This is a genomic window from uncultured Microbulbifer sp., from assembly GCF_947489355.1.
GTDB lineage: Bacteria > Pseudomonadota > Gammaproteobacteria > Pseudomonadales > Cellvibrionaceae > Microbulbifer.
Window position 1 is genome coordinate 1 of record NZ_CANLDD010000037.1, and the last position, 44170, is coordinate 44170.

General features: G+C 52.7%; 43 protein-coding genes and 1 pseudogene. 25 read left to right on the plus strand and 19 right to left on the minus strand.

All coding sequences use genetic code 11. The features are described from left to right. The first annotated feature begins 111 nt into the window (after positions 1-111). Positions 112-393, plus strand: a complete 282-nt coding sequence (locus Q1A48_RS14235; protein WP_299946090.1) for a hypothetical protein — start codon at positions 112-114, stop codon at positions 391-393. A gap of 596 nt (positions 394-989) precedes the next feature. Here the strand turns inward: Q1A48_RS14235 and dapE are convergent. The 7 genes from dapE to map form a co-directional block, all read right to left on the minus strand. Continuing rightward, positions 990-2129, minus strand: a complete 1140-nt coding sequence (dapE, locus tag Q1A48_RS14240) for a succinyl-diaminopimelate desuccinylase (protein ID WP_299946092.1) — start codon at positions 2127-2129, stop codon at positions 990-992. A gap of 92 nt (positions 2130-2221) precedes the next feature. Beyond that, positions 2222-3253, minus strand: coding sequence for a 2,3,4,5-tetrahydropyridine-2,6-dicarboxylate N-succinyltransferase (gene dapD / locus Q1A48_RS14245; protein WP_299946094.1), 1032 nt, complete (start codon positions 3251-3253; stop codon positions 2222-2224). 12 nt (positions 3254-3265) lie between these two features. Beyond that, the gene (locus Q1A48_RS14250; protein ID WP_299946096.1) at positions 3266-3619 is read right to left on the minus strand and encodes an ArsC family reductase; all 354 of its coding nucleotides are present in this window, start codon (positions 3617-3619) and stop codon (positions 3266-3268) included. Between the two features lie 2 nt (positions 3620-3621). After that, positions 3622-4290: an endonuclease III gene (gene nth, locus Q1A48_RS14255; protein WP_299946098.1), complete on the minus strand. Its 669-nt coding sequence runs from the start codon at positions 4288-4290 to the stop codon at positions 3622-3624. Between the two features lie 55 nt (positions 4291-4345). Further along, entirely contained in the window at positions 4346-5518 is a 1173-nt protein-coding gene (gene dapC / locus Q1A48_RS14260) for a succinyldiaminopimelate transaminase (protein ID WP_299946101.1), read from the minus strand. Between the two features lie 23 nt (positions 5519-5541). After that, the gene (locus tag Q1A48_RS14265) at positions 5542-8256 is read right to left on the minus strand and encodes a [protein-PII] uridylyltransferase (protein WP_299946103.1); all 2715 of its coding nucleotides are present in this window, start codon (positions 8254-8256) and stop codon (positions 5542-5544) included. Between the two features lie 101 nt (positions 8257-8357). Then, positions 8358-9128, minus strand: coding sequence for a type I methionyl aminopeptidase (gene map, locus Q1A48_RS14270; protein ID WP_299946106.1), 771 nt, complete (start codon positions 9126-9128; stop codon positions 8358-8360). 303 nt (positions 9129-9431) lie between these two features. Between map and rpsB the strand changes: the two genes are divergently transcribed. The 15 genes from rpsB (at position 9432) to rnhB (ending at position 24703) form a co-directional block, all read left to right on the plus strand. Continuing rightward, positions 9432-10181 carry a 30S ribosomal protein S2 gene (gene rpsB / locus Q1A48_RS14275; RefSeq protein ID WP_299946109.1) on the plus strand — a complete coding sequence of 250 codons (750 nt, stop codon included), beginning with the start codon at positions 9432-9434 and terminating at the stop codon, positions 10179-10181. A gap of 113 nt (positions 10182-10294) precedes the next feature. Then, complete coding sequence (gene tsf, locus Q1A48_RS14280) at positions 10295-11158, plus strand: translation elongation factor Ts (RefSeq protein WP_299946111.1); 864 nt, start codon at positions 10295-10297, stop codon at positions 11156-11158. 162 nt (positions 11159-11320) lie between these two features. Further along, a complete protein-coding gene (gene pyrH, locus Q1A48_RS14285; protein ID WP_299946113.1) occupies positions 11321-12058 on the plus strand; it encodes a UMP kinase in 738 nt (245 codons plus the stop codon). Continuing rightward, complete coding sequence (gene frr / locus Q1A48_RS14290) at positions 12055-12612, plus strand: ribosome recycling factor (protein ID WP_299946115.1); 558 nt, start codon at positions 12055-12057, stop codon at positions 12610-12612. The genes pyrH and frr overlap by 4 nt, the downstream gene beginning before the upstream one ends. Further along, positions 12612-13367 carry a polyprenyl diphosphate synthase gene (gene uppS / locus Q1A48_RS14295; RefSeq protein WP_299946117.1) on the plus strand — a complete coding sequence of 252 codons (756 nt, stop codon included), beginning with the start codon at positions 12612-12614 and terminating at the stop codon, positions 13365-13367. Before frr ends, uppS begins: the two co-directional genes overlap by 1 nt. 125 nt (positions 13368-13492) lie before the next feature. Then, on the plus strand, positions 13493-14338 hold the full coding sequence (locus Q1A48_RS14300; RefSeq protein ID WP_299946119.1) for a phosphatidate cytidylyltransferase: 846 nt from the start codon (positions 13493-13495) through the stop codon (positions 14336-14338). Positions 14339-14450: 112 nt separating this feature from the next. Then, positions 14451-15635, plus strand: a complete 1185-nt coding sequence (gene ispC, locus Q1A48_RS14305) for a 1-deoxy-D-xylulose-5-phosphate reductoisomerase (RefSeq protein WP_299946121.1) — start codon at positions 14451-14453, stop codon at positions 15633-15635. A 58-nt stretch (positions 15636-15693) separates the two neighbouring features. After that, positions 15694-17049 (plus strand): RIP metalloprotease RseP, encoded by a 1356-nt coding sequence (rseP, locus tag Q1A48_RS14310; RefSeq protein WP_299946124.1) that lies wholly within the window; start codon positions 15694-15696, stop codon positions 17047-17049. Between the two features lie 111 nt (positions 17050-17160). After that, positions 17161-19731: an outer membrane protein assembly factor BamA gene (gene bamA / locus Q1A48_RS14315; protein WP_299946127.1), complete on the plus strand. Its 2571-nt coding sequence runs from the start codon at positions 17161-17163 to the stop codon at positions 19729-19731. 77 nt (positions 19732-19808) lie between these two features. Next, on the plus strand, positions 19809-20324 hold the full coding sequence (locus Q1A48_RS14320) for an OmpH family outer membrane protein (RefSeq protein ID WP_299946130.1): 516 nt from the start codon (positions 19809-19811) through the stop codon (positions 20322-20324). A 12-nt stretch (positions 20325-20336) separates the two neighbouring features. Continuing rightward, positions 20337-21398 (plus strand): UDP-3-O-(3-hydroxymyristoyl)glucosamine N-acyltransferase, encoded by a 1062-nt coding sequence (gene lpxD, locus Q1A48_RS14325; protein WP_299946133.1) that lies wholly within the window; start codon positions 20337-20339, stop codon positions 21396-21398. An 85-nt stretch (positions 21399-21483) separates the two neighbouring features. After that, on the plus strand, positions 21484-21921 hold the full coding sequence (gene fabZ / locus Q1A48_RS14330) for a 3-hydroxyacyl-ACP dehydratase FabZ (RefSeq protein ID WP_299946136.1): 438 nt from the start codon (positions 21484-21486) through the stop codon (positions 21919-21921). A gap of 109 nt (positions 21922-22030) precedes the next feature. Beyond that, positions 22031-22810: an acyl-ACP--UDP-N-acetylglucosamine O-acyltransferase gene (gene lpxA / locus Q1A48_RS14335; RefSeq protein ID WP_299946138.1), complete on the plus strand. Its 780-nt coding sequence runs from the start codon at positions 22031-22033 to the stop codon at positions 22808-22810. Positions 22811-22921: 111 nt separating this feature from the next. Continuing rightward, the gene (gene lpxB, locus Q1A48_RS14340; protein ID WP_299946140.1) at positions 22922-24079 is read left to right on the plus strand and encodes a lipid-A-disaccharide synthase; all 1158 of its coding nucleotides are present in this window, start codon (positions 22922-22924) and stop codon (positions 24077-24079) included. A gap of 6 nt (positions 24080-24085) precedes the next feature. Next, entirely contained in the window at positions 24086-24703 is a 618-nt protein-coding gene (rnhB, locus tag Q1A48_RS14345; RefSeq protein ID WP_299946143.1) for a ribonuclease HII, read from the plus strand. 22 nt (positions 24704-24725) lie between these two features. Here rnhB and Q1A48_RS14350 read toward each other — a convergent pair whose 3' ends face one another. Together Q1A48_RS14350 and ccsA are read right to left on the minus strand one after the other, a co-directional pair. Then, entirely contained in the window at positions 24726-25997 is a 1272-nt protein-coding gene (locus Q1A48_RS14350; RefSeq protein ID WP_299946146.1) for an HlyC/CorC family transporter, read from the minus strand. 86 nt (positions 25998-26083) lie between these two features. Next, positions 26084-26884, minus strand: a complete 801-nt coding sequence (gene ccsA, locus Q1A48_RS14355; protein ID WP_299946147.1) for a cytochrome c biogenesis protein CcsA — start codon at positions 26882-26884, stop codon at positions 26084-26086. A 193-nt stretch (positions 26885-27077) separates the two neighbouring features. Between ccsA and ffh the strand changes: the two genes are divergently transcribed. From ffh to rplS, 5 genes are all read left to right on the plus strand, one after another. Further along, positions 27078-28499 (plus strand): signal recognition particle protein, encoded by a 1422-nt coding sequence (ffh, locus tag Q1A48_RS14360; RefSeq protein WP_299946149.1) that lies wholly within the window; start codon positions 27078-27080, stop codon positions 28497-28499. 155 nt (positions 28500-28654) lie between these two features. Continuing rightward, positions 28655-28894 (plus strand): 30S ribosomal protein S16, encoded by a 240-nt coding sequence (rpsP, locus tag Q1A48_RS14365; protein WP_299946152.1) that lies wholly within the window; start codon positions 28655-28657, stop codon positions 28892-28894. Next, entirely contained in the window at positions 28895-29455 is a 561-nt protein-coding gene (gene rimM, locus Q1A48_RS14370) for a ribosome maturation factor RimM (protein ID WP_366523420.1), read from the plus strand. Between the two features lie 2 nt (positions 29456-29457). Further along, positions 29458-30222 (plus strand): tRNA (guanosine(37)-N1)-methyltransferase TrmD, encoded by a 765-nt coding sequence (gene trmD / locus Q1A48_RS14375; protein ID WP_299946191.1) that lies wholly within the window; start codon positions 29458-29460, stop codon positions 30220-30222. Positions 30223-30309: 87 nt separating this feature from the next. After that, on the plus strand, positions 30310-30660 hold the full coding sequence (gene rplS, locus Q1A48_RS14380; RefSeq protein WP_108733996.1) for a 50S ribosomal protein L19: 351 nt from the start codon (positions 30310-30312) through the stop codon (positions 30658-30660). Positions 30661-30875: 215 nt separating this feature from the next. Here the strand turns inward: rplS and Q1A48_RS14385 are convergent, their stop codons facing one another. Further along, a complete protein-coding gene (locus Q1A48_RS14385; RefSeq protein ID WP_299946158.1) occupies positions 30876-31253 on the minus strand; it encodes a SirB2 family protein in 378 nt (125 codons plus the stop codon). A 430-nt stretch (positions 31254-31683) separates the two neighbouring features. After that, the gene (locus Q1A48_RS14390) at positions 31684-32271 is read right to left on the minus strand and encodes a hypothetical protein (RefSeq protein WP_299946160.1); all 588 of its coding nucleotides are present in this window, start codon (positions 32269-32271) and stop codon (positions 31684-31686) included. Positions 32272-33314: 1043 nt separating this feature from the next. On the opposite strand from Q1A48_RS14390, the gene Q1A48_RS14395 reads away from it, so the two are divergent. Next, a complete protein-coding gene (locus Q1A48_RS14395; RefSeq protein WP_299946162.1) occupies positions 33315-34568 on the plus strand; it encodes a DsbA family protein in 1254 nt (417 codons plus the stop codon). A gap of 171 nt (positions 34569-34739) precedes the next feature. Here the strand turns inward: Q1A48_RS14395 and Q1A48_RS14400 are convergent, their stop codons facing one another. The 4 genes from Q1A48_RS14400 to Q1A48_RS14415 all read right to left on the minus strand — a co-directional run bounded on the left by Q1A48_RS14400 (position 34740) and on the right by Q1A48_RS14415 (position 38014). Continuing rightward, complete coding sequence (locus Q1A48_RS14400; protein ID WP_299946165.1) at positions 34740-35231, minus strand: hypothetical protein; 492 nt, start codon at positions 35229-35231, stop codon at positions 34740-34742. A gap of 318 nt (positions 35232-35549) precedes the next feature. Beyond that, positions 35550-35837 carry a hypothetical protein gene (locus Q1A48_RS14405; protein ID WP_299946168.1) on the minus strand — a complete coding sequence of 96 codons (288 nt, stop codon included), beginning with the start codon at positions 35835-35837 and terminating at the stop codon, positions 35550-35552. Between the two features lie 1143 nt (positions 35838-36980). Beyond that, the gene (locus Q1A48_RS14410; RefSeq protein ID WP_299946170.1) at positions 36981-37496 is read right to left on the minus strand and encodes a DoxX family protein; all 516 of its coding nucleotides are present in this window, start codon (positions 37494-37496) and stop codon (positions 36981-36983) included. Next, complete coding sequence (locus tag Q1A48_RS14415; protein ID WP_299946172.1) at positions 37493-38014, minus strand: hypothetical protein; 522 nt, start codon at positions 38012-38014, stop codon at positions 37493-37495. The genes Q1A48_RS14410 and Q1A48_RS14415 overlap by 4 nt, the downstream gene beginning before the upstream one ends. A 375-nt stretch (positions 38015-38389) precedes the next feature. On the opposite strand from Q1A48_RS14415, the gene Q1A48_RS14420 reads away from it, so the two are divergent. After that, on the plus strand, positions 38390-38695 hold the full coding sequence (locus Q1A48_RS14420; protein WP_299946174.1) for a PadR family transcriptional regulator: 306 nt from the start codon (positions 38390-38392) through the stop codon (positions 38693-38695). 14 nt (positions 38696-38709) lie between these two features. On the opposite strand, the gene Q1A48_RS14425 is transcribed toward Q1A48_RS14420, so the two are convergent. After that, positions 38710-39033: a DUF4880 domain-containing protein gene (locus tag Q1A48_RS14425; RefSeq protein ID WP_299946176.1), complete on the minus strand. Its 324-nt coding sequence runs from the start codon at positions 39031-39033 to the stop codon at positions 38710-38712. Beyond that, the gene (locus Q1A48_RS14430) at positions 39030-39509 is read right to left on the minus strand and encodes an RNA polymerase sigma factor (RefSeq protein WP_299946179.1); all 480 of its coding nucleotides are present in this window, start codon (positions 39507-39509) and stop codon (positions 39030-39032) included. Before Q1A48_RS14430 ends, Q1A48_RS14425 begins: the two co-directional genes overlap by 4 nt. Before the next feature lie 1225 nt (positions 39510-40734). On the opposite strand from Q1A48_RS14430, the pseudogene Q1A48_RS21870 reads away from it, so the two are divergent. Beyond that, positions 40735-40848: pseudogene (locus Q1A48_RS21870) on the plus strand (hypothetical protein); the annotation flags it as partial. Positions 40849-41912: 1064 nt separating this feature from the next. Here Q1A48_RS21870 and Q1A48_RS14435 read toward each other — a convergent pair. Next, positions 41913-42374 (minus strand): N-acetyltransferase, encoded by a 462-nt coding sequence (locus Q1A48_RS14435; protein WP_299946182.1) that lies wholly within the window; start codon positions 42372-42374, stop codon positions 41913-41915. 204 nt (positions 42375-42578) lie between these two features. Between Q1A48_RS14435 and Q1A48_RS14440 the strand changes: the two genes are divergently transcribed. Further along, positions 42579-43361 carry an IS30 family transposase gene (locus tag Q1A48_RS14440; RefSeq protein ID WP_299946193.1) on the plus strand — a complete coding sequence of 261 codons (783 nt, stop codon included), beginning with the start codon at positions 42579-42581 and terminating at the stop codon, positions 43359-43361. Between the two features lie 617 nt (positions 43362-43978). Here the strand turns inward: Q1A48_RS14440 and Q1A48_RS14445 are convergent. Then, the coding region (locus Q1A48_RS14445; RefSeq protein ID WP_299946185.1) for a hypothetical protein at positions 43979-44170 on the minus strand (192 nt) is incomplete at its 5' end.

The window sequence follows — 44170 nt, forward strand, 5'->3', positions numbered from 1 at the left end:
CCAAGGAAAACATTAGGCTTTGAAACACCAGAAGATTTAATGGATAATTACTTGGCGGCACAAGCCGCATAAATGGTGTGCGCTTCAAGGTTGAATCCGCGATTTAAAGTGATGGATGAATCCAATCTTAGAGGTGGGGCTATTTCAATCTATGAAGCCCCTAGGTTTGATACAGAAAAATTTACGATTAATAATTTTTCGGAATTTTTTGTTTCAAACAGTGGTTGGGGTACATTTCCAAATGTATATTCAACATCCGGAGATTGCTGGTTCAAGGTTAAAGAGGGCTGGATATTCTTGAATTCGTTCGATAAGGGATTCGTCCAATTTTATCAGGGTGATCAAGATGAAGCGGCTAAGGCTGCGTATGAAGCCTATTTTCGTACACACTAAGCGCTTGCCTTGCAAAGCGTTGGTGCTATTTTTTAGGTCGGGTTTCTGCGCTCTATGCCTTGATTAAAGCTTCATGCCACATAGGCTGATTGCCATAACTCGAAAAAACAATAGCTGGCCAGATCAATTTAAGTGGATAATCACAGGATTTATATCTCAGTTACAAAAAATCCCAGAAACTATTTAAGGATTTTTTCGAGATGCAAATATGAGATATATTAGTGCGTAATTTATTTATGTCTGACCTCTTATGAACTTATTGGAAAGTAGAGCTGGCCGGGCTCGTTCAACAACCAGATATGTTGCGGCAGGCGCAGCATATCCCTATTTGTTATGACGCTGCGGGGATAAGCATGTTCTTTTTAATACGAAATAAAGAACTGGTGGCGTTATACCGGGAGAGTGCCACCTCAATTGGTATCCCGTTTATAGATTCCCCTTTTTATTGTCAGGCTGAGCATACCACGGGCGCGTGGGAGGGAGAGCCCCGGGTTGACCGGTGTTTTTAGTAAGTTGCCCTTTGGGAATCCTGCATGGCCGGATTGTAGGAACCATTGGCGCGCATTATCCTGCCTGCGTAGCGCCTCGAGACCCGCTTATTGGCGGGCCAGCAGCTGCCGTAATATTTCCCGGTAGATATCCTTGAGCTGGTCCAGGTGTTGGGTTTTCACGCACTCGTCGATCTGGTGGATAGTGGCATTCACCGGGCCCAGTTCCACCACCTGTGCGCCTGTTGGCGCGATAAAGCGGCCGTCCGAGGTACCTCCGGCGGTGGATAGCGTTGTCTCTTTTCCCGTGATCTTGAGAATTGCCTCCTGCACTGCGTGAACCAGGGGCCCCTCTGCGGTGAGGAAGGGAGACCCGGAAAGATTGAAGTCTGCCTCATAGAGTAGATTGTGCCTGTCCAAAATATGACGCGCGCGCAGTTCCAGTTCCTCTGCGGAGGATTCAGTTGAAAAGCGCCAATTGCACAGAAGATGCACCTCTGCGGGGATGACATTACTGGCTCCTGTGCCCCCATTGATATTGGACACCTGAAAAGTGGTGGCGGGGAAAAATTGGTTGCCTTGATCCCACTGTTCGGTGGTCAGTTCGGCCAGTGCTGGGGCCAGTGCATGGATGGGGTTTTTGGCCAGGTGGGGGTAGGCCACGTGGCCCTGTACACCGAACACCTTCAGTGCCAGGCCCAACGAGCCACGCCGACCGTTTTTGATGACATCACCGAGATGCTCGCTGCTGGAAGGTTCCCCGACAATACAGCAGTCGATCTGTTCTCCCCTCTCCTGTAGCCATTCGATCACTTTGACGGTGCCGTCGATTGCCGGTCCTTCCTCGTCGCTGGTGACCAGAAAAGCGATGCGTCCGTAGTGCTCAGGATGCTCTGCCACAAACGCTTCACAGGCCACGACCATGGCGGCAAGGGAGCCTTTCATGTCGGCGGCGCCGCGGCCATACAGGAAGCCGTCCCGTATCTGCGGTTCGAAGGGCGGGCTGCACCAGTGTTCCTCAGGGCCGGTTGGCACCACATCGGTATGGCCGGCGAAAGCGAGCAGCGGGCCCGCACCTTGCCCGTTGCGAACTATCCAGACATTGTCGGTATCACCGCGGCGCAGCCTGACCGTTTGAAAGCCGATGTTTTCCAGGCGCTGGATCATCAGGTCCATACAACCGGCATCTTCAGGGGTGATGGAGCGGCGGCGAATCAGGTCAACGGCGAGTTCCAGGGTTGGGGTCACGAGGGCATTCCTGTATCGATTTTTTGTCTTTTGTGGTCGCTGTGTAGTCGAAAGCACAGGTTGCAGTGGCACCGGCCCTGCGCTTAACCGGGCTAGTTGCTGTGCAGGGCGGCATTCAGCTCGATGGCGCTTTGGTTGGTCAAGCACTCCACCGCGCCGTTGGTGGAATTCCTGCGAAAGAGCAGGTCGGGCTTGCCGGCCAGTTCGCGCGCTTTGATGTACTCTACCAACAGGCCGTTGTCATCCATCAGGGCAACTTTGGTGCCGGCGGTGATGTAGAGGCCGGCCTCCACAGTGCAGCGATCTCCCAGGGGAATACCGATGCCGGCGTTGGCACCGAGCAGGCAGTTTTCGCCCACGGAAATTACGATATTCCCGCCACCGGACAGGGTGCCCATAGTGGAACTGCCGCCACCGAGGTCTGAGCCCTTGTGGACAAAGACCCCGGCGGAGATACGCCCTTCGATCATATTGGGGCCCTGGGTACCGGCGTTAAAGTTGACAAAACCCTCATGCATGATGGTGGTACCTGCGCCCAGATAGGCGCCGAGGCGCACCCGTGCGGTATGGGCGATGCGGACCCCGGCGGGTACCACGTAATCGGCCATCCTGGGGAATTTATCCACACAGGACACCGCCAGATATTCGCCCTTAAGTCTTGCCTCCAACTGGCGCTGGGGTAGCTCTGCCAGATCAATCGCGCCCTGGTTCGTCCAGGCGACATTGACCAGTCTGGCAAAGATGCCCTCCAGATTGGTCTCGTGGGGTTTCACCAGGCGGTGGGAGAGTAGGTGTAATTTCAGGTAGGCCTCGGGTACCGATTGCGGTGGCGCATCACTGCAGAGCACAACAACGGCGAGAGGACGCCCGGTGGTGGCGAACCGCTGGAGAATTTTTCCCTGCTCGGCGGCGCCGGCGCGCTGTAGCTTGTCTGCGAGGATGGGCAGATGGGTGGCGCTCAGAGGGAGGCTGTGGTTGCCGCCGTTAATGTGCAGGGTTTCTTTCACCGCAGCGGCAACGGCGGTGCTGGGCTTAAACAGCGGCTTGGGGTAGAAGACTTCCAGCCAGTCGCCCTTGCTATTGCAGGTACCGATACCAAACCCGATACTGTAGGTGTTGTCCATCAATGTTCTCCCCTAGTTGGACTGGCCGGTGAGCTGGGCGAATTCCGCTTCTTTAAAACCGAAGCGGGTGTTGTTTGCGGTACTGGTCACTGGGCGTCTGATAAGGGTGGGTGTCTCGCTGGCGAGTACCAGTGCCGTATCATTGTCCATAGAGTGTTTCTGTTCGTCGCTGAGAGCCCGCCAACTGGTGGATCGGCGGTTCAGCATCTCCTGCCAGCCGAACTCCCGCAGCCAGCGCTTGAGGGGCACAGCTTGCATGCCGTCTTCACGGAAATCGTGAAAGTGGTAATCGATCCCATTTTTCTCAAGCCACTTGCGGGCTTTCTTTACGGTGTCGCAGTTTTTAATGCCGTAGAGAGTAATCACAGTCACGCCTTTTTGGTTTTTTTTGGGTTTTTGCGCATGGGGTAACAGGTGGTGCAGATCTCGCACTGGGTACCGTCACAGCCCCGCGCGGAGCAGAATTCCCGGCCGTAGAAAATAATCTGCAAATGCAATTTATTCCACCTTTCTTTGGGGAAAAGCCGTTTCAGATCCTTTTCGGTCTGGATGACATTCCTGCCGCTGGTGAGCCCCCAGCGCTGGGCCAGACGATGAATATGGGTGTCAACCGGGAAGGCCGGGTGGCCGAAAGCCTGTGACATCACCACGCTGGCGGTTTTGTGGCCGACGCCGGGGAGGGTTTCCAGTGCAGCCATATTTTCCGGTACGGCGCTGTGGTATTCATTGACCAGAATTTGTGACAGTTTGCTGATCGCCTTGGATTTCTGCGGTGACAACCCGCAGGGACGGATAACCGCCTGGATTTTTTCCACGGCAACCAGGGCCATGTCCCGGGGGTTATCCGCCAGCTTCCAGAGCGCGGGAGTGACCTGGTTGACGCGTTCGTCGGTACACTGGGCGGACAGCAGCACTGCAACCAGCAGGGTATAGGGGTCTTTGTGGTCGAGAGGGACGGGGGTTTCCGGATAGAGTGCCTCCAATTGCTGCTGGATATAGGCTACCCGCTCTCGCTTGAGTAGATTTCTTACTGCCATGCTTCGCTACGCCTGGGTTGGGCTCCTGTTATGGTATTTCTTTGCCGGGGGTGCCTTAACGGCAGAAGGTTCGAATGCGCTGAGCGGCCTCCACACATTCCTGCAGTGTTGCCACCAGTGCAATGCGCACATAGCTGCTGCCGGGATTCACACCTTCGCTGTCGCGGGCCAGATAGGCTCCCGGGAGTACGGTGATATTCTGTTGTCGAAACAGGGTTTTGGCAAAGTGTTCGCCATCGCCGACAAAGGGCCACAGATAAAAGCCGGCCTGGGGCCGCTCTACGTCGAGGCAACCATTGAGGATATCGAGTACAGTGGTAAATTTCTCCCGATAGAGCGCGCGATTTTGCCGCACGTGCTGTTCATCCCGCCAGGCGGCGACGGAAGCGTACTGCGCGTAGAGTGGCATGGCGCAGCCGTGATAGGTGCGATAGAGTGAGAATTTTTCCAGCAGTTGTGCATCGCCTGCAACAAACCCTGAGCGCAACCCCGGTAAGTTGGAGCGCTTCGACAGACTGTGAAAAACCACGCAGCGGCGGAAGTCGCTGCGGCCGATATCCTCGCAAGCCTGCAGGAGGCCCACTGGGGGTGCCTCTTCGTCGAAGTAGAGTTCCGAGTAGCACTCGTCTGCGGCAATGGTGAAATCGTAGCGGTCCGCCAACTGGATCAGCTGATGAAAATCCGCAGCCTCCAGCAGGGCGCCGGTGGGGTTGCCCGGCGAGCAGAGATAGACAAGATCGCACTGGTGCCACACCGCCGCGGAAACCGCGGCGAAATCCGCTTTGAAGCCATTTGCGGCCTGGCAGTTGACAAGGTGTGGTTTGGCACCGGCGAGCAGTGCGCCCCCTTCATAGATCTGGTAGAAGGGATTGGGCATCAATACTTTGCTGCCCGTTGACACCATGGCTTGGACGAAGGCAAACAACCCTTCGCGGGTACCGCTGAGCGGCAATACCTGGGTTTCGGCGCAGACGTTTGCAAGCTGAAATCGCGCCCGCAGCCAATTGGCAATGGCCGCCCTCAGAGGCGCTATGCCCCTGGTAGGAGGATATTGCGGGAGCTTGTCCAGATGCTTGATGAGTTCGTCGCAGACAAATGCCGGCGGTGTGTGTTTTGGTTCGCCCATAGCGAGGGCGATATGTGGTTTATCCGCCGGCTTCAGTCCCGCTTTCAAAGACCGGAGTTTGCTGAAGGGATAGGGCTGCAGCCGATCCAGATTGGGGTTCATGGCAGTGTTGTCCGCGGTTTCAATTAGGGCTGCTGTGGCGCCCGGTAGTCGTCCAGCTCCCGACAGATGGCCTCCTCCAGTGCGCGATTGGCCTCTGTTCCACAGAGAGGCCGGCCCTCGGCATCGGTAATATGGAAGACATCCTCCACGCGCTCCCCCAGGGTGGATATTCTGGCGTTGTGCAGGCGCAGGCCGTGGGCAATAAAAATACGCGCGATACGCGCGAGTAGGCCGGGCCTGTCTGCACTGGTTATCTCCAGGGTGCTGTAGTGGTCACCGGGCTCGCTGGACAGGTGCGCTCGACTCTCCAGTTCAAACATTTTCAGGCGCCGGGATGTGCGCCGCTTGATGACCTTGGAGTAGTCCTCCACCAAGACCAGTTCCCGCTGCAGCGTATCGCGAATCTGCTGCAGCCGCTGCGGTTCGTCCAGCAGGGGTTGGCCGGATTCATCCAGTACGTAAAAGGTGTCGAGGGTGTAGCCCGAGGCGGAGTTATACAGGCGCGCATCGTGCACGCTCAGATTGAGCAAATCGAGACCGGTTACTACGGCGGCAAACACGTTGGCTTTGTCGGGCGTGTACACAAAGACCTGGGTGGCGCCGTCGTGCTCGCCGGGGCCGGAATTGCGGGTTAATACCAGGGTATCAATCCGCTCCAGCGGGGCACTACCGTGCAGCTCGTGGATCGCGGCGGTGTGCCAGCTAATGTTGTCAGCGCTCTCGCGCACGAAGTAGTCCTCGCCCATCTGCGCCCAAATACTCTCCACCGCAGCCTTGGACAGTCCCAGAGCGCTCAGCTTCTCCAGGGCCTGGCTGCGGGTTTCGGCAATAATCTCCTCGCGATCAATGGGGTTCTCTAGCCCCCGGCGCAGGGCGTGCTGAGTGGTCTGATAGAGCTGGCGCAAAAGACTGGCGCGCCAGCTATTCCAGAGCTCCGGATTGGTGGCATTAATATCTGCCACTGTCAAAGCGTAGAGGTAATCCAGGTGCTCGCGGTCGCCCACTTCGCGGGCGAAGGCGTGCACCACTTCCGGGTCGCTGATGTCCTGCTTTTGGGATACCTGGCTCATCAGCAGGTGCTTTTCCACAAGCCAGCAGACCAGGCGCTGGTCCCGCGCGGGCAGCTGGTGGCGCTGGCAGAAATTACCGGCATCCACCACGCCGAGTTTTGAGTGGTCGCCACCGCGGCCTTTGGCGATATCGTGGTAGAGACCGGCGATATACAGCAGCTCCGGATGGCGCATGCGCCCGAGTATCTCCGCGGCAATGGGAAACCGCTCCTGCGCCTCGGGGCTGCGGAAGCTGCGCATATTGCGCACAACCTGCAGGGTGTGCGCATCCACGGTATAGATGTGGAAGAGATCGTGTTGCATCTGTCCGGTGACCCGCCCGAACTCCGGCAGGTAGCGCCCCAGAATGCCGTAGCGGGTCATGCGTGTGAGCTGGCTGGAGAGGCCGCGCGGTGCGCGCAGCAACTGCATAAACAACGCGCTATTGGCCGGGTTGGCACGAAAGTCTTCGTTGATCAAGAGGCGGTGTGCCCGTATCAGGCGGATGGTGGCGGCGCGTACGCCAGTGATCTTTGGGTTTTGAGCCATCAGCACGAAGATTTCCAGCAGCGCCGAGGGGTGCTCGCTAAAAACCTGCGGGCGGGTAACCTCAATGGCATCGTCGTACAGTTGGAAGCGCGCATTTATCGGGGTGATAGTGTGCGCCCTGCCGCGCTGCAGGATTACCTCGCTGAGATACTGCAGGAGTACATCGTTGAGTTCACGCAGTGACATGACAATACGGTAGTAATTGTGCATAAACTGCTCTACTGCCAGCTGTGAGTCCGTGTCTAGGTAGCCAAATTGTTTTGCCAGTGCTCTTTGATAATCGAACAGCAGGCGTTCCTCAGCACGCCCGGCAAGCAGATGCAAGCCGTAACGCAGACGCCACAGGAAGGTTTCGCCGGAGCGGAGAATGACAAATTCCTCCTCGGTTAACAGCCTGCCCTGTAGTTGCTTCAGGGTGCGCACGGGGAAGAAGTACTTGGCAACCCAGGTGATGGTCTGGATATCCCGCAGCCCGCCGGGGGCGTTTTTGATGTTGGGTTCCAGGATATTTTCCGTCGCCTGCTGGCGGTTGTGGCGCGCTTCCTGCTCGGCGAGCTTGGCGAGGAAAAATGCTTCTGCGGGCCAGGGCTTGCTGCGGTCGATGTCTATTGCCAGCTGCTTTCCGGGCTTCTCGTCCCCGACAATGGTGCGGGACTCGGTGAGGTTGGTGGCAACGGTAATATCCTGCGCGGCCAACGCCAGGCACTCCTTTACCCTGCGCACCGAGTGACCGATATCCAGGCCCAGATCCCAGAGAAAAGTCACGAACTGCTCGATATTGTCCACACTATCGGCATCGAGGCTGCCGTCGCTGAGTATCAGCAGGTCGATGTCCGAGTGTGGGTGCAGTTCACCCCGGCCGTAGCCCCCGACGGCGAGCAGTCCGATACCGGGCTTCCAGAGGTGTTGGTGCCAGGCGTAGTGCAGTAGGCAGTCCACAAACAGTGCGCGCTCATGTACCAGGGTACTTACGTCCTCCCCTTCGCGGAATCGTTCCGCCATCTGGCGCTCTGCCGCGCTGACGGCGTCCTTGAAAACCTGTAAGGGCGGCTTGTTGCCAGTGGCGAGATCCCTGCGAAAGCGGGCCTGGTCGAAGAAAAACAGGGGGCGCTCGAAGTAGGGGGGGCTGGCCGGCTGCATGGATAGGTCCGTTTGGCTGTGTTCTGTTACGGGAGTGCCGCAGCGGGTCTTTGCATCATGATTAACCGAAGCTGAGTGTTGGGCGATGTACAGTCCTGGGGCTAAAAATGCTCTTCGCTACGTGCAGTCAGTACCTCAACCCCGTTGCTGGTGACTGCCATGGTGTGTTCCCACTGCGCAGACAGGCGACGGTCCTTGGTGATGGCGGTCCAACCGTCACTGAGGACACGGGTAGCGGCTTTGCCGGCGTTGATCATTGGCTCGATCGTAAAGGTCATGCCCTCCCTCAGTGCCTCCCCGGTGCCCGGCTGCCCGTAGTGCAATATTTGAGGTTCTTCGTGGAAGGTGTCGCCGATACCATGGCCACAGAAATCACGCACTACGGAGTAGTAATTTTTTTCTGCGTGTCGTTGTATAACGTGGCCTATGTCGCCGAGGGTCGTGCCTGGGCGCACCATCTCGATGGCCTTGTACAGGCCCTCCTGGGTGATGCGCACCAGGCGCTCGGCATGTGCCGCGGGTTTGCCGGCAAAGAACATTTTGCTGGTGTCGCCGTACCAGCCATCCTTGATGACGGTGACGTCGATATTAATGATGTCGCCCTTTTTCAGGGTCTTGCTGTTGGATGGTATACCGTGGCAGACCACTTCGTTGACCGAAGTGCAGATGGATTTGGGGAAGCCGCGGTAGCCGAGGCAGGCGGGAATCGCTTTTTGTACATTGACTATGTGGTCGTGGCAGCGCTGGTCCAGTTCTTCCGTAGTGACTCCGGGGACGACATACTCGCCAATCATTTCCAGGACCTCTGCAGCGAGGCGACCTGCAGTGCGCATCTTGGCGATCTGTTCCGGGGTCTTGATGGTTGAGGTCATGCGTTTCCTTTGTCTCTGGGTTAGGGGGGGGAGCCCACACAAGGCGCCATTGTAGCGGATTGCCGTTGGCGGGGCATCGTTTGCCAGTCCCGATTGCGTCGGGATTGGCTTTTTACATGCGTGAAATTGCCGGCCTAACTTCACTCGGGTTGGGGATTGTGGTATAAAGCGCGCCGCTCCCGATGCTTGGTGCTTTGGGGGCGAAAAATGCCGCACACGCATCGGCACATGTGTCTGGGTGCCTCGAGAGGGGTTGATGCATGGGATGTGTGGAAGTTTAACCCGTACATTAAAAGGTTTATTATGCCGCAAGTAAGCATGCGCGACATGTTGCAGGCTGGTGTCCATTTTGGTCACCAGACCCGCTATTGGAATCCGAAGATGGGTCAATTCATCTTTGGCGCCCGCAACAAAATTCACATCATCAACCTGGAGCACACTGTGCCGGCTTTCAATGAAGCCCTGCAAGTGATCAAGGGGATGGCTGCCCAGAAAAAAAAGATTCTGTTCGTAGGCACCAAGCGCGCCGCGCAGAAATCTGTCAAAGAGCAGGCCGAACGCTGTGGCCAGCCCTACGTCAGCAACCGCTGGCTGGGTGGAATGCTCACCAACTACAAAACGATCCGCGCTTCCATCAAGCGTTTTCGCGATCTGGAAAACCAATCCCGGGACGGCACTTTTGAAAAGCTGACCAAAAAGGAAGCTTTGATGCGCACCCGCACCATGGAGAAGTTGGAGCGCTCGATAGGTGGTATCAAGGATATGGGTGGCCTGCCTGACGTGGTCTTTGTTATCGATGTTGAGCACGAGCGTATCGCTATCCAGGAGGCGAACAAGCTGGGTATTCCGGTCATCGGCGTTGTCGATACCAATAGTGACCCCTCTGGCGTTGACTACGTGATTCCCGGCAACGACGATGCGATCCGCGCTATCAAGCTTTACACCACAGCGGTTGCTGACGCAGTACTCGCAGGTGCGGCCGAGACCGGCAGTGCGGGGGCCAAGAAAGACGAGTACGTTGAAGCCAATGATGATGAAGCGGCTGCAGAGTAATTTGCAGGATGCCATGGTGTAGCCCAATAGCGTTACACTGCGAACTTAAAAAGGGGCCCGGGTTACGGCCCCTTTTTTCTAATTATTAGTTATAGAACCCCGAGGATTTAATCATGGCGATTACCGCGTCTATGGTAAAAGAATTACGCGAGCGCACCGGTCTCCCGATGATGGAGTGTAAAAAGGCACTCACTGCAGCGGATGGCGATATCGAGAAAGCGATTGAGAATCTGCGCAAAGCCTCCGGTCTGAAGGCGGCGAAGAAGGCGGGGCGCACTGCTGCAGATGGCGTTGTTGCCGGAAAGGTTGCCGAAGACGGCAGCTTCGGCGTGCTGGTTGAGGTGAACTCGGAAACCGACTTCGTTGCCCGTGACAATAATTTTCAGGCGTTTGTTGCAAAGGTGGTCGACAAAGCCTTCTCTGAGCGCCAGCGGGATGTTGCTGCGCTGATGGAAGGTGAGCTGGAGGCTGCTCGCGAAGCCCTGGTACAGAAGATTGGCGAGAACATCGGTGTGCGTCGTATCCAACTGGTGGAAGCCCCGGTAGTCGGCGCTTACGTGCACTCTAACAACCGTATCGCCGCCCTGGTGGCCCTCACTGGCAGCACTGCTGAGTTGGCGAAAGACGTTGCCATGCACGTGACCGCGGTCAACCCGCAGGTGAACAAGCCGGAGGATATGCCGGCGGATGTACTTGAAAAAGAGAAGGACATCATCAAGGCACAGCCCGACATGGATGGCAAGCCGGCGGAAATCGTTGAGAAGATGATGGGTGGTCGAATCAAGAAGTTCCTGAAAGAGAACAGCCTGGTTGAACAGCCGTTTGTTAAAAACCCGGATGTGAGTATCGGTAAGCTGGTGAAAGAGGCCGGTGCCGATGTGGTTTCCTTCGTACGTTTCGAAGTGGGTGAAGGTATCGAGAAAGAAGAGGTAGACTTCGCAGCGGAAGTTGCCGCGCAGGTTAAGTCCACTTCCTGATCGTGTAATGAGGGCGCCAATGGTGCCTGCGCACAGGTGGGGTGTTTGTGCTTGGCTCTCTGTGGCTGCAGTGGCACATCTCCCTGTGCAAATAACAGCTATAGTGTAATTTTCGACGCCAATGCTTGGCCACTAAACAGGTACCCAGGAGAGGACCGACGCATGCCCGGTATTAAGGATCGCAAATATAAGAGAATTCTCTTAAAACTCAGCGGCGAAGAGCTGATGGGTGATCAGGGCTTTGGCATCAGTCCCAAGGTGCTGGATAAAATGGCCCTGGAGATTGGCCAACTGGTGGGTATTGGCGTGCAGGTTGGCTTGGTTGTCGGGGGTGGCAATCTGTTCCGTGGCGCCGCGCTAAGTGCCGCTGGCCTCGACCGCGTGACGGGCGACCATATGGGAATGTTGGCCACGGTGATGAACGCTCTGGCCCTGCGCGACGCTCTGGAGAGGTCTGATATCACCTCACGAGTCATGTCCTCAATTCAAATGAGCGGTATTGTTGACCATTATGACCGCCGCGCAGCAATTCGTTATCTGGAGCGGGGCGAGGTGCTGATTTTTGCTGCTGGCACCGGTAATCCCTTTTTTACCACAGACTCCGCAGCGTGTTTGCGCGGGATCGAGATTGAGGCGGAGTTGGTGCTTAAGGCGACCAAGGTGGATGGTGTCTACTCGGCCGACCCGGTGCTCGATCCTTCTGCAGCTCGTTACGATCAACTGACCTACGATGAAGTGTTGAATAAAAAGCTGGGTGTGATGGATTTAACCGCAATTTGTCTTTGCCGTGAGCACAACATGCCCGTGCGGGTTTTTCGTATGGATAAAGCCGGTGCGCTGCTCAATATCGTGGTTGGCGGTGAGGAAGGCACGCTAATTGAAGAGGAGCTGAAATCATGATTGAAGATATCAAGCAGGATGCCAAGGCCCGAATGGGTAAAGCGCTCGACGCACTGGCCGGCAATTTCAATAAGATCCGTACCGGTCGCGCGCACCCAAGTATTCTCGATAGTATCCATGTCTCTTATTACGGCACCGATACGCCGCTGTCCCAGGTGGCCAATATCATCGTTGAAGATGCACGTACCCTGTCGGTAACGCCCTGGGAAAAGAGCCTGGTGCCGGATATTGAAAAGGCGATTATGAAGTCCGATCTGGGATTGAACCCCAGCACTGCAGGCGCGGTTATTCGTATCCCCATGCCTGCGCTGACCGAGGAAACCCGCAAGAATTTTATTCGCCAGGCCAAGGGCGAGGCAGAAACCGCACGTGTTTCCATTCGCAATATCCGCCGCGACGCATTGACTGTGGTGAAGACTTTGGTCAAGGATAAGGAGATTTCAGAGGATGACGAGCGCCGCACTGGCGATGAGATCCAGAAGATTACCGATCAGTTTGTTGCAGGTGTCGATCAGGCACTTGTGGCCAAAGAAAAAGATCTGATGGAAATTTAATGGCCTTCGGTGGTACCGATGTGACTGATTCCGGACCCAGGCATATCGCCATCATTATGGATGGCAACGGGCGCTGGGCCGCACGCCGTGGTCTCTCTCCTTCGGCAGGTCACAAAGCAGGGGTTGAGCGCATCCGTGACCTGTTGTCCGCGTGCAGAAGTCGTGATGTAAAAGCGCTGACGCTGTTCGCTTTTTCCAGTGAGAACTGGCAGCGGCCGCCTAAAGAGGTGGCGCTGTTGATGCGCCTGTTCCACTCCTATTTGCGCAAGGAGGCCCGGCGTATGTGCGACGAAGGTGTGCGCCTGAGGGTGATCGGGCGGCGGGACCGCTTTTCTCTGCGTCTTCAGCGCGCCATTGCCGAGGCGGAGGGCATCACCCGCGAGGGGGGGCAGGGGGACTTGGTGATCGCGGCGGATTACGGCGGGCGATGGGATATTGCCCAGGCTGCGCGCAGGCTTGCAGAAGAGGCCGTGGATGGCAAGCGCACAGTAGAGTCCATTGGTGAGGAGGCAGTGGAAGGCCATATGCAACTCGCCGATTTGCCACCTGTAGATCTGCTAATCAGATCCAGTGGGGAGCAGCGCATCAGCAACTTTATTTTGTGGCAAGCTGCTTACAGTGAATTCTTTTTTACCAATATATTGTGGCCTGATTTTGACGAGGCTGCCCTGGATGAGGCAATCGCAACGTTTAAACAGCGTGATCGACGCTTTGGTGGGCGAGCTGCGGCGGGTGGTAGTGCTGTGCTGGCCTGATTGATACCGGCTGGAAGCGCAGTCGTTTTTTGCCGGCATAAAGTTTTCGGGGATACTTTATAGGGTGCTCTTGATCGGCGCAGTATATGCAGGCAGAGTACAGGTGCAGAGATAAGGGGTTTGCGGTGCTAAAACAAAGAATAATTACTGCGTTGGTCTTGCTGGCACTGTTTTCCGGGGTTCTGTTTCTGTTGCCCATGCAGTGGTATTCGCTGGTGTTTGTCGCTGTGATTTTGCTGGGTGGCTGGGAGTGGGCCAACCTTTCCAACCTCAACCGCGCCCTGCGCTTCGTTTTTCTCACCTCTCTGGGCGGCGCCTTAATAGCAACTGCCCAGTATGTATTCTCAATGGATTTCAGCTCTCCGGATATTGACCGCGGACGTCAAATACTGGCGGTTGCCTGTGGCTGGTGGGCGCTGGCTTTTTTATGGGTACAGAGTTATCCGGCCAGTGCCATGCTGTGGGGAAACCGCTGGGTTCGCGGTCTGGTTGGTCTGGTTGTATTGGTGCCCAGTTGGTTGTCCCTGGTGATCCTGCGCGGGCTGGATCATGGAGCTTGGCTGGTGCTTTACGTTGTGGCCATTGTTGTGGCAGCGGATGTGGGGGCCTACTTTGTCGGGCGTAAGTTCGGCAGGCGCAAACTGGCCCGAGAGGTGAGTCCCGGCAAGTCGTGGGAGGGTTTTTTCGGGGGGTTGGGTGCCTGCCTGATCCTTGCGCTTGCAACCTCTTTCCTGTTTCAGCTTCCCCTGAAGAACACCCTTCTCTTTACTTTCGGGGTGTTGGTAACGGCGCTCGCCTCGGTTATTGGCGATTTGCTGGAGAGTATGTTTAAGCGTCACCGGGGCATCAAGGACAGCAGCCGAATATTGCCTGGCCACGGTGGGGTTATGGACAGGATAGACAGCCTTTGTGCGGCTTTGCCGGTGTTTACCATGGCCGCACTGGCCAGTGAGCTGCACAAATATCTTTAGCCGGTGCCTATAAATTTTTAACAAGTGTCTCTCCGCGCTCCCGCCAATGGGGCTGAGCCGGGAGTGTTGGTGTGGCGGGAGTCCTATTGGCCCGGAGGTACAACGAAAATCCATGCAAAATACATCTCCGCAAACCGTGACTGTGCTCGGCTCTACAGGCTCAGTTGGGGTCAGTACGCTCGATGTACTCGCGCGCCACCCGCAACAGTATTCGATTTACGCCTTGACAGCCCACAACCGGGTGGCCGAGCTGGCCCAGCAGTGCAGGCGCTTCAGCCCCCGCTTCGCCGTGGTCACCGGCGAGCGGCGCGCACAGGAATTGCGGGCTCTGTTGACCGGTGAGGTTGCCACCGAAGTTTTATCGGGCGTGGAAGGGCTGTGCAAGGTGGCTGCAGACACCGCGGTGGACACCGTGATGGCGGCGATCATCGGTGCCGCCGGATTGCGTCCAACCCTCGCGGCGGTGGAGTCTGGCAAAAAAGTGCTGTTGGCAAATAAAGAGGCACTGGTGATGGCCGGGCCGGTGTTCCTGCGCGCGCTGCGGGCCAATGGCGCACAATTGCTGCCTATTGATAGTGAGCATAATGCCATCTTTCAGTGTCTGCCGTACCCCTGTGAGAGCCTGGAAAACTCGGGTGTTGAAAAGATACTGCTCACCGGCTCCGGCGGTCCTTTTCGAACCCGTGCCAGAGAGGATCTGCACGGGGTAACACCGGATGAGGCCTGTGCGCACCCAAACTGGTCCATGGGGCGGAAGATTTCCGTAGACTCCGCCACCATGATGAATAAGGGGCTGGAATTTATTGAGGCCTGTTTTCTGTTCAGTGCGCGCCCCGAACAGATTGAGGTAGTGGTGCATCCGCAGAGTATTGTGCACTCTATGGTGCAGTACCGGGACGGGTCGCTGCTGGCGCAGATGGGGAATCCGGATATGCGTACCCCAATTGCCCATGCGCTGGCTTTTCCGCAGCGCATTGATGCAGGTGTTTCCGCCCTTGATCTGATAGCCCTGGAGCGCCTCGACTTTCAGGCGCCGGACTTTCACCGCTTCCCGTGTCTGCGTTTGGCCAGAGAGGCGATTGATGCAGCGGGCAGTGCGCCCACAGTCCTGAATGCGGCTAATGAAGTGGCGGTTGAGGCCTTTTTACAGGGGCGGCTGGCGTTTACCAGCATTCCAACTGCTATAGAGAAAGTCATGAATCGTGCTCCAGTCGTTGAACTGACCGGGCTGGATACAGTCGAAGCAACTGATCTCAATGCGCGAGAATTGGCCCGACAGGTAATAGGGGCTCTCTAGTCATAGGATAGGGCGTATAATGGCGGGGTTTGCGCATGAAAAGAAACTGTAATTGCATATGGACCTGATTCAGACGGTAATCTGGGCCCTGGTGGCTCTCGGTGTACTGGTATCTTTCCACGAGTTTGGGCACTTCCTTGTAGCACGCCTCTTTGGGGTTAAAGTGCTGCGTTTTTCGGTCGGTTTTGGCCGCCGCCTTATCTCACGCTATGATCGCCACGGTACGGAATTTACACTCTCGGCTATCCCCCTTGGTGGCTACGTCAAGATGTTGGATGAGCGGGAGGGACCTGTTGCTGCCAACCAGGTGGAGCAAGCCTTTAACCGCAAGAGCGTTTGGGCGCGCATTGCCATTGCTGCGGCCGGGCCGGTAGCCAACTTCCTCCTGGCGGTTGTTTTATTTTGGGTGGTGTTTATGGGCGGGGTTGCCGGCCCTGTGCCTATAGTGCACGCTGTGAAGCCGGGTAGTATTGCCGAGGCTGCGGGGCTTGAGCCCGGCCAGGAAATCATCGCTGTGGATGGTGAGGCAACCCCAACCCGGCAGGCGCTGAACTGGCGTCTGGCCAATCGCCTCGGGGACAGTGGTGCCCTAGAGTTCTCTGTGCGCTACCCAGATTCAAACCTTGAGTACCATGCAGCGGCAGACATTGACCGCTGGCTGTCGGAGCAGGAGGTGCCAGACCCATTGGTCGGGGTGGGACTGGAACTCTGGACGCCACCAGCCAGTATGACGCTTTATCGCGTTGTCGAGGGCAGCGCTGCCAGTGCCGCTGGTCTTCGCGCCGGTGATCAGGTTGTAGGGACCGATGGCCAGGCATTTTCTGACTGGGATGCCTGGAGTGGGTATGTGCGTGCCCATGCCGGAGTCCCAATCCAGGTTGAAGTGGAGCGACAGGGTGAGCGACTGACCCTGCCGGTGACGCCCACAGAGGTTACCCTTGACAGTGGTGAACTTGGCGGTCAGATAGGTGTGCAGCCATTTTCAAAACCCTGGCCGAAGGACCGAGTACGGGTTTTTCACTACGGCATTGGTGGGGCTTTCCACAAAGGGTTGCAGGAAACCTGGGATAAAACCCTGTTTACCTTGAATAGCCTGAAGAAGTTGATATTTGGTCAAATTTCAACCAAAAACTTGAGTGGTCCTATTACCATTGCTAAAGTGGCGGGTACTTCTGCAGAGGCGGGCTGGCAGTCCTTCCTGTCCCTGCTGGCGCTGCTCAGTATCACGCTCGGTGTACTCAATCTGCTCCCTATACCGGTACTCGATGGCGGCCATCTCCTCTACTATGGTATTGAGGCGATCAAGGGCTCACCTGTGTCAGAGCGGGTTCAGGTGATTGGGATGCAAGTGGGCATGGCACTGGTCCTCTGCATCATGGGATTGGCTTTATACAATGACATTTTGCGCTTGTGATCTGTTGGATTGTTACCGCCCACAGAGTGCAAAAGGAAATGGTCCGGAAAGCGGGTGCTCTCAGGGTGCTTTCGCCCCTGGTGTGCGAATAAAAAGACTCGGAATTAGTAGATGAAAGATTTCCTCAAAGCGGCCTCCCTCGGCCTGATATTGCCATTGAGTGCGATAGCGCAGTCGTTCGTGGTCAACGATATCCGCGTGGAAGGCTTGCAGCGCGTTTCGGCCGGTACAGTCTTCTCTGCGCTCCCGGTTCGAGTGGGCGATGAGATTGAGGCTCTGGATATTCAGGGTGCGACCCGAGCACTTTTTCGCACCGGTTACTTTGAAGACATTCAAATTGGCCGTGAAAATGGCGTCCTGGTTGTCACACTGCGGGAGCGCCCGGCAATTTCCAAGATCGAAATTACCGGTAACAAGGCCATCTCAACGGAAGACCTGCTGAAAGGCATGCAGGAAAATGGCCTTGCCGAAGGTCAGATCTTTAAGCGCGCCACTCTGGAAGGGCTGGCCCAGGAGTTGCAGCGGCAGTATGTGGCACAGGGGCGTTACGGTGCCAGTGTACAAACCGAAGTGAAGGAGTTGCCGCGAAACCAAGTAGAACTCAAGATTATTGTGGATGAGGGCTCGGTCGCGGCAATCAAGCATATCAATGTCGTCGGCAATCGCGCCTTCTCCGATGAGGAGCTGGCGGAGTTTTTTGAACTACAGACCACAGGTTGGTTGTCCTGGCTGCGCAGTGACGACAAATATTCCCGCGAGAAACTCACTGGCGACCTGGAGCGTCTGGAGTCTTATTATCTTGATCGCGGCTATCTCGACTTCCAGATCGACTCCACCCAGGTCTCTCTGAGCCCGGACAAGCGCAGTGTATTTATTACCGTGAATGTGATTGAGGGCGATGTTTACACTGTCAGTGAGGTGGATCTGGCCGGTGACCCGATTGTGCCGGAAGAGGAAATCCAGCGGTTATTGCTTGTGCGCGAGGGCCAGACCTTCTCCCAGGTACTGATGACCACCACTTCTGATTATATTACCAAGCGCCTGGGCAATGAAGGGTATACCTTTGCCGAGGTCAACGGCATTCCCGAGCCGAATAGAGAAGAAAAAACAGTTAAGGTGACCTTCTTTATCAACCCGGGCAAGCGCGCCTATGTGCGCCGTATCAATTTTCGCGGCAATACCCGCACTTCGGATGAAGTATTGCGCCGGGAAATGCGCCAGATGGAATCGGCTTCGGCCTCGTCTGCACGTATCGAGCAATCGAAAGTCCGTCTCGAACGGCTCGGCTTCTTTAAGGAGGTTGAGGTTGAAACTAGCGAAGTTCCGGGAACCTCGGACCAGATTGATGTGGAGTACACGGTCGAGGAGCAACCCTCAGGCTCTATTGGCGGAACCCTCGGTTATGCCGAGACCAGCGGCCTTGTGCTGGGGGCCAATATCCAGGAAAACAACTGGATGGGCACGGGCAAGTCGGTTGGCATTGGATTGAATTATTCTGAATACCAGACCGCAGTGAACTTTTCCTACGTGGACCCATACTTTACACCGGATGGTGTCAGTCGCGGTTTCAATGTTTTCTATCGAGAAATTACAGCTTCCCAGGGAGGTCTCTCTGATTTTAATACCACCACTTACGGTGGTGGTGTCAATTTTGGTTATCCATTGTCTGAAGTATCCCGTGTCGGCTTGAATATTGGGTTTAGCCACCTTGAGCTTTTTACAAACTCTACTTCAGGGCAGGAAATTCAATCCAGTCCGTCCTCAATCGCAGGAGTGGATAGGACAATAACCCGTGATGAGATTCAGGATATTCTTGATGCTGCTGAGGAGGATATAACTCTGGACTTGGCGATGCCAGAAAGTGATACATTATTCAGTTCTGATGGATTTATTGATCGTTACGGCGACGCTTTTGATAACCTGAGCCTGACAGCTTCCTATGCACGCTCTACACTGAATCGCGGGATTCTGGCCACACGCGGGGCCTCTCAGAATTTTTCCGTGGAATTTACCGTGCCTGGCAGTGATCTTGAATATTACAAGTTTATTTATACCGGCCAGTATTTCCGCCCATTGACCAGAAGTCTGACTTTGCGCTTGCGCACCCGTTTGGGCTACGGTGATGGTTATGGGGGCCTCGACGAATTGCCGTTCTTTAAGAATTTTTATGCCGGAGGATTCGGGTCGGTTCGCGGGTTTGAGCGCAATTCCTTGGGGCCCAGGGAAACTCCGGCTGCGACCTTTGCTTTAGACTCGGCGAGGAATCCAAGTGTTTTCCCTTGTGCAACTGCGGGTGGGGAAATTACCGAGGAATGTTATTTGGTCGACAATAATGGTCAATTAGTGACTACACCACTCGATTCTAGTCCCGACCCCTTTGGCGGCAATATCTTGATTGAAGGTAGCGCAGAGGTGATTTTCCCATTGCCATTTATCAAGGATCAGCGGTCTTTGCAGTCGGCTTTCTTTATCGACGCGGGCAATGTATTCGACACCAGTTGTGGTGATACCCAGATAAACTGTTACGATGTGGATTTTGGTAAAATGAATGTTTCCGCAGGTTTGGGTCTGACCTGGATTACCGGCTTTGGCCCGCTTACCTTCAGTTTGGCCAAACCACTGAAGAAAAATGAGGATGATGATGAGGAGGTCTTCCAGTTTACCCTGGGCAACAGCTTCTAACCTCACAGTCTCACAGGAAAAGGCATCTTTGGTGCAAATCGAGCGCCGTGAAAATAACATTGATTGGAGAAACAAAAGTGCTTAAAAATGTAAAAACTATCGCGGTTCTGCTGGTTGGGTTGACCTTGTCCGGCGCCGCATTGGCGCAGACCAAGATTGGGATATTAAACCTGCAGGCTGCCATCATGAGCACAGATGTAGCCAAGTCCAAAGTGAATTCCTTAAAAACCAGCGCCGAATATTCCAAACTACAAAGCAGCGCGGAGTCGATTCGCTCCGAGCTGCAGAAAATGGCAGAGGATGCCCAGAAAAACAGTGTGACCTGGTCCGACGAGCAGAAGACTGAGTATCAGCGCAAGGCCAATTTCAAGCGCTCCGATTTCGAGACCACGGTTAAAAAGCTGCGTGCGATAGAAGCCCAGGTGGGCCAGGAAATACAAGCTTCTTTGGGACCCAAGGCCAAGATCGCGCTGGAAGCGATTATCAAAGAGCAAAAGCTGGATTTGGTTTTGGATGCCAGTACAGCGTTTTTTGCCAGTCCCCAGGTTGACCTCACTGAGGCAGTCGTAAAGCGTATGAATGCAGAAAAGTAAACCCTAGCCCCCATGAGTGACAATTTGTCCCTGGCCCGGCTTGCGCGAGTGCTGGGTGCTGACCTGCGTCTGGCACCCGGTGTAGACTCCCGATACGAAATTTCCGCTCTCAGTACATTGCAGGATGCCGAAGCCAGTGATCTGACTTTCCTGGCCAGTTCCCCCTATCGCCGCTTCCTTAAAAATACGGGTGCCGGTGCGGTGTTGGTCACTGAGGAATTTGCCGATGAATGCCCGGTTTCGGTGCTCTGTGTCGAAGATCCCTATCTCGCTTTTGCCCGTGCGAGCGCCCTGTTTAACACAGCGCCGCAGGGGGAGGCCGGTATTCATCCCTCGGCAGTGGTTCACCCCGATGCTGAAATTTCCTCCAGTGCCAGTGTGGCCGCCGGCGTTGTAGTAGAAAAGCATGCCAAAATTGGCCCCAATGCCTCTCTGGGGGCCAACTGCTTTGTGGGGGAGGGGGCTATCATAGGTGCGGGCAGTTGTTTGCACGCCGGTGCCGTTGTGCATCACCGTTGCAGCCTTGGCAGAGATTGTATTATTCATAGCCAGGCGGTGATCGGAGCTGATGGTTTCGGCTTTGCGTATCACCAGCAGGAATGGATCAAGATCTATCAGCTCGGCGGCGTGAATATTGGCGATGACGTCGAAATAGGAGCCAATACCTGTGTTGATCGCGGGGCCCTGGGCGATACCGTTATTGGCAGAGGGGTTAAGATCGACAATCTGGTTCAAATCGCGCACAATGTGAAGATTGGTGACTATTCAGCCATTGCTGCTTGTTCCGGGATTGCCGGCAGTGCAGTCATTGGGCGGCACTGCGCTCTGGCTGGGTGCTCGCGTATCGCAGGGCATGTGACGATCGCCGATGGCTGCACCGTGACTGCCGATACGTTTGTGACCAAGTCCATTGACAGCCCAGGCAGTTATTCTGGTGCCCTGCCTTTTTCTGATAGCCCTACCTGGCGCCGCAACGCGGTGCGTTTTGGGCGGCTGGACAAAATGGCGCGCAGGTTGAAGGACCTAGAAAAACAGCTGAAAGCGTTGTCCCGCCACACCGGCCGGGAGGACTGAACCGGCTGGTATTGAGTGGATCAAACTTGGCTTTATTGTTTTCGGGGCGTTTATCGCCCCGAAGTGGTTTCTGGGGGCATTTGGAATGATGGATGTATGCGAAATTCGCGAGTACCTGCCACACCGCTATCCTTTTTTGCTGGTGGACCGCGTTGTGGAATTCGAAACAGGGAAGTGTATCAAGGGTTATAAGAACATTTCGGTAAATGAAGAGGTTTTCAACGGACATTTTCCGCAGATGCCAATCTTCCCCGGGGTTATGATTATTGAAGCCATGGCACAGGTTTCAGGGATTCTTGGCTTCAAAAGCTCTGGCAAGAAGCCTGAGGATGGTTACCTGTACCTCTTTGGTGGTGTCGATAAGGTGCGCTTCAAGCGCCAGGTGATTCCCGGTGACCGACTGGATCTTGAATCTGTGTCAGTCTCTGTACGCCGCAATATCTGGAAGTTCTCCTGTAAGGCCAGTGTCGGTGATGCGCTGGCAGCTTCTGCTGAGATCCTGTGCGCAGTGAAAAAAGTGTAGCCGTTTCACCTCCTGCATGAGAATTGCCAATTGTGCACTTTCTGGTTTCTCTATTGGCATTAAGTTTATGGTATCCGCAGTGTCCACTACCTGAGGAGTAGGTTCCAGAATGCAGACAACTATCCACCCCACAGCGATTGTCGACCCAACGGCAGTCATTGGTTCTGGGGTGAGTATCGGCGCCTACTCTATTGTCGGAGCTGGAGTGGAAATAGGGGATGGTTGTGATATTGCCTCGCACGTGGTTCTGAGTGGGCCGAGCAGTCTGGGAAAGAACAACCGTATTTACCAGTTCGCTTCGGTTGGTCAGGATACCCCCGATAAGAAGTACCGGGGAGAGCAGACCACGCTGGTGGTTGGAGATAATAATGTTATCCGGGAAGGGGTAACCATTCACCGTGGCACAGTGCAGGACCGCGGAGAGACGACCATCGGCAACGGTAATCTGATCATGGCCTACGCCCATGTCGGTCACGACAGCCTAATCTGCAACAATACCATCCTGGTCAACAATGTGGCCCTCGCCGGCCACGTAGTCGTGCGGGATTGGGCCATTCTCAGTGGGTATAGCTTGGTACATCAATACTGTAACATCGGCGAGCACGCCTTTCTTGGTATGGGGGCTGCGGTTGGTAAAGATGTACCGGCTTATGTGATGGTTGCCGGAAACCCGGCTGAAGCAAAAACCATTAACGTGGAAGGATTGCGTCGCCGCGGATTCTCCCGAGAGGAAACCGCGTTGATCGGCAAGGCCTATAAAATTGTGTATAGACGCGGGCTGACGCAACAGGAGGCTTTGCAGGCGTTGGTGGAGCTGCGCGAACAATCTGCTGTCATTCAGCCGTGGATTGATTCATTAGAATTTTCCACCCGCGGTATCGTCCGCTAACCTCGCGGGATTTACACAGGGACTGTCAACTTCGTGGCTTCCCGGTTTGGTCTTTGAGTGAATTGCGCCTGGTCTCGTGGGGCGGGCTTTCATCCAGAGGGATTTTAAGGCGTGTCAGAAAAGAATAAGCCGTTTCGCATTGGTGTGGTTGTTGGTGAGGCCTCGGGGGATATTCTGGGCGCAAGTCTAATGGCTGCATTGCAAAAGCGCCTGCCCGAGGTGGCATTTGAAGGTATCGCTGGCCCGCGTATGCTGGCTCTGGGCGCAAACTCCCTGTATGCCATGGAGCGTCTGTCGGTGATGGGGCTGGTAGAGCCCTTGAAGCGCCTGCCAGAATTATTAAAGATCCGCCGCTCCCTTTGTCAGTATTTTATCAAAAATCCGCCGGATCTCTTTATCGGCATCGACGCGCCGGATTTCAATTTGTCTCTGGAGGAATCCCTCAAAACCGAGGGGATCAAAACCGTGCACTATGTCAGTCCCTCAGTGTGGGCCTGGCGGCGGGGAAGGGTCAAAAAGATTGCCCGCGCAGTGAACCACATGCTGACATTACTGCCCTTTGAGGCCAAATTTTACCGGGAAAACCAAGTGCCGGTAACCTTCGTTGGACATCCCCTTGCCGATGATATTCCACTGCAGGTCAATGGCTCTGCAAAGCGCCGGGAACTGGGCTTTGCGGATAGCGATAGAGTCATCGCTCTGCTCCCAGGCAGTCGTGCAGGGGAAGTGCGCTTACTTGGGTCACTGTTCTTGCAGACTGCCCGCTGGTGTCACCAGCGTAATCCGGATATCAAGTTTGTCCTGCCCGCCGCCAACAGGCTGCGCCTCTCAGAGATCAACCGGCAGTTACAGGGTTTTACCGAGCTTCCGGTAACTGTGCTGGAAGGCCACGCTCAAACGGCGCTTACCGTTGCCGACTGTGTACTGATCGCCTCTGGGACTGCCACTTTGGAAACGATGCTGTTGAAAAAACCGATGGTGGTGGCTTACAAATTGGGCAGAGTTTCCTACGCTATTATTTCCCGAATGTTACATACCCCCTGGGTGTCGTTGCCCAACCTGCTGGCGCAGAAGGAGTTGGTACCGGAAATATTGCAAAGCAATGCCACTCCGGAAAACCTTGGGGCTGCGTTGATGCGCTACTTTGAGGACCCCCTGCTGGGGGATCAACTGCAACGGGAGTTTAATGAACTCCACCAAGAGTTGCGCTGCAATGCCTCCGAGCGTGCGGCGGACGCTGTTTGCAACCTATTGGAGCAAAGTGGATAGAGATGGATGTGTCCTAAGAAAGCGCTTCCCCCTTACATTTGTACTTATCAGGGCGTTTTGCTTGCCGGTGTCGATGAGGTGGGGCGCGGCCCCCTGGCTGGCGATGTCGTTGCGGCAGCGGTCATTCTCGATCCGGCCAACCCCGTTGAAGGTCTCGCCGACTCAAAAAAATTGAGTGAAAAAAAGCGTGAGTTACTTTACGACCAGATTTGTGCGTGTGCATTGAGTTATTCTATCGCCCGTGCCACGGTGCAGGAGATCGACCGAATCAATATTCTACAGGCCAGTTTACTGGCCATGTGTCGCGCTGTGGAACAGCTGTTTGTACAGCCGGAATATGTTTTGGTGGACGGCAATAAAAAGCCGGACTGGTCTTATCCGTGTGATACGGTGGTGAAGGGGGATAACCGGGTTGCAGCCATTGCAGCGTCTTCTATTCTGGCAAAAGTGACGCGGGACCGGGAGCTGGTGGAGCTTGATAAAAAATATCCAGGATATGGATTGGCCCGACACAAAGGTTACCCAACCAAAGTGCACCTGCAGGCATTGCAGCAGCTTGGTCCCAGCCCTGTACACAGGGCGAGCTTTGCCCCGGTAAAACAAGTGTTGATGGATTTGGCTTAGTGGTTGGTTGTTGGGCCTCGCCCTAGGCATTGATTTTCTTAACGCGTGCGCGAGTGATCATGGTGTTGGAAACTTCCTCAATCTCCACCAGGTAATTCAGGATATAGAGACTGATGTTACCATCGGGGATGCTTTCCAGGTGTTCCATGGCCAGACCGTTAAAGGTTTTGGGGCCATCGGTTGGCAGGTGCCAACCCAGGGTGCGATTGATATCGCGAATGGATGTGCCGCCCTCTATCCTATACCAGCCATCCCCGGCGGCGATGATCTCTTGGTCATCGCTGGGCACCGGACTTGCGGTGAAATCACCGACGATTTCCTCCAACAGGTCCTCCAGGGTAACAATGCCCATCACTTCGCCGTACTCGTCCACCACCAGCCCCATACGGCGTTTGGTTTTCTGGAAATTCATCAACAGTGTGGGCAGTGGTGTGGCTTCGGGTACGAAGTAGGGTTCATCGGTAAAGGACTTGAAGCGTTCAGCGGTGAAATTTTCCGGGCCATCGCGCAATATCTGTGCGGCGCGGCGCAGATGCAGGATGCCAGTCACCTGGTTGATATCGCCTGTGAAGACCGGCAGACGGGTATAGCTGCTCTCAGCCAGCTGCTGGAGTATCTGCTCGGCAGTGTGCTCCAAATCCACACCCATGACTTCGTTGCGGGGAATCATAATGTCTTCGACGGTGGCCTGATCCAGATCCAGTACGTTGAGGAGCATCCCTTTGTGTTTGCTGGGAAGCCGGGCACCGGACTCAAAAACCACAGTCCTGAGTTCCTCCGGGGCCAGGTGCTCTGATTCGCCCCCTGCAGTGGTCTCGACGCCCACCAGGCGCGCCAAACCATTGGAAATACTGCCGACTAACAATACCAGTGGAGTGAGTAGCCACAGCAGCGGTTGCAAAATCCATGAGGCAGGAAAAGCGACTTTTTCAGGGTGTAAAGCGGCAATGGTTTTTGGTGTTACTTCGGCAAAAATCAGGATCACGATAGTGAGTGCTGCGGTGGCATAAAACACTCCAGCATCCCCGTAGAGTTTGGTAAACACTGCGCCGGCAATGACAGAGGCGAGAATATTGACCAGATTGTTACCGATCAGAATTACTCCGATCAGCTTGTCGGGTCGCGCAAGCAACTCCATGACGCGTTTGGCTCCGCGATGCCCACTTTTGGCCTGGTGCCGCAGGCGATAGCGGTTCAGCGCCATCATGCTGGTTTCGGAACTGGAAAAAAAAGCTGATATGACGACCAGCAGGGCCAGCAGGCTGAACAGCAGGCCCGGATGGATCTCGTTCAAGGGAGAACTCTTTTTGATTCGAAGCGGAGATATTGGAACAGAATGCCGACCTCTGCAAGTATTCGGGTCATTTTTCTTTTCTCCCGCTACCCGCGCTGGAGAATCACCTCCGTAACCAGTTTGCTGCCAAAGTAGGCCAGCATCAGGGTGGCGAAGGCACACAGGGTCCAGCGTACAGCCGTGTTGCCGCGCCAGCCCCACTGCCAGTGTCCCCAGAGCAGAATACTGTAGAGCACCCAGGCGATGATGGAGAGTAGGGTTTTGTGCATGGGTCCCTGCTCGAACAGGTTGCCTACAAAGACAAAGCCTGTCACCAGAGAAGCGGTCAAAAGTAACTGGCCTAAAGTGATAAGACCGAAAAGCAGCGACTCCATGCTCTGTAAAGGGGGTAGTAAGCGGGCGGCCCCCACCGGTCGGTGTTTGTGCAGTTGTTGGTTCATATAGTAGAGATAGATAGCCTGCAGTGTCGCCAGGGTTAGCAGTGAGTAGGCGGGTATTGAGAGCAGTGCATGGACTGCAATACCCTTGGAGAGCTGGCCGTGTGGGGTGACTGTGCCCCAGGTATGCGAGGCGGCGAATTCTGTGATTGCCCCTATTGGGGCAAAAATCAAAATCAGCAGAGTCAGGGGTCGCTTTGCCGCAAGCATTAACAGCAGCAGGTTAACCACCCAGGTAACCAGTGACAGCATCGCCAGCAGGTCGAAGCGATAGCCCAGGGGAGAAAACAGGGTATGCACCAGGGAGATCGCATGAGCTGTCAACGCTGCGGCAAGTAGTGCCAGAAGCAGTCTGTTGTCTGGTTGGCGCTTGTGGGCAAGGGCTGTCGCCGCAACAGCGGTAGTGGCCAGGTAGAGTGCGATGGCTGTCCAGTGGGCGTAAGCCGCCATTGATTCGATCCGTATCATGATTGCAACTGACTGGAAGTGTGTCACAGCCCGCTTGAACAGGGAAGGTTTGGTGTTATTTCGGCTGCGCGGGTACCTGGGCTATACTGCCGCGCCTCAGACAGGGTGTTGTGAATGGTTCCGCGGCCCTGCGCACCGGGGTCCAATCCGCAACCGGAGAAATCGAGGCGAATTTATGTTCGATAACCTGAGTGACCGCTTATCAGCGGCTCTAAAGAAAGTCACCGGCAAGGCGCGCCTGACCGATGACAATGTCCGCGATACCCTGCGCGAAGTGCGAAAGGCACTGCTTGAGGCGGATGTCGCCCTGCCGGTTGTAAAGGCCTTTGTGCAGCAGGTGCGCACCGCAGCGGTGGGGCAGAAAGTGAGCAAGGCCCTGAATCCGGGCCAACAGTTCGTCAAGATTGTTCAGGATGAGTTGGTAAAGGTCATGGGGGCAGCTGCAGAGCCCCTCAAGCTGGCTGTCCAGCCCCCCGCGGTTATCCTTATGGCCGGCCTGCAAGGGGCCGGTAAGACCACCAGTGTTGCCAAACTGGCCAGGTACCTGCAGGAGCGGGAGAAGAAGAAAGTGATGGTGGTGAGCGCTGACGTATATCGCCCGGCTGCCATCAAACAACTGGAAACCCTGGCGAGTGAGGTGGGGTCACAGTTCCATCCCTCTACCCCGGAGCAAAAACCTCTGGATATCGCCAGGGGGGCGGTTGAGGCCGCGCGCAAACAGTTTGCCGATGTATTGATTGTCGATACTGCGGGGCGCCTGCATATTGATGCCCAGCTGATGGACGAGATCCGCGAGTTGCACCACGCGTTGAACCCGGCTGAAACCCTGTTCGTGATTGATGCCATGATCGGTCAGGATGCTGTGAATACCGCCAGCGCCTTCGATATGGCCCTATCGCTAACCGGTATCATCCTGACCAAGGCCGATGGTGATGCCCGCGGTGGTGCAGCGTTGTCTGTGCGTCAGGTGACCGGCAAGCCCATCAAGTTTATCGGTGTCGGTGAAAAGACCGATGCGCTGGAGACCTTTCATCCGGACCGTATTGCCTCCCGTATTCTCGGTATGGGGGATATCCTGTCTCTGATTGAAGAAGCAGAACAGAAGATTGATAAGGGCAAGGCTGAAAAGCTGGTCAGGAAGGTGCAGAGGGGCAAAGGTTTCGACCTGGAAGACCTGCGCGACCAGCTGCAGCAGATGCAAAATATGGGTGGCTTTGGTTCCCTGCTGGAAAAGATGCCGGGTATGGGCGGTTTGGCCCAGGCCGCACAGCAGGCGGATATGGGCAAAGAGTTCAAGCGTATGGATGCGCTTATCTCCTCCATGACCCCGGCTGAACGCCGCAGTCCCGAACTCCTCAATGGTTCCCGCAAGCGCCGAATCGTTGCCGGATCCGGAACCCACCTGCAGGACCTGAACCGCCTGCTCAAGCAGCACAAACAGATGGGCAAGATGATGAAGAAGCTCAAGGGGGGTGGTATGGGTAAGATGATGCGTGGCATGAGCGGCTTGCCCGGTATGGGCGGGGGTATGCCTGGCGGTATGGGAGGAATGGGTGGTATGCCCGGTGGCTTACCGCCTGGGCTTAAGAAAAAGTAGCGCCCCAGGCCGCTGGGTGGGGGCTGATACAGCGCTATACAAATTCCTGGTGCTGCATTAGAATACGCCGCCTTTCAGTCCGGTGCGCTGCCGGCAAAGTTATTTCGGTGGCCGAAGAGTGCGGTCACCCAGTCTTGAACCTACAGGAAAGTTACATGGTAACCATTCGCTTGGCTCGTGGTGGTGCTAAAAAGCGCCCGTTTTATCACCTGACAGTTACCGACAGTCGCAATGCTCGCGACGGTCGTTTTATAGAGCGTGTTGGCTTCTTCAACCCGGTTGCTCGTGGCCAGGAAGAGCGTCTGCGGATTGACCGCGAACGCGTGGACTTCTGGCTGGGTCGAGGTGCGCAGGTTTCTGATCGTGTCAGCAAGCTGCTGAAAGAATCTGCCTGATTGGCCCGTGGTAGTGCGCTTGTGACAGAAGAGGGGAATAATTCCGAAGATTTGGTCACTGTTGGGCGCATAACGATGGCTTATGGTGTGCGCGGTTGGGTAAAGGTACACTCCTATACAGAGCCGATGGACAGCATCCTGCAGTTCCCCAGTTGGAGATTGCGCGGGCCGAAAGGCTGGGAAACCCTTGAAATAGATGCTGGCAGATGCCACGGTAAGGGTTTGGTTGTACATATCAAAGGCATAGACGATCGCGATAAGGCGACGGAGATCTGTCAGCGCGAAATAGCGGTTGTGCGTGATTTTATGCCCACACTCGAACGGGGCGAGTATTACTGGCACCAACTCGAGGGCTTGCGGGTAATCAGCCACTTTCAGGGTGCAGTGCATGACTTTGGTAGAGTCGCGCATATGATGGAAACGGGTGCCAACGATGTGTTGGTAGTACGTGGCGGTACGGACAGGCGCGAGCGTTTAATTCCCTATCTGCCAGGCCAGTTTATCCTAGATATAGACCTGCAGGCCGGTGTGGTCACCGTCGACTGGGACCCGGATTTTTAAAGATTGGAGCGATAATGAAGAAAATCGCTCTGGTAAGCATTTTCCCGGAAATGTTTGCCGCACTGACCGAGTATGGTGTCAGCGGACGGGCTGTGAAAGCGGGCCTGCTGGAGGTGCGTTGCTGGAACCCCCGGGATTTCACCAGTGACAGGCACTGTACCGTGGATGACCGCCCCTATGGTGGTGGTCCCGGAATGGTGATGTTGGCTGAACCCCTATACCGGGCTCTGGAGGCTGCACGTGCCTGGACCGGAGCGGAGGGTGAGCCTGTACGGAGTATCTATCTTTCTCCGCAGGGACAGCAGCTGAACCAGGGTGGAATCGAAGCGCTTTCGATTGCCGGAAATCTGGTACTGCTGGCGGGGCGCTATGAAGGGGTGGATGAGCGTATCATAGAGTCCCTGATCGACGAGGAATGGTCTATTGGTGACTATGTCCTCAGTGGCGGTGAGCTGGCTGCTATGGTAATGATGGATGCAATCATCCGCTTGATACCCGGTGCCCTCGGGCACACTCAGTCGGTGGTTGAAGATTCTTTTTCCACAGGCCTGCTGGATTGTCCCCACTACACCCGGCCCGAAGTGTACCGGGGGGAAGTGGTGCCTGAAGTGTTGCTTTCGGGCAACCATGAGAAAATACGCCGCTGGCGCCTCAAGCAGGCCCTGGCACGCACACAACAGCGCCGACCCGATCTTCTGGAGGGGTTGGAGCTGAGTGAGGAACAGAAGCAATTGCTGGCAGAAATCCGGCGGGAGCGAAATTCCTGAAAACTTGATGCCGGATTCGCCGGGAGGCGGGAGTAGTTCGGTAAACTAGCTGAGAAGCTACACAAACCCTGTTTGGGAGCAATCCAAATGACCAACAAAATTATCCAGCAATTGGAGCAAGAGCAGCTAAAGAGCGAGGTGCCTCCTTTCGCACCCGGTGATACCGTTATCGTTCAGGTAAAAGTAAAAGAGGGGAACCGCGAGCGCTTGCAGGCGTTTGAGGGGGTGGTGATCGGTAAGCGTAATCGCGGCCTGAACTCCTCATTCACCGTGCGTAAAATCTCCCACGGTGTTGGTGTAGAGCGTACTTTCCAGACCCATAGTCCACTGGTTGACAGCATTAAGGTAAAACGCCGTGGTGATGTGCGCCAGGCCAAACTGTACTACCTGCGCAGCCTGACTGGTAAAGCGGCGCGGATTAAAGAGAAGCTCAATTAAGCACTTTTGTAAGCGCAGTATTAAGTCGGGGCGCCTTGCCCCGGCTGCATTTCCGTCTTGTTAGGCAGCCGGGTTAAGCCCTTCCCGGTGCACATTTTGTCTCTCCATTCTCCAAAATACGCACCGAAGCAACCAGTTGCGCCATATTTTATGGGAGGGCAATCAGTAGCCTATGGATTTCTATTTGATTGCCGGGTGTATACAGCTGAGAAAACCTACCAAAGTACCGGTTTAATGATTGCCAGGTAGAAGATGAACGCTATCTGCGCGAGCGCCAACAGGGCGGCCATGATACGGGTACGCCGGGAAAGCGTTGGACGCAGGGCCATGAAGCCTGCAACGATATAGCCTAATACCAACACCAATTTCGCTGCAAGCCAGTGGTATAGAACCGGATTCCAATTCCCGAGAATCGCCAGGGTAATGGCTGCCGACAGCAATAAAGTATCATTGATATGGGGCGCCAGGCGTAATGGCGTTTGCCGCCAGTGGTTTTTTTTGCCGAAATCCAACCCTACTCTCAGGAGAAATAGAAAGAGACTGATCACTGCAGTAGTGATATGGACCTGTTTAACCAGTGTATAGCTGAGCATCGGGCAGTTTTCTTTACTTTGCAAATATTGGATTGCCGGGCAGGAGGCTTTCGGCAGGAAAGTCAATTTATAGCCAGCGCTCTATCTTAAGGATTCCCCTCTGGTTAAAGCAATAGTATTCAGGGAAATTTCCTTGTCTGGAAATTTGTAAAAGAGTGCTGTTTATAGACGCTGAGGGAAGGTTGGGGTAGAGAGAAGTCGGGAGAGTAAAGCAAATCGGGGCATACCTGTTTTTCTCACACAATGACCGAATGGAGCTGCAGGTGCAGGGCCTGCCGGGTTTGCTCTTGAAAATACTGCCTCGCTTGCACGGGGTTATTTGTAGCTCAGGGGGCTATGGTGGCAAGCTTCCGTGCCAAACTGGCCCGGCAACCAGACAGATTGCCGGGCATTAGCTGTATATGGAGAAAACCCACTCGTATGCAGAGGTTTAAGGCATATGTGTATTTACATGTGCAAACCGCTTGTGCTTCCAGGCGGACATCTTTGTGGCCGTCCAGGTTGCCCAGTTACTGATTGAAGGTATCCATACCCCCTGGGTGGCCAGAGCGGTGCCAAAGCCCATTTTGTGCACAATCATATGGCTTGAGCTTATACAGTTCTCGTATCGCGTTCTGCCGGGGATATTGGGCCAGACTTCGTGGTACTGGGTGTTGTCGGCATTTTCCAGTTCATCTTGTATTTGTTTGTATTTTATTACATCCTCTGCAGTGCATTTTGTGTAATAAACGTCCGTGTTTGCATTCTGGGTGTTTCTGGCCCAGTTGGTCCTGCCTATTGGGCCCCCATAAAAAACCCAGCCTTCATCACTCATCCCTGTCATGGTGATGTTGCCATTCTCAATCATAAAAGTGGTTGCATGGCCATCTTCCACCAGTTTCCCTAAAAGTTTGGTAATGCCGGATGGAGAAATGGAAACGCCTTTGGCAAGGCCGGACCAACTAATGATTGAGTAGGCAACGCCAAAAACGGGTGAATCTACTTCCAGCTGATTGAGTAATTGTCGTCCAGTTGGCATCAGTGAAGCCCTCCATGAATCCATCTTTTGTATTGACGCTGAATTTCAGGTTGTACCTGTTCAAAGAAATACACCACATAAGGTTTTGCTACATAGCTGTATCCCGTCATCCTGGCGATTGTGTAAAACCTCCTATAGGTCATTGTTAAATCAGATATAGTTTGTTTGACGGGTTGCTATTGCTCTCTCTTACAAAGTTGACCATTGCCTACCGCCGGTTCCGGTTTCAGAAACCTTTCGTGGTTGATTTCCCGGCACTACCTAGATCACTTTGTACCTTATATCGCTTTGAAGAACTTTTTACAATCGAGCAGGGAAAGTGATTTTAGTTTCTCGATGCAATAGCCAAAATGTACCGACTAAAAAGGGAAAAACACCGTAAAAGTTGACTTGGCAATACAGCTCCTGGCCTGTGCCAGATGTTGCATGGAAGGCCCCTGATCCTGGCGGTCATACTTGTTGGGATCATCAATGAAAGTGGATGGGGGGATAGGGCGCAGGAATGAATGGGCGGGAGTGGCGGCAGAAGACAGGCAGGGCCTGAATTGCCCTTATATTGTCACATCATCGCCACATTTATTGTTTATCCGATATCCGCACGATTTACATAATCTCATTTATCTTTTAGAATGTCTCATTAATTGAATTTAATCGAATATAGGGCTGTTTTCTACCGTTGACTCTAAAAGCAAACAGCTGGATATCCTATCGATGATATGAGGCTGTTCATGTCTTAATACTCATGCCTGAAGTATTCTGTAAGTTAGGGTAGTTGCAGCTAACTGCTCAGAAATTTCTTGTTTTTAATGGATGCAGAGTAAAAGCCTGATAAAGCACAAGTGTGCGATTGGTAATATTGTTGCATCTAACCCAAAACTTTAGTTGGTTTGTTATTGATTGATGTTGCCGGATATGGCAAAAAAGGGTTGGGAGCGGCAAGGGGGCGACGCAGTATCCCTGGCTCCCCACTCTGGGTTAGCATTGGCAGACTCGCTGGGAATATTGGCTTTTAAATTGATTGTAAACTACGTTAGGGCCTAGTGTTGACTGTAAAGAAACGTTTAATCTCGATGTTTGCTCGCTGGTATACCAGTGACAAAAGAAGAGCAAAGATCTATCGGCGGGCTGAAAAAAAATTGCTAAAGCGCCGCAAGCAGGGTCATGGTGATTGCTATCTTCGTGCCGATGATCCATATTCCTATTTGTTGAGCCAGGTACTTCCCCAGTTTTGTGAGAAATACGCTTGTGAACTCCGTCCAATTATTGTTACTCACCTAGAAGATAGCTGTTATCCAGAACGCCAATTACTGGCTGATTATGCCTTAGAGGATTGCCAGCGTTTAGCGCGCGCCTATAATCTGGAGCCGCCGGTAAAGCGTAGCAGCCTCTCCGAGAAGGCAAGCCTGGTATTGTGTGAGGCGGCACAAGGCTCTCATCCATGGAAAGCCATTGCCGCGATTTTTAAATCCTTGTGGGTAGCACATACAGCCATTCCCGGTATTCAAAGTGCAAATATCCCGATATTACAACAACAGCTCACTGACAATAACACGGTTATGATAAAACGTGGCCACTACCTAACCGCTATGATTGAGTATGCTGGTGAAAAATACTGGGGGATCGATAGGCTTCATTACCTGGAACGACGATTAACCGATGGAGAACTTTTATTTCCAAGTCCTGATCAAAACAATTTTACAGGGACAGCGGACTCTGGAAAAGGTAAAGTCCTTAGCTGTTATTTCTCTTTTCGAAGCCCCTATTCATATATCTTATTAACCAGATTGTTTGCCCTGGCAGATCACTACCAATGTGAATTGGAACTTAAACCCATACTGCCTATGGTGATGAGAGGATTATCGGTCCCCACCTCCAAGCGATTATATATTTTGCTAGATGCCAAGCGTGAAGCTAACCGTCATGATATCCCCTTCGGCTATATTTCCGATCCCCTGGGCAAAGGTGTAGAAAATGCCCTGGCTCTTTTTTATGTTGCCAAAAATATGGGTAAGGAGCGTGAGTATGTGCTCGCCATGACCAAAGCAAGCTGGTCAAAAGCAATTGATATTTCCAATCTGAAAAACCTGCGGTCATTGTGTCATGAATTAGCACTTGATTGGCCAAGCTGTGAAAGTGCATTAATGAGTGAAAACTGGCGTGATTTTGCCGAGATGAACCGTCAGGAGATCTACGAGTACGGGCTCTGGGGCGTGCCAGCTATGATCATTGACTCCCTGGTTGTTTGGGGGCAGGACAGATTATGGATGGTAGATCAACATCTAAGTCGGGGGCAGTAATTTCCCGTGCCTGAGTTACGGATAAATTGGCAGTGTTCAAAATCTTAACCCATCTCTTTACGGTACCCAAACACAGATAAGCCGCAGCGTGTATCGAGCGCAAACGCTTCTGCAGGCTTTATAAAGTTCGCGCACAAACTACCCAAAACAATAGCCATCGCAAATGATAAACTATTGTTGCCGCCTGGTAGTACTATCCGATTCGAGCCCGAGTACCTGATCCACATGCTCGCGAAAATAGAGGTCAAAACCATGACGAGATGCCAGCCACCAGTATAGGTACCCAGGCTTGCTTTTTACTAATCTTGAGTACCAGGTATTGAAGCTTATCCAATAACGGTCGGCCACAACACCGGTATCATAATTCAAAAATGCGGTCTCCCATGCCGTCATCCGCCATGTCGTGAAGATAAGGAATCTCTCTAGTTCCAAAGGAGAGAGGGAGGTTGGGTCCTGCTCCCCGCGAAAGACGATATCGGCCAGTTCATCGCTAGAAGCCAGCAGTTCAGCGTTTTCTCGCCCGTAGGTAACCAGATTAAGATTCAGTGTTGCTTGTGTCGCAAGAGTGCTCTGGCGGATTTCAAGTATCAGAAAACCCAGACCGAGTATAACGCCGATATTGGCGGCAATCGTAAAAAACCAGTTAAGGCGATCTGATGCCATTTGGATTCCATTGACAGAGTTGCTGCGGCCGGTCGAAAAGGGAGACAAATTGCGCTAGCGGTTCGGCGCCCCTTTCCGACGTCAATAAATATCTGCACATCCCCTACCCGAAAATAACCCTCTCTAGGGTATATTTTTTCGAATAGACCGTGTCATCTAAAATCTAGATATTGATTCGGCGATCAATGTTAAGCGGCAGGGTATAGTGTAACTGAAGGCGGAGGAAGTGTTCGTTTATTGGTGGAGGAAAGCGTAAATCCGGAAACCGCTGGTCGTTGTCTGAAAAGTGAGAAGCCCGCCCAAGAGGGCGGGGTGCCGTTACGCAGCTTCTTGATTGTCTTTATCTGACGGTTGATGCCGCTTGGCTCGATGCTCAAGGTAATTCGCCCCGGAGCCAACCCCCTCTATGATATCCGGGATGCTTGCAAGTACGTTTAATGTGCCAAACAGCATCAGCCCGTGGTGGGCGCCGAAGTTCATGTTTGTAAGGTCACTATGCAGGCTTTCATAGGCCTCAGCAAAGCCGCTACCAAAGAGCAACAGGCCAACACATAAATTGGTTAGGGGGTGTTCTACGAAATTGCGAATTGCACTCGAAGCTTTCAAAATGGGTCCTCACTACTGCGCGGGTGCTGCATCAATGTTCCCGTGTATAGGGTGCCCTCAATGGCGTCACCTTGACATACTCCCAATGCCTCAGGGTAGAGGGTCTGTGAAATAGAGAGCATTCTGGTGACTATTCTCCTGATTGATATTCCATGAGTGACAACAGACCATTATTTAATAGGCCAGTTCCCTGTATATCTTGGCTTTCTATTATATATATAATTTCATGATAATTGTTAATTTCAATTGCCCTATTGTCCATACCAAATGCACAATGGCTATGTCCTTGTAGGGTGGGGTTTTTTATTTGACGCATTAGTCAAAAATCACACTCACCGTGAACCAAAGTTAAAGCTGGGCTTGCAACCCTTCCTAAGAATGCGTCTCTGCATCGTGATCCGAGAAACTTTTGTGGCATTTAGGCTGATTTAGCCAGCGGATACTGTTTTTTGTGGTCAGGTAAAACCTGGCGGCACACCCTCAGCGATAACCTGAATGCGTGGATTGGAGAGCGTGACAAATTGTGCTTAGCGTCAGTTGCTTTGACCCATGGGTTCTGGGAAACGGTGTCATACAGTACCTTGGGCGAGAATCGGTACGTCGGATGGTACAATTGGAAAGGCAGGCAGTCTGGTCCGCCTGACTCATTCCAGGTGCTACGCGGTGGGTAAAAGTTGAATCCAGGCCTCCTGCCAGTTTGTGCCATGTTGTTTCCACCAGAAGCCTGGATATCAAATTCATGGTTGAATCCGTGTTCCTTAAAATTGCTATTGACGCACAGCTCAGGAAAGTGCGCTTAGACCCAGACACCCTTGCCCATAATGGCCACCTCCGCTATTTTGTAACCCACTTAGTTGTCAATGACTAAAATGAAAACCACCCAGTAATCGATCAGCCAATAAGTAGTGGGCTAAAACTATCTAAAAATGAAATCTGTGAAATTATGCGATTGCTTGGCAGAGATTGTTAAATCACCCGGCAGTCAAGAAGGGAGTCTGGAATCTGAAATGTTGTTGCCGGTTTGTGGCGCTGCTGGTTTTCAAGGGCCTCGCCAGCCCACCCACTGCCGGTGGTGCCGGGGTAGAGCTAGCGGTGTTGAGAAAAAGGTTTGCAGTTGGGCGCCCGCCGTGCACTGGATGTGCGTTAACTGTTGGTTGAAGAAGCTCCCAGGCGCGCGTTTTGACGGGCCCACAGCCAGTGATCGAACGACCAGCGTCCGGCACCCGTGATAAAGAGAAACATGAGGCTTAGCAGCATCACCATATCCGCCCTGGCTTCGTGCTGAGCACTCCAGAAACCGTAGCGGCCCATTTCGGATACGTGAAAGATCCACCAGTCGTGTCCCAGTAGAATAGGCAGCTTGGTGGAAAGCAGCGCAACACACATGGTGATCATCAGCGGGATCGTCGCTAAACGCGTGGCAATGCCGAAAATGATCATCAAGCCGCACAGGATTTCAACCACACCCACAAAGGGGCCGAAAAACCCAGGCAGCGGAATGCCGATTCCCGTAAAGCGTCCGGCCCCGAGAATATCGGCGAATAGCAGCTTTTGCAGGCCTTCTGGGAAGAACACTGCGAGGCCCACCGCCAGCCGAATAAAGATGGTGGCACTGGCGCAAGCCCTGGCCTCATGCCCACCGAAAAAAACAGAGTTCACTGTGTCTCCTTCCGCGAAGGTGCGTACAGCTCGAAAACCGGCTGATTATTCATAAAAGGGACGGATTCCGCCACATGGCAAGCCAAACAGGCGGCCCTCGCCCTGGCAAACCCCGTCCAGGCCCTGGCTGGATCTTTTGATTGAAAGTCCCGGTCCACGGTTTCCCAAGTGCTGCCGAGTAATATAGCATCCGCATTGGCCTTGCGTGCCGGGCGCTTCAGATACCCATTTTGTATGGTGGTACGAATTTTGCTCCAATGGTAGCTGGCAAGGGCAAAGTTATCGCGCCTCAATGCTTCATAGATGGATTCAAAGCGCTCACCCACCTCCCACATCGGCTGGTCAAATCCCCGCAGATAGCGCTGCAGTTTGGTGAAACGAGTCGAATTGCTTTCTGCATCTGTCAGCCAATGGGTCGTAGCCTGCTTTTCTTTTCCCGGCTGGGCTACGCCAATCCCCACGGCGGCCATCAGAAAAATGCTGCCGATCCAGGTTTTTATAAGGATTCCCGCTTTCATCAGGCATTTCTCCACAACAATATCGAATTTCGATAAAATACCAAACTCCCCATATTGGTTCAATCGCAAATTGTCGCTTTGGACTCCAGTTACAAGCTGTGAAAGGCCTCTCGAAAAGCCTGGAAAAGACAGGGTGCCGTCACGCTTGTGGATTCTGCCCGGAAGTAAGCATAAGCAGAGGGTCCCATGACTATTCCCGATGCTTCCGGTAAGGTCCGGCTACCGGTAGCCTAACGGGCATCCAGTTGAACGCGGTACCAGTGGATGCCGGCGCGAGCCCTTTGGGGGGTAGAGCTTGCAGGCTTTTGTACCAGCAACCTTCCCAGGGTGGCCATATGAGGCTGCCTGGGGACAAAAAATGACAAAGAAGCAAAAATGACAGACAAGGATCTCTACGGTGGCCTGATCCGCCTGCACATTCTGTATCATGCAGCCATAGAGCCTGTATTTGGGCTTGGAATCATGGAGGAGTTACAGCGGCATGGCTACGATATTAGTGCCGGCACCCTTTACCCGATGCTGCATGGGCTGGAAAGAAAAGGCTATCTGATTTCCAGCCGAGAGAGTGGTGGGCGCAGCCCGAGACGCGTTTACACCATTACCGGCAAGGGTCGTAGTGCACTAAACGATGCCAAGATCAAAGTCAGGGAATTGTTTGGTGAACTTATTCGGGGGTGCTGAGGCTATACTGGCGATTAGCCACCCGCCAGACCGGCAGAGAGCAGGGCTTGGCCGGTTGTCGCTGCAAACAGCGTGACGCAGCTCACCCCATTGCCCAAAAAAGTATTGCGATCCTCCTCCCTCGCCGCCAGGATTGCCGCATCTTCGGCAATTGCATCGAAACATGCCCAGTCGCACTCCATTTGCCGGTAGGCCAAACAATTTTCCCGTGTCTGGCAAAGCCACTGGGTGAACCAATACTGTTCTTGTTCGTTCATATCGCCTGAACGCAGCTCGTTGAACCAGTAGGTGGCGGCCGCACGCTGTGTTTTGTGATCGGAATGGGTTTGCAATGTCATGTTTCGTCCTCCATAACCTGTCTTATCCGCACCAGTGCGCGGTGAATAAGCTCCTTTACAGACTCCTTGGAAATATTCATCTGTTCGGCAATATCCTGATACGTCATATCCTCGAACCGATGAAACTGAAAAGCGGCCCGTGCCCGTGGCGGTAGGCCGACAATCGCCTTGACTACACGACGGTACTCCTGCATACCGATAACGGCCCGCTCGGGAGAAATAACGTCGGGAATCTCGAATTCATATTCAAGTGCATCTTGGAAGGTACGGGATTTGGATTTCTGATGCCGGCTTCGGCTAATCAACAGATTTCTGGCAACAGTGAAGATGTAGCTTTGCGGGTTGTGGATCTCCGTGTCCTGTTGCCTTACCTGCAAGTGCAGTTGGAAGAAAACTTCCTGTACCAGATCGTCAATATCGGCATTGTTTACCCGTGGTGCGAAATAGCGCCGCAGACCTGAGCCGTACTCATTCATCCATGTGGAAATAACTCTTTCGCAGTAGTTAATCATATAAAAACCGGATGAGTGAGTCGAGTTAAAATGGGGGTGTCAGACTGCAAGAAAACAGAGCCCTTAACCACAAAAATAACCTGGTAGTTTTTTCTTTCTAGAAGTCGATGGTTGATCTTGAACAAATTAATTCCATTTGTATTTAGGGATAACACTAGCCCTATGCTCGAATATGACTTTCAAAAGCTGGTTCTCTGGGATGAAATGTGAGCGCAGTCTTACGCGGCTGCTTGGTTTTTCACTAAATTTTATCGGAATAAAGTAGATTGCAGCTCTGGTATTAAATTTATTGAGCGATTAGTATTCCAGGAAAAAAAGAATTCAATGTATTGAGTAGTGCCAACTTTAAGTCACCAGGTAAGTAAATTTATTCTAAATTGCGTTTTGAAGCAATCTCCCTTTTTTATTTTGCTCTGCATTTTTAGCTTCTAATCGTGCAGCCTGATTAAATACAGATAAAGTATGGGAGAAGTATATTTCCTTGAGTGGCTGCCATGCCTAGCCCAGGTGGCATTCAAAAGTCAAGGCAAGTATGCAAAAATTGCAACAATAACTTTGTGCTCTATATGCCGATTGCATTTTTATCAGTTCCCCTCTCGAAAATGACCGTGTCAGGATAACCTCAATCGAGAATTTAATAAACGATTGTCACTACTACAATGATGAAATAAGTGCCACAATTATTTCTTTTACAAAAAAATATTTGTAATTTTTTCCGTTAAGAAAGGTGTTTAGGCGGATACAGTTAACCAATTATGAAGAAAAATTTATAATGACCAGCAGGTCTTTATCCTGTTTGTCAATGACCGTTTGGTTTTGCTTTTTTTATTTCTCTTTTGACACAGTGCTTGCCGCAGGAAAATAGTCGCCTCTGTATCGCATTCACCTGTTGAGTGATCTGGCTGTTGTTTTTTAATCCGGCAATCCAGGCTACCCAGTGGAAAGGTGAGTACGCTTGGATGATGAGGCAGGAAGAAGAAAAAATACTGGAGTTTCCTGTAGTGGTGGTTTAAAGCTGCCGTTATTGACAATTTGATCAGGCAACATCTTAAGAGAGGCGAGCAGTCTATGGCATGATGTTGCTGTGGTGCGCCAAAATATGCGGCCTGCCATCCGTTTGGCTGGGCTAGAAATTTCTGTTCTATAAAATCAGTTCGGCAGATCTCCCCTTAGGTCAGTACCTGAGCAGTCCTTGACGGCTTGTTACCATCAATATTGCAACTCCTGTCTGAGTGCCCAGATATTCAGCAATTTCCGGTGTCTGGCAGTTACACGAAGTAATCAACACATTTCAACTTTATAATACCGATGATCCTTTTGGGCAGGGCCGCAAAGAATAAATCTATTAATGGATAAGTGATTCTAATTTGGAGGCAGGTACGTAAGTACTCTCAACCCTTGTATATCCAGTGCGGAGTACATTCTCTGATCAGGTTGCCAGCCAGCCGTTGACCTTGAGTACAGGTCAATGATTACTAATAGGTACACTCAGTTCCGTGATGTCCAAATGCTTTCAGATACCCAATAGTATTTGGCGTAATTTTCATTTACAGGATAGACCTTTGGCGTGCTGGTACCCTTTCTATTTTCCTACAGATAACTCTTTTTCCTACAGATAACTCTCGTACTTACAATGTTCCCGTTATGTATGGATGTACGAGAGGCACGGACTATAGAGTCAAGCGGATGAGACACTTATTCATAAAAAAATTTGCTAAAAAGAAGGATTGATCCTCCCGACAGCGTAGTTTTTTTGCGTCATTGTAGTGGGAAGATCGCTCCAGCTTGCTGTATATGACGTATTCATTTATACGATCGTACCAAGTTTGTTTACTTCCCTTATCGGAGAGTAGGGGGATCTTCCCGCCCGTGCCGGAACTATATTCAGAGAAACCAGCGGTACGGATTATTGGAGCAATGGAGAATAGTGCCGCCGTCCTCAGGTCGGTTTAACCTGTGAGTATTGGCAATGCCTTTTGGGTCTCCAGACACTTTACAGGTGATAATCCAGCGGGTAAGGGAAGAGCGTTATTTTGGGTAGATAGTAAAAATTTGTGGATCTTTATGGATTCCAGGGAGTTAGCTCAGCAGTAAGTTAAGCAATCCTGAAATAGCAGCCTTTGCTCTGAGTTTGATATTGTGCAGATACTCAAAGAGACTCAGATACAGAGGAAGTCTCTCTTGTGATATCCCTCAATGGGGGCGTTACCAAGATCGCAACAAAGGCCAGAAACCCTCCATAGTATTCACATGAACTATCCATTAAATTTTTTGGTGTTTCAAAGCTTAATATTTTTCTTGGCCGATTATTTAAATTCCTGGGTTAAAGTTATAAGTGCATATCTTATTCTGGAATATTTTGGTGAGCTATTTCACTTCCAGTTGATACGCAGTAAAGTTATTGTCATACAGCTCAGTTTTTCGTACATTTTCTGCAAGCTTGTCCAAGAATTTGTAGCCAGGGCGGGTATGTAGGAAATGTATAAAGATCTCTTTATGCCCCAGTTCTTTTGCCCATCCCATTACATCCTGAAACACTGTCTTACCTAACCCCCAGAATTGATCATCAATTACCATTGCAATTGCGTATTTGTCACCTTCCAGTTGAATGGCACACCAGCCCGCCAAGGTGCCTTCAAGAATAATTGCCCTAACTTTGCAGCCAGCGGTGCTATCTATCTCTATTTTGGAATCCATCCAAAGCTTCAAGGTCTCAGTTGTAAACAGTGCATGATCAATCAAGTGTTTTCTTACCCTTTCGCGATTGAGTACTGATAAAAAATCACTTGGGTCGACTTCACTAAATTCTAGGTATTTTACTGCCTTCATATTGTCACCGAACTATTAGTAGCATCTCTATTGTAATGTATCTAAAATATAAATAAAGAGGGAGTATTTTTCTGGCTGAAATTATTTTATCCCAGATTCAACTTGTAAGTGCATATTTTAATGGAGCTAGACAAATCAGCTAGTTGCCCGTAGGCTTCGTGCTTTTTCTCCGGCAAGAGATATGCAATGTGACGCTACAAGCATCTGACCTGTGAGCAAAGATGCCAGATTGAGGCATTTAAGAAAAGCGGGTTTCCAAAAGCAGAGATTGCGGCGGCTATAGGCGTGAGTCAATCCACGATATCAAGGGAGTCAGCGCGAAATAGTAGTCAGCGCGGATATCGGCAAAAGCAAGCCCGGAGGTTTGCGCTTTTGCGTCGTGAAGAGGTCAGAAAGGTAACAAAACTGACACCAGAGCTGATTAGCCTGGTCGAGGAAAAGCTTACTGAAAAATGGAGCCCGGAGCAAATCTCAGGCTGGCTGCCCAAGGTGCACTTGATACTGTTGAGCCATGAGCGCATCTATCAACATCTGTGGGCCGACAAGGCGACGGGTGGCGAACTGTTCATGAGCCTCCGGCGGCACGGTAAAAAGTATCACAAGCGAAGTAATGGTAAAACCAATCGCGGCCAAATCAGGAATCGTATAACTATCGATGAGCGCCCGGTGGAGGTAGATGCGAAGAGTCGGGTTGGCGACTGGGAAATTGATACCGTCATTGACAGGGAACATAGCGGCGCTCTGGTGACTCTTGTAGAGCGCGTCACGCAGTTTACCTTATTTACACAGGTGGAGAGCAAAAGTGCAGAGGCGGTGGCAGAGGCCACTATAGCTCTGCTGAAGCCGTATGCGGCAGTATTGCATGCGATCACGGTGGACAATGGTAAAGAGCTTGTCTATCACGAAAAAATTACTAAGGAGCTTGGAGCGCAGGTTTATTTCGCGCATGCTACCACTCCTGGGAACGTGGTTAGAGCGAGAATATGAATGGCTTGTGCGCCAATATTGGCCTAAGAGTGTGAACTTTAAAAAGATAATTCAGAGACAGGTTGATGCAGTGGTATGCGATTTAAATCATTGGTCAAGAAAAACATTAGACTTTGAAATACAGAAAGGCTTAATGGATAATTACTTGGCGGCACAGGCCGCATAAATAGTATGCATTTCAAGGTTTAATCTGCAAGTGTATTTTTTCAGATATAAAGAATGCCATATTACTTTCTTGGGAATCTGTATTCCTATCACAAACCGAAGCCTAAGTTGTTATGAAGGCCAATCTGCCGCTTTCGTATGCGTCGCCTTAATCTTGTTCTTGGCTGTAATTTGATATATAAGAGAGAAAAGTGCTCCTCTGACATTTCAGGATAAAAAGCAGGGCTATTGTTTGGGATAAACTTCATTGATCTTGCATTCGCACTAATATCTGACTGGTTTATGTGCTTTCAGTGTATAGCTTCAATCGCCAAGACATCTTGTTTCCGACATCTATACTTATGCAGACATAAACAGTTGGAAATCACATCCATCGGAATTCTTGTATTTTGGCGTCTATAACGGTGTTGCTTTGTACGTGAGCTCAAATATTGCCTGTCGACACAATTTGGTCAGTGTTGTTTTTGAAGCTGTGCATGCTTGGATCTTGGTTCGTAAGGACTTACCGATGCGTATGATGGATAAAATGAGACAGTGCAGGCTATTCCCTGCACAATAGATTCAATGGGGTATTGAATGAAATTTAAAGATAAGCGCATTTTAGTCACCGGAGGTTCAAGCGGTATTGGCTTCGCGACTGGGCG

Coding starts and splice junctions, on each gene's coding strand:
- Q1A48_RS14235 (WP_299946090.1), top strand. CDS start 112: ATGGATGAATCCAATCTTAGAGGTGGGGCTATTTCAATCTATGAAGCC.
- dapD (WP_299946094.1), bottom strand. CDS start 3,253: ATGGACAACACCTACAGTATCGGGTTTGGTATCGGTACCTGCAATAGC.
- nth (WP_299946098.1), bottom strand. CDS start 4,290: ATGGCAGTAAGAAATCTACTCAAGCGAGAGCGGGTAGCCTATATCCAG.
- dapC (WP_299946101.1), bottom strand. CDS start 5,518: ATGAACCCCAATCTGGATCGGCTGCAGCCCTATCCCTTCAGCAAACTC.
- Q1A48_RS14265 (WP_299946103.1), bottom strand. CDS start 8,256: ATGCAGCCGGCCAGCCCCCCCTACTTCGAGCGCCCCCTGTTTTTCTTC.
- map (WP_299946106.1), bottom strand. CDS start 9,128: ATGACCTCAACCATCAAGACCCCGGAACAGATCGCCAAGATGCGCACT.
- rpsB (WP_299946109.1), top strand. CDS start 9,432: ATGCCGCAAGTAAGCATGCGCGACATGTTGCAGGCTGGTGTCCATTTT.
- tsf (WP_299946111.1), top strand. CDS start 10,295: ATGGCGATTACCGCGTCTATGGTAAAAGAATTACGCGAGCGCACCGGT.
- pyrH (WP_299946113.1), top strand. CDS start 11,321: ATGCCCGGTATTAAGGATCGCAAATATAAGAGAATTCTCTTAAAACTC.
- frr (WP_299946115.1), top strand. CDS start 12,055: ATGATTGAAGATATCAAGCAGGATGCCAAGGCCCGAATGGGTAAAGCG.
- uppS (WP_299946117.1), top strand. CDS start 12,612: ATGGCCTTCGGTGGTACCGATGTGACTGATTCCGGACCCAGGCATATC.
- ispC (WP_299946121.1), top strand. CDS start 14,451: ATGCAAAATACATCTCCGCAAACCGTGACTGTGCTCGGCTCTACAGGC.
- rseP (WP_299946124.1), top strand. CDS start 15,694: ATGGACCTGATTCAGACGGTAATCTGGGCCCTGGTGGCTCTCGGTGTA.
- bamA (WP_299946127.1), top strand. CDS start 17,161: ATGAAAGATTTCCTCAAAGCGGCCTCCCTCGGCCTGATATTGCCATTG.
- lpxD (WP_299946133.1), top strand. CDS start 20,337: ATGAGTGACAATTTGTCCCTGGCCCGGCTTGCGCGAGTGCTGGGTGCT.
- fabZ (WP_299946136.1), top strand. CDS start 21,484: ATGATGGATGTATGCGAAATTCGCGAGTACCTGCCACACCGCTATCCT.
- lpxA (WP_299946138.1), top strand. CDS start 22,031: ATGCAGACAACTATCCACCCCACAGCGATTGTCGACCCAACGGCAGTC.
- rnhB (WP_299946143.1), top strand. CDS start 24,086: ATGTGTCCTAAGAAAGCGCTTCCCCCTTACATTTGTACTTATCAGGGC.
- ccsA (WP_299946147.1), bottom strand. CDS start 26,884: ATGGCGGCTTACGCCCACTGGACAGCCATCGCACTCTACCTGGCCACT.
- ffh (WP_299946149.1), top strand. CDS start 27,078: ATGTTCGATAACCTGAGTGACCGCTTATCAGCGGCTCTAAAGAAAGTC.
- rpsP (WP_299946152.1), top strand. CDS start 28,655: ATGGTAACCATTCGCTTGGCTCGTGGTGGTGCTAAAAAGCGCCCGTTT.
- rplS (WP_108733996.1), top strand. CDS start 30,310: ATGACCAACAAAATTATCCAGCAATTGGAGCAAGAGCAGCTAAAGAGC.
- Q1A48_RS14385 (WP_299946158.1), bottom strand. CDS start 31,253: ATGCTCAGCTATACACTGGTTAAACAGGTCCATATCACTACTGCAGTG.
- Q1A48_RS14390 (WP_299946160.1), bottom strand. CDS start 32,271: ATGCCAACTGGACGACAATTACTCAATCAGCTGGAAGTAGATTCACCC.
- Q1A48_RS14400 (WP_299946165.1), bottom strand. CDS start 35,231: ATGGCATCAGATCGCCTTAACTGGTTTTTTACGATTGCCGCCAATATC.
- Q1A48_RS14415 (WP_299946172.1), bottom strand. CDS start 38,014: ATGAAAGCGGGAATCCTTATAAAAACCTGGATCGGCAGCATTTTTCTG.
- Q1A48_RS14420 (WP_299946174.1), top strand. CDS start 38,390: ATGACAGACAAGGATCTCTACGGTGGCCTGATCCGCCTGCACATTCTG.
- Q1A48_RS14425 (WP_299946176.1), bottom strand. CDS start 39,033: ATGACATTGCAAACCCATTCCGATCACAAAACACAGCGTGCGGCCGCC.
- Q1A48_RS14430 (WP_299946179.1), bottom strand. CDS start 39,509: ATGAATGAGTACGGCTCAGGTCTGCGGCGCTATTTCGCACCACGGGTA.
- Q1A48_RS14435 (WP_299946182.1), bottom strand. CDS start 42,374: ATGAAGGCAGTAAAATACCTAGAATTTAGTGAAGTCGACCCAAGTGAT.